The organism is Lysinibacillus sp. GW823-FHT02G10, assembly GCF_058797135.1.
On sequence record NZ_JBXAJI010000003.1, the window covers coordinates 288,357 to 346,027 of the forward strand.

Annotated in this window: 56 protein-coding genes (2 of these 56 cut by a window edge); 4 read left to right on the forward strand and 52 right to left on the reverse strand. The window is 36.6% G+C overall.

Features of this window, described 5'->3' with window-relative positions:
- From addA to AC1RFD_RS13705, 4 genes are all read right to left on the reverse strand, one after another.
- Positions 1–1,453: the start of a helicase-exonuclease AddAB subunit AddA gene (addA, locus tag AC1RFD_RS13690; protein WP_492474979.1), read on the reverse strand. It extends 2,264 nt beyond the left edge of the window; only the first 1,453 of its 3,717 coding nucleotides appear in the window; it begins with the start codon at positions 1,451–1,453; the stop codon falls past the left edge of the window.
- A gap of 1 nt (position 1,454) precedes the next feature.
- A complete protein-coding gene (addB, locus tag AC1RFD_RS13695; protein WP_492474980.1) occupies positions 1,455–4,964 on the reverse strand; it encodes a helicase-exonuclease AddAB subunit AddB in 3,510 nt (1,169 codons plus the stop codon).
- Positions 4,965–5,290: 326 nt separating this feature from the next.
- Positions 5,291–5,929, reverse strand: coding sequence for a TVP38/TMEM64 family protein (locus tag AC1RFD_RS13700; RefSeq protein WP_004227497.1), 639 nt, complete (start codon positions 5,927–5,929; stop codon positions 5,291–5,293).
- Between the two features lie 11 nt (positions 5,930–5,940).
- A complete protein-coding gene (locus AC1RFD_RS13705; RefSeq protein ID WP_048392043.1) occupies positions 5,941–6,492 on the reverse strand; it encodes a helix-turn-helix domain-containing protein in 552 nt (183 codons plus the stop codon).
- A 124-nt stretch (positions 6,493–6,616) separates the two neighbouring features.
- Here AC1RFD_RS13705 and AC1RFD_RS13710 point away from each other — a divergent pair, with 124 nt between their 5' ends.
- On the forward strand, positions 6,617–7,351 hold the full coding sequence (locus AC1RFD_RS13710; RefSeq protein WP_048392044.1) for an AzlC family ABC transporter permease: 735 nt from the start codon (positions 6,617–6,619) through the stop codon (positions 7,349–7,351).
- Positions 7,348–7,674, forward strand: a complete 327-nt coding sequence (locus AC1RFD_RS13715; protein ID WP_048392045.1) for an AzlD domain-containing protein — start codon at positions 7,348–7,350, stop codon at positions 7,672–7,674. The genes AC1RFD_RS13710 and AC1RFD_RS13715 overlap by 4 nt, the downstream gene beginning before the upstream one ends.
- A 34-nt stretch (positions 7,675–7,708) precedes the next feature.
- On the opposite strand, the gene AC1RFD_RS13720 is transcribed toward AC1RFD_RS13715, so the two are convergent.
- From AC1RFD_RS13720 to AC1RFD_RS13775, 12 genes are all read right to left on the reverse strand, one after another.
- Entirely contained in the window at positions 7,709–7,930 is a 222-nt protein-coding gene (locus AC1RFD_RS13720; RefSeq protein ID WP_004227503.1) for a DUF2198 family protein, read from the reverse strand.
- On the reverse strand, positions 7,930–9,111 hold the full coding sequence (locus tag AC1RFD_RS13725; RefSeq protein WP_405027334.1) for a PDZ domain-containing protein: 1,182 nt from the start codon (positions 9,109–9,111) through the stop codon (positions 7,930–7,932). Before AC1RFD_RS13725 ends, AC1RFD_RS13720 begins: the two co-directional genes overlap by 1 nt.
- A 122-nt stretch (positions 9,112–9,233) precedes the next feature.
- Positions 9,234–10,676 carry a S41 family peptidase gene (locus tag AC1RFD_RS13730; RefSeq protein ID WP_048392047.1) on the reverse strand — a complete coding sequence of 481 codons (1,443 nt, stop codon included), beginning with the start codon at positions 10,674–10,676 and terminating at the stop codon, positions 9,234–9,236.
- Positions 10,677–10,896: 220 nt separating this feature from the next.
- Positions 10,897–11,484, reverse strand: coding sequence for a redoxin domain-containing protein (locus AC1RFD_RS13735; protein ID WP_048392048.1), 588 nt, complete (start codon positions 11,482–11,484; stop codon positions 10,897–10,899).
- Positions 11,481–12,113: a hypothetical protein gene (locus tag AC1RFD_RS13740; RefSeq protein WP_054549775.1), complete on the reverse strand. Its 633-nt coding sequence runs from the start codon at positions 12,111–12,113 to the stop codon at positions 11,481–11,483. Before AC1RFD_RS13740 ends, AC1RFD_RS13735 begins: the two co-directional genes overlap by 4 nt.
- Before the next feature lie 651 nt (positions 12,114–12,764).
- Positions 12,765–14,072, reverse strand: a complete 1,308-nt coding sequence (locus tag AC1RFD_RS13745; protein WP_048392050.1) for a murein hydrolase activator EnvC family protein — start codon at positions 14,070–14,072, stop codon at positions 12,765–12,767.
- A 53-nt stretch (positions 14,073–14,125) separates the two neighbouring features.
- Positions 14,126–15,010 (reverse strand): permease-like cell division protein FtsX, encoded by an 885-nt coding sequence (ftsX, locus tag AC1RFD_RS13750; protein ID WP_004227513.1) that lies wholly within the window; start codon positions 15,008–15,010, stop codon positions 14,126–14,128.
- Entirely contained in the window at positions 15,000–15,686 is a 687-nt protein-coding gene (ftsE, locus tag AC1RFD_RS13755; RefSeq protein WP_016991524.1) for a cell division ATP-binding protein FtsE, read from the reverse strand. The genes ftsX and ftsE overlap by 11 nt, the downstream gene beginning before the upstream one ends.
- A gap of 242 nt (positions 15,687–15,928) precedes the next feature.
- Positions 15,929–17,116, reverse strand: a complete 1,188-nt coding sequence (locus AC1RFD_RS13760; protein WP_066036284.1) for a DUF4097 family beta strand repeat-containing protein — start codon at positions 17,114–17,116, stop codon at positions 15,929–15,931.
- 283 nt (positions 17,117–17,399) lie between these two features.
- The gene (uvrA, locus tag AC1RFD_RS13765; RefSeq protein ID WP_492474981.1) at positions 17,400–20,267 is read right to left on the reverse strand and encodes an excinuclease ABC subunit UvrA; all 2,868 of its coding nucleotides are present in this window, start codon (positions 20,265–20,267) and stop codon (positions 17,400–17,402) included.
- Between the two features lie 7 nt (positions 20,268–20,274).
- Entirely contained in the window at positions 20,275–22,254 is a 1,980-nt protein-coding gene (gene uvrB, locus AC1RFD_RS13770) for an excinuclease ABC subunit UvrB (RefSeq protein ID WP_115674275.1), read from the reverse strand.
- A gap of 430 nt (positions 22,255–22,684) precedes the next feature.
- On the reverse strand, positions 22,685–22,933 hold the full coding sequence (locus AC1RFD_RS13775; RefSeq protein WP_048392054.1) for an IDEAL domain-containing protein: 249 nt from the start codon (positions 22,931–22,933) through the stop codon (positions 22,685–22,687).
- 227 nt (positions 22,934–23,160) lie between these two features.
- Between AC1RFD_RS13775 and AC1RFD_RS13780 the strand changes: the two genes are divergently transcribed.
- Positions 23,161–23,670, forward strand: a complete 510-nt coding sequence (locus AC1RFD_RS13780; RefSeq protein ID WP_048392055.1) for a competence protein ComK — start codon at positions 23,161–23,163, stop codon at positions 23,668–23,670.
- A gap of 43 nt (positions 23,671–23,713) precedes the next feature.
- On the opposite strand, the gene prfB is transcribed toward AC1RFD_RS13780, so the two are convergent.
- The 36 genes from prfB to AC1RFD_RS13960 all read right to left on the reverse strand — a co-directional run bounded on the left by prfB (position 23,714) and on the right by AC1RFD_RS13960 (position 57,494).
- Positions 23,714–24,818, reverse strand: a protein-coding gene (prfB, locus tag AC1RFD_RS13785) for a peptide chain release factor 2 (RefSeq protein WP_237497242.1) whose coding sequence is annotated in 2 segments (ribosomal slippage) — positions 23,714–24,742 and positions 24,744–24,818 — 1,104 coding nt in all. Because the reading frame shifts where the segments join, the coding sequence is not laid out codon by codon here.
- A 122-nt stretch (positions 24,819–24,940) separates the two neighbouring features.
- Positions 24,941–25,483, reverse strand: a complete 543-nt coding sequence (locus AC1RFD_RS13790) for a competence protein ComK (protein ID WP_274771647.1) — start codon at positions 25,481–25,483, stop codon at positions 24,941–24,943.
- 328 nt (positions 25,484–25,811) lie between these two features.
- Entirely contained in the window at positions 25,812–28,322 is a 2,511-nt protein-coding gene (gene secA / locus AC1RFD_RS13795; RefSeq protein ID WP_054549768.1) for a preprotein translocase subunit SecA, read from the reverse strand.
- A 144-nt stretch (positions 28,323–28,466) separates the two neighbouring features.
- Positions 28,467–29,018, reverse strand: a complete 552-nt coding sequence (gene hpf / locus AC1RFD_RS13800; RefSeq protein ID WP_004227537.1) for a ribosome hibernation-promoting factor, HPF/YfiA family — start codon at positions 29,016–29,018, stop codon at positions 28,467–28,469.
- Positions 29,019–29,108: 90 nt separating this feature from the next.
- On the reverse strand, positions 29,109–29,492 hold the full coding sequence (locus tag AC1RFD_RS13805) for a PilZ domain-containing protein (RefSeq protein WP_048392058.1): 384 nt from the start codon (positions 29,490–29,492) through the stop codon (positions 29,109–29,111).
- Positions 29,493–29,673: 181 nt separating this feature from the next.
- Positions 29,674–30,084 (reverse strand): flagellar export chaperone FliS, encoded by a 411-nt coding sequence (gene fliS / locus AC1RFD_RS13810; protein WP_048392059.1) that lies wholly within the window; start codon positions 30,082–30,084, stop codon positions 29,674–29,676.
- A 202-nt stretch (positions 30,085–30,286) separates the two neighbouring features.
- Positions 30,287–30,646: a flagellar protein FliT gene (fliT, locus tag AC1RFD_RS13815; protein ID WP_328025715.1), complete on the reverse strand. Its 360-nt coding sequence runs from the start codon at positions 30,644–30,646 to the stop codon at positions 30,287–30,289.
- 18 nt (positions 30,647–30,664) lie between these two features.
- Complete coding sequence (gene fliD, locus AC1RFD_RS13820) at positions 30,665–32,914, reverse strand: flagellar filament capping protein FliD (protein WP_328025714.1); 2,250 nt, start codon at positions 32,912–32,914, stop codon at positions 30,665–30,667.
- Positions 32,915–32,940: 26 nt separating this feature from the next.
- Positions 32,941–33,330, reverse strand: coding sequence for a flagellar protein FlaG (locus tag AC1RFD_RS13825; RefSeq protein WP_004227547.1), 390 nt, complete (start codon positions 33,328–33,330; stop codon positions 32,941–32,943).
- 438 nt (positions 33,331–33,768) lie between these two features.
- Positions 33,769–34,908: a UDP-4-amino-4,6-dideoxy-N-acetyl-beta-L-altrosamine transaminase gene (gene pseC, locus AC1RFD_RS13830; RefSeq protein WP_328025713.1), complete on the reverse strand. Its 1,140-nt coding sequence runs from the start codon at positions 34,906–34,908 to the stop codon at positions 33,769–33,771.
- Complete coding sequence (gene pseI / locus AC1RFD_RS13835) at positions 34,908–35,963, reverse strand: pseudaminic acid synthase (RefSeq protein ID WP_328025712.1); 1,056 nt, start codon at positions 35,961–35,963, stop codon at positions 34,908–34,910. The genes pseC and pseI overlap by 1 nt, the downstream gene beginning before the upstream one ends.
- Before the next feature lie 13 nt (positions 35,964–35,976).
- Positions 35,977–36,669, reverse strand: coding sequence for a PIG-L deacetylase family protein (locus tag AC1RFD_RS13840; RefSeq protein WP_315055739.1), 693 nt, complete (start codon positions 36,667–36,669; stop codon positions 35,977–35,979).
- On the reverse strand, positions 36,666–37,355 hold the full coding sequence (locus AC1RFD_RS13845) for a formyl transferase (protein ID WP_328025711.1): 690 nt from the start codon (positions 37,353–37,355) through the stop codon (positions 36,666–36,668). Before AC1RFD_RS13845 ends, AC1RFD_RS13840 begins: the two co-directional genes overlap by 4 nt.
- Before the next feature lie 15 nt (positions 37,356–37,370).
- Positions 37,371–38,327 carry an ATP-grasp domain-containing protein gene (locus tag AC1RFD_RS13850; protein WP_328025710.1) on the reverse strand — a complete coding sequence of 319 codons (957 nt, stop codon included), beginning with the start codon at positions 38,325–38,327 and terminating at the stop codon, positions 37,371–37,373.
- A 19-nt stretch (positions 38,328–38,346) separates the two neighbouring features.
- The gene (locus tag AC1RFD_RS13855; RefSeq protein ID WP_328025709.1) at positions 38,347–39,045 is read right to left on the reverse strand and encodes a metallophosphoesterase family protein; all 699 of its coding nucleotides are present in this window, start codon (positions 39,043–39,045) and stop codon (positions 38,347–38,349) included.
- Positions 39,042–39,692, reverse strand: coding sequence for an SDR family NAD(P)-dependent oxidoreductase (locus AC1RFD_RS13860; protein WP_328025708.1), 651 nt, complete (start codon positions 39,690–39,692; stop codon positions 39,042–39,044). Before AC1RFD_RS13860 ends, AC1RFD_RS13855 begins: the two co-directional genes overlap by 4 nt.
- Positions 39,671–40,732 carry a UDP-2,4-diacetamido-2,4,6-trideoxy-beta-L-altropyranose hydrolase gene (gene pseG, locus AC1RFD_RS13865; protein ID WP_328025707.1) on the reverse strand — a complete coding sequence of 354 codons (1,062 nt, stop codon included), beginning with the start codon at positions 40,730–40,732 and terminating at the stop codon, positions 39,671–39,673. Before pseG ends, AC1RFD_RS13860 begins: the two co-directional genes overlap by 22 nt.
- A 13-nt stretch (positions 40,733–40,745) precedes the next feature.
- Positions 40,746–41,471 (reverse strand): glycosyltransferase family protein, encoded by a 726-nt coding sequence (locus AC1RFD_RS13870; RefSeq protein WP_328025706.1) that lies wholly within the window; start codon positions 41,469–41,471, stop codon positions 40,746–40,748.
- Between the two features lie 42 nt (positions 41,472–41,513).
- Entirely contained in the window at positions 41,514–42,479 is a 966-nt protein-coding gene (gene pseB, locus AC1RFD_RS13875; protein ID WP_328025705.1) for a UDP-N-acetylglucosamine 4,6-dehydratase (inverting), read from the reverse strand.
- A 52-nt stretch (positions 42,480–42,531) separates the two neighbouring features.
- Positions 42,532–42,876, reverse strand: a complete 345-nt coding sequence (locus tag AC1RFD_RS13880) for a DUF8042 domain-containing protein (protein WP_004227560.1) — start codon at positions 42,874–42,876, stop codon at positions 42,532–42,534.
- A gap of 2 nt (positions 42,877–42,878) precedes the next feature.
- Positions 42,879–44,687: a motility associated factor glycosyltransferase family protein gene (locus AC1RFD_RS13885; RefSeq protein ID WP_328025704.1), complete on the reverse strand. Its 1,809-nt coding sequence runs from the start codon at positions 44,685–44,687 to the stop codon at positions 42,879–42,881.
- 61 nt (positions 44,688–44,748) lie between these two features.
- Positions 44,749–46,062 carry a flagellin N-terminal helical domain-containing protein gene (locus tag AC1RFD_RS13890; RefSeq protein ID WP_492474982.1) on the reverse strand — a complete coding sequence of 438 codons (1,314 nt, stop codon included), beginning with the start codon at positions 46,060–46,062 and terminating at the stop codon, positions 44,749–44,751.
- Between the two features lie 139 nt (positions 46,063–46,201).
- Complete coding sequence (gene csrA / locus AC1RFD_RS13895) at positions 46,202–46,423, reverse strand: carbon storage regulator CsrA (RefSeq protein WP_054549760.1); 222 nt, start codon at positions 46,421–46,423, stop codon at positions 46,202–46,204.
- The gene (gene fliW, locus AC1RFD_RS13900; protein ID WP_054549759.1) at positions 46,423–46,866 is read right to left on the reverse strand and encodes a flagellar assembly protein FliW; all 444 of its coding nucleotides are present in this window, start codon (positions 46,864–46,866) and stop codon (positions 46,423–46,425) included. Before fliW ends, csrA begins: the two co-directional genes overlap by 1 nt.
- A gap of 16 nt (positions 46,867–46,882) precedes the next feature.
- Positions 46,883–47,446, reverse strand: a complete 564-nt coding sequence (locus tag AC1RFD_RS13905; RefSeq protein ID WP_328025702.1) for a DUF6470 family protein — start codon at positions 47,444–47,446, stop codon at positions 46,883–46,885.
- A 141-nt stretch (positions 47,447–47,587) separates the two neighbouring features.
- A complete protein-coding gene (gene flgL / locus AC1RFD_RS13910; protein ID WP_492474983.1) occupies positions 47,588–48,583 on the reverse strand; it encodes a flagellar hook-associated protein FlgL in 996 nt (331 codons plus the stop codon).
- Positions 48,584–48,610: 27 nt separating this feature from the next.
- The gene (gene flgK, locus AC1RFD_RS13915) at positions 48,611–50,278 is read right to left on the reverse strand and encodes a flagellar hook-associated protein FlgK (protein WP_328025700.1); all 1,668 of its coding nucleotides are present in this window, start codon (positions 50,276–50,278) and stop codon (positions 48,611–48,613) included.
- A 16-nt stretch (positions 50,279–50,294) separates the two neighbouring features.
- Positions 50,295–50,795, reverse strand: coding sequence for a flagellar protein FlgN (locus AC1RFD_RS13920; protein ID WP_328025699.1), 501 nt, complete (start codon positions 50,793–50,795; stop codon positions 50,295–50,297).
- A 27-nt stretch (positions 50,796–50,822) separates the two neighbouring features.
- Entirely contained in the window at positions 50,823–51,083 is a 261-nt protein-coding gene (flgM, locus tag AC1RFD_RS13925; protein WP_054549755.1) for a flagellar biosynthesis anti-sigma factor FlgM, read from the reverse strand.
- 121 nt (positions 51,084–51,204) lie between these two features.
- Positions 51,205–51,618 (reverse strand): TIGR03826 family flagellar region protein, encoded by a 414-nt coding sequence (locus AC1RFD_RS13930; RefSeq protein ID WP_054549754.1) that lies wholly within the window; start codon positions 51,616–51,618, stop codon positions 51,205–51,207.
- 78 nt (positions 51,619–51,696) lie between these two features.
- A complete protein-coding gene (locus AC1RFD_RS13935) occupies positions 51,697–52,287 on the reverse strand; it encodes a ComF family protein (RefSeq protein ID WP_279493946.1) in 591 nt (196 codons plus the stop codon).
- Entirely contained in the window at positions 52,284–53,669 is a 1,386-nt protein-coding gene (locus tag AC1RFD_RS13940; protein ID WP_492474984.1) for an ATP-dependent helicase ComFA, read from the reverse strand. Before AC1RFD_RS13940 ends, AC1RFD_RS13935 begins: the two co-directional genes overlap by 4 nt.
- Positions 53,670–53,713: 44 nt before the next feature.
- On the reverse strand, positions 53,714–54,556 hold the full coding sequence (locus tag AC1RFD_RS13945; protein ID WP_492474985.1) for a DegV family protein: 843 nt from the start codon (positions 54,554–54,556) through the stop codon (positions 53,714–53,716).
- A gap of 248 nt (positions 54,557–54,804) precedes the next feature.
- Positions 54,805–55,350: a DUF3225 domain-containing protein gene (locus AC1RFD_RS13950; protein WP_004227588.1), complete on the reverse strand. Its 546-nt coding sequence runs from the start codon at positions 55,348–55,350 to the stop codon at positions 54,805–54,807.
- A gap of 285 nt (positions 55,351–55,635) precedes the next feature.
- Complete coding sequence (locus tag AC1RFD_RS13955) at positions 55,636–56,310, reverse strand: response regulator transcription factor (protein WP_004227590.1); 675 nt, start codon at positions 56,308–56,310, stop codon at positions 55,636–55,638.
- A 35-nt stretch (positions 56,311–56,345) separates the two neighbouring features.
- Positions 56,346–57,494: a sensor histidine kinase gene (locus AC1RFD_RS13960; RefSeq protein ID WP_048392088.1), complete on the reverse strand. Its 1,149-nt coding sequence runs from the start codon at positions 57,492–57,494 to the stop codon at positions 56,346–56,348.
- Positions 57,495–57,659: 165 nt separating this feature from the next.
- Here AC1RFD_RS13960 and AC1RFD_RS13965 point away from each other — a divergent pair, with 165 nt between their 5' ends.
- Positions 57,660–57,671 carry the start of a YigZ family protein gene (locus tag AC1RFD_RS13965; RefSeq protein ID WP_492474986.1) on the forward strand. 624 nt of this gene lie beyond the right edge of the window, so the window shows 12 of its 636 coding nt (coding positions 1–12); its start codon is at positions 57,660–57,662; its stop codon lies beyond the right edge, outside the window.

Consider the following 57,671-nt stretch of genomic DNA (forward strand, 5'->3'; position numbering starts at 1 on the left):
CGTTTAAATCAATTCGCATCCCCGTTACATCAGGTGACTCCAAGTATTCACTATATTTTCTCATAAAAAGCTTTGGCTCAGCTAATCGGAAACGGTATATACTTTGTTTAACATCCCCAACCATAAAAAGGTTGCCATCTTGTTCTTCACCCGTTTTGACAAGTTGTAAGATGGTTTCCTGTAGCATATTGGTATCCTGATATTCATCCACAAGTACTTCTTTAAATCGCTTTTTCATATCTAGTGCAACCGGTGAGGGATGAAGTGCACCATCTATCTCTAACGTTAAAATTTGAAGTGCATAATGCTCTAAATCTGAAAAGTCAATGATTCCCCGTTCTAACTTGGCTAGTCGAAATTGTTCACTAAATGTAGTGGTCAATTCAACTAGCGTAGTAATGGTCGGTGCCATTAACCTTATTTCCTCAAGTAGCCGTGCAGGGGTACGAACAAAATATGTCTCCTTGATTTTATTCATCATTTTTTTGGCTGCTTCTCGTTTTTTCTTCGCAAGCTCCTGTAGCTCTACATTAACTAGTGCATCCTTTGATACCCGCTTTAAGGTAGACCATTTAACCGTTGCAAAATAATCAAATAGCTCCTGCCATGTCCCACTTTGACTAATGCGTATCCCTTCCTGAATCATAGCAAAATCTACCTCTGCCGTTTCTGCATAGGGTGCAGGTCCATCTGGCTGTAATGTAATTGTGCGCATTTCAGAAATTAGCATAAACGCCTCTTCCAGGCTATGACGTACGGTTAATTTGACGTATTGAGATAGCTCTAAATCATCGATTGTCACTTCCTCAGCTAATTCATATGCTTTCGGCAGGCTCCAAAGCCATTTTTGAGGCTCAGCATGGACACGAGACGTATCATAAAGTTTACTAATCAGCGTTTCGATGGCTTGATCATCACGATCTGAGGTAAAGCTATCGACAAGACGATAGATAGCTTGTACGTGAGCCTCATCCTCAGCATCGTAGGCATCTTCTAAAACTTCTGCTAAAACATCATCTCGCAATAATGCTATTTCTGCTTCATTGGCAATACGGACGCCTGGGTCTATATCGAGTAAGTAGGCATATTGCTTCACAATTGCTAAACAGAATGAATGTAGCGTAGAAATTTGTGCTTTATTCACAAGACTTAGCTGTCGTCTTAAATGATTAGATGTTGGATTTTCTGCTATCGCCTTTTCTAATGCCTCAGACATACGATGGCGCATTTCAGCGGCTGAGGCATTTGTAAAGGTCACTACCAATAGTTCATCTACATTGATCGGGTTTTCAGTAGCAATGACTTTTTCAATCATACGATTGATCAGAACCGCTGTTTTCCCCGACCCTGCTGCAGCCGAAACGAGTGTATCTTGACCGCTAGCATAAATGGCCTTCCACTGATCGTCTGTCCATGTGACATCTACTGGCTTAACAGGAATTGTTTGTACCATGCTATTCTATCTCCTTCCGAATTTTATCGACAATATCATTCGGCTTTGCTTGCATTAATTGACGATAGTTTTGTTTACCATCTGATGGATCAAATTGGCAAACCGCAGCAAATTGACAATAATCACATGCCGTTTTAGCTTTTAATTTATAGGGGCTAATGGCCGTATCACCAGATAAGATACCATTCCCTGCCTCCTGATGTTTACGACGAACAAAATGCTGCAACTTTTTCATATCATTGACAGGAACTATACGCGATTGTGACTCAGACGGTGTCCCATCTTTTTTCATATAGACAGGAATGATTTTTGAATGTCCGCTACTTTCTTCCAATTGCTCGTCCATCGATAAAATCGCTTCAGCATTTTCAGATAGCAAACCTTTCATTTTATACTGCTTTAAACGATCCTCTTCTATTTCACTGTCCGTCAAATCTTTATCCAGCTTCAGCATCGGATTATGGACATGGACATACAGTACCCCTGCTGGCTCTGCTTCACCTGAGAGCCAGTAAGAACTATTTTCCATTGCCACATCTAAATACGTTAGGACCTGTAAGGATAATCCGTAATAAACCTCATTTAAATCAAGGTCACGAGCTGAGGATTTATAGTCGACAATCCGCAAATAAGAGCGGTCATCTATCGTTGCACTATCCACTCTATCAATACGTCCACGCATAAACATTTTCTTACCACCAGTCAAATCAATCTCTAATGGTGGTAGCTGTTCATGTTGTCCAGGACCAAACGACGCCTCAATTGCAATTGGTTTGAAGTGTGATACATTTGCATGCTGTGTCAGTGCTGTCATTGTACGCTCAACAATTCGAATTAGCTTACGCTGAATATAGCGATAGCGGGCACTGGATAATAGGATTTGATGGGAAAAGACTGGAACAATTTGTTCTACTGCTTGACGTGCTAATTGTTTAATTTGCTTTGTTGTTAAACGAATCCAAGATAATTGCTGACGATGTGTTTCCTCTGTAATCCACTTTAATGCCTCATGGAATAAGTCACCCATTGCAAACGTTTCTAGACGATACTCAGCTCGCTCTTCTAGACGTAAGCCATACGTAGTGAAATGAGAAAAAGGACATCTGAAGTATTTCTCAATTCGCGACACACTGGATGTTAGCTTCTGACCATATAATTCCTGTGTAATATAGGTTTCAAGTGGCTCAGCCTCATTTTTATGGGTAATTGGATAAAGTACGCGGTCGAAAATGAGTGCCCAATACGGATCTTGTGTATAAAATCTTTGTAAAGCTAGCCATTCTGGCGCTAGTTCACGGCTATGTTCAGCTTGACGTAGCTGTACCATTAGATGTGCCAATGCAGTCCTTGGATGGCGTAAATATGGTAAAACATCCCCATCTAGTAATTCAATTGGATCGACTACCACTCGTTCTATCGAAACACCACTTAATAAGCCAGCCTTTTTGTCATTTCCTATTATTTTCTTAATATAAAGTGAGGATAGAAGTGCCTTGCCTTCCTCATCCGCCGTAGGATAGGTCATATACAATTTGTTAGATGGCGTTGTAATAGCGCGATAGAACAAGAAATTTTCCTGTAATAAACGATTAGTAGAGGTAGGAGCAAGCTCATAGCCAATTTGACTAAACCATTCACGTTCGATATCTGACAACAAGCCCTCATACTCCATCCGAGTTGGATAAACACCATCATTCATTCCTATTACAAAAGCGACTTTGATATTGGATAAACGAGCTAAATCAACAGTAGCCACCATTACTTCATCAAGGGTTGGCGGAATTCTTGAAAATTCTAATGTATCAAAGCCTTCATCAAGAATTTTGGCTGCTTGCTCTACAGACATCTCCTGCTCTCCAAACATATAAACGAATTGGTCAAGAACAGCAATCCATTCATTCCAAGCTTGTTCATGTTCACTTGCAGCTAATGCGTCACCTCGCTCTAGCTCACGATCTTTCATGGCTTGCAGTTTATCATATACCTGTAATGACTCTATAAGTTCAAATAAAGCAGTCGCAATATCTCTGCCATTCTTGGCGCTATCAAGCTTGTCTTGTAAAAGTTTTAGAGGTTGGCGAATTTCATCTCGAATGGCCTCGATTTCTGCCTGCATTGCACGCTCTTCATCTGTTTGTACACGCGAATGGAATTCTAGACCTCGATATTTTTTATAAAACCAACGTGCCTCCTCAAACCATCGTTCACCATAGATGCCTTGTGCCAAGCAATAATTTTCTAATCGATCTGCTCGCTCACGCCAAATTGTTAGCTCAGCTTGTAATGGGAAAAACAAATCGGTTTTGACACTACGAAAAACTGGCTCATATTTCCAATTCGAGGTCATAACCTCCAAGGCTGAACGACTTAGCTCTATTAATGGATGATGTAGCATTGTCTTTTTTGTATTTGTAAAAATAGGAATTTCATATTGTTGGAAAATACTTGTAATAAGTGGATCGTAGAGATCTGCTTGTCTATACAAAAGTACGATATCCTGATAGCGAAAACCGTCTTCTCTTGTCAGTTTTGTTATTTCCCGGGCAATCGCATGTATCTCTGCTCGACGATTTGATGCTTCAAGCACGGTTACATCTCCTGAAGTTTTTATCGTTTGGGGCTCCAAATCAGCAAACTTTGCCTCCACATGCTGTAAATCTTTAGAATGAAATCTTTGAGTCTTATAAAAATGTAATGGTAATTCAACATCAATGCCCTCTTCTTTTGCTATATCATGAAGACGTTGATTCGTTAACGCTGCTTCATGGAATAAAGCTTGTTCATCAAAGGCTTCATCCATATGATTAAAGGGAAGGACGACAGTTACTTGCTTCGTCACCTTTAACAATTCACGAACCAGTTCTAACTCTCGCACAGTGAAGGCGGTGAAACCATCAATATAGATGGTCGCTTGCTTCATCGTTTCTGCATACTTCAGTTGCTCCGTTAGAATCGGATAATAGCCCTCGCTGTCAACATAGGTCGTACCAAGTCGTTCCTCCAATGCCTGCAAAACGACATGTAAATCATTCGCTTTCGCCTGCAATGTATTAGGTGCATCTATTGCCTTTAACGATTCCGTTACCTCTGCCAAGACTGAGCTATTGACGCTATAGCGACTAAATTCTCTTAAAAGGGTTTCAATTTCCTCCGTAAAGCCACGTTTTCCTGCTGCTTGTCGAAATAAGGAAAACTCGCTTTTTTGTTCTTCCAAAAGTTTACGTATAAGCATTCGATAGCCATAGCCATTCACTTCTTTACGAGCAATACCTCCTGTTTCCTGTAAAACCAACCATGCTAAACGTTTAAACGTCATCACCTGTGCTCGAATCAAGCCTTGTAAACCATGCTTATTTGTCAGCTCATATTCCGTAGAATAAGACATTTGGTCAGGCACTATAATGAAAATCGGATGTCCCAATGGATCTGTCTTTAATTGCTCAACAATTTCCTGATGAATAAATGCTGATTTCCCTGTTCCCGAACGTCCTGAAACAATACGCAATGTCATTTACTTTCCCCCTCCTCATTAACTTGCTGTTGCGGGTGTCTCTTTTAATGAAATAAAAATTTGTACTTTTATTTGAGCGATTCTTTCACTGAATTGATTACTTCTCATCTATTTTGGAGCGGCTTCTCCAGACTATTGATCGCTTCTCATCTATGGTGAAGCAGTTTTCCCAGCCTACTAAAAACAACTTAAATCATCTATCTTAAATTCTATCGAAAAAAACTAGTAAATACTATCTATCAACCTTCACCTACCTATAAAAAGGTTAATTTATTACACAAAAAAGCAGCCTCTTCACATAATGAAAGAGGCTACAGTTTATTTACTTAACTGGCATGGTGGTCCTGCTTTTTCGTCAAATTTCGCGCTTGCTTTAAATCTCTTTCTACACGGGCATTCAAACGCTTCTCTATCAACTTCCCAACCCACCATAAAATAACAATGGCCACAGCTGCAATTATCAATCTCACCGGGCTTGTCAAGAGCGATTTTAAATCATAGCCCAATACACTCATACCTAAAATCATGACAAACTTTCCTGCAAGTAAAACGATTAAGTAAAATTTTTTATGGATATGTGACAATCCCGCTACAATATTGACAATCACAGATGGTGTAAAAGGGAAGCAGAGGAGGACAAAAAGAGGGCTAATGCCATTCATATCCACCCATTTAATAAGCTTCTGTACTTTTTTACTACCTGTTAAAAATTGTAGTCTTGGATGTTTGCCAAAATGACGCACAAGTAAAAAAACCGCATAGGAGCCAGCTACAGAGCCTAGCCAAGATAATAGAAATCCTAGCCATAAGCCGAATGCACTGGCATTCGCCACAACGAATACGACTAATGGTAGGAATGGTAAAAACGCCTCTAAAAACGGGAGCAGTAAACCAATGATTGGGCCGAACGTTCGATACTGTGCCGCAACCTGTTCAATATTTTCTACAGTAAACCATTCATTCAACATCGACACCTCTATTTATACTGTAAAATTAAATGAAAAATTGTTAACCCTTCTGAAGTATTGCGATATTCATGGGGTTGATGCCCTGAGAATACTAGTGTATCCCCTTCATCTAGTAATTCATGCATGTCTCCAGCAGAAATAACTGCTTGTCCTTTAATAACCATTACAGTTTCCTCTACCCCTTCTGTATGGGCTTCACTCCTACTAACTGCCCCTGGCTCCATTTCAACCTTATAAAACTCCCAGCCTCGCTCTGGATTATACGGAATAATGGAGTAAACACGATAGCGTCCCTCATCCTCATCGACATGTGGTACATCTTTACTGCTATAACGCATGTAATGGGCAGTTGGCGGCTGTAATAATGAAGAGAATGACATACGCATACCCGCTGCAATTTTCCAAATTGTTGAAACAGTCGGATTGGCCTCTCCTTTTTCGATTTGTGCAAGCTGTGCTTTACTGACACCTGTCGCTTTGGCCACATCATCGAGACTTAAATGACGTTGCTGTCTAATTTTCTTTAATTGAAATGCTAAATTTCGACTCATTTGTTCCATCTTTACTCACCAATTTCTATTGTTTATTTTATCAGACATATGTATACTTTAATAAACATCAAGAACTATCAAACAATTCCATCAATAGTATACATGGAAATTATCAAGAAAGGATGACCTATTTATGACAAGTACAACAGAGCTTCAACATGATGACACAACAAGCTCTTCCAATGACAGTTTTTTACAAGGCGTGAAAGATTGCGTGCCTACATTACTCGGTTATATTAGTATAGGACTTGCATTTGGGGTTGTAGGTTCCGCTTCAGGGTTATCTGTCCTTGAAATCGCGCTATTAACGATACTGATTTACGCAGGTTCTGCACAATTTATTTTTTGTGCACTTCTTTTAACAAGTAGCCCTGCCTCTGCTATCATTGTAACCATTTTCGTAGTGAATCTACGCCATTTATTAATGAGTTTAACATTAGCACCTCACTTTACGCGCTACTCCATGCTTAGAAATGTTGGCTTTGGTACATTATTAACGGATGAAACCTTTGGTGTAGCAGTCACAAAGCAAATGCAAACAGGTAAATTATATGGTAAATGGATGGATGGGTTAAATATAACAGCCTATATCTTCTGGATTCTTTCCTGTGTTACGGGTGCCTTTTTAGGACAGTGGGTAGCAAATCCTGAAAAATGGGGTTTAGATTTTGCCTTGGTTGCCATGTTTGTTGCACTTTTAGTTTTGCAATTGAGCAGTGTTGGTAAAAGTAAAATCATGCATTATATCAAGTTAATTGGCTATATGGCGGTTATTATGTACGGTCTTTCTTATGTAGTCCCTTCACATGTGGCTGTGCTACTGGCAACTGTGATTGTCGCAACAATTGGGGTGGTGACAGATAAATGACAACAACTTCTTATATGGTCTGGCTTATTATCGGCTGCGCACTTGTAACATGGCTACCGCGTGTCATTCCATTTATTTTTGTGCGTAGTGTAACACTACCTGATGTTGTGCTAAAATGGCTTAGTTTTATTCCTGTTTGTATATTAAGTGCTCTTGTCATTGAAAATTTAATAGATACTGAAAGCGGCAAAGTAGTGACACTTGATTGGCCAGTCTTTATTACATTTGTTCCTACTCTTATTATTGCCCTTGTCACAAAAAGCTTATCGATTACAGTAGTTGCAGGAGTAATCATTATGGCAGCAGTGCGATTTTTCATGTAAAAAGGTCAGTCCTATTGCCTGGACTGACCTTTCCTTATTTATTCATTTTACTTGCTAGCCAAAAGCCTACTGTTAATGAAAATGCATCGATAACGAAAATAATAGGTGGGGATGTATAGCCTGCATATACAGAGGCAGCAATAAGTGCAATGGCTAATAATAATGCAACATAGCGGTTATAGGTAATTCTAGTGAATAGTAATACCAATAAAGCTGGTATGAATAATGCTAGCATCATTTTCCCAAAAACGTCCATTATACTTCCCTCGGCTCAGCTAATAATAATCCAATACGGTAATGATCATTGCTATAAATCACATGTTGTGTTAAACGTAATTCATTGTTTCGGTCTAAAACCTCTAGACGACAATGAGCTGCATTTAATTGCAGTGCTTCATATAACTCATTTTCTGTAAAAATTGACACACCATTTACTTTGCGGATACATTCTCCTGCAAGTAAGCCCATCTTCTCAGCAGGTGAATCAGGAAGAACGGCTGCAATAATAGCACCCTTCGTACTTGGCGCAACTGCATAATGATCTGTTTTTTCCTGTTGTGCAAAGTAGATAGCAATTATAATGCGGATAATTACACCAACAGCAAGTGTAATGAAGCCAATCACTGGCTCAAAATATGCAGCCAATCCTCCTATTAAAATAAGCTGTCCTAGTAAAAAGACAGGTCGGCTAATTTTTGGATACATGTAAGCTGGTAATTCCTTTCTTGTCAGTTTAGTAAAGCCAATGACAAGTGGAAATAACACAAGTGCAAAGCTATTATGACCTAACGTAAACTGTGGCCAATATGGGAATATAGCCGAGATCGCATCACCAGGAATAACAAAGAAAATAGGTAATACCCATACATTTTTTGACCGATAGACAATTGCCTGCATACCCCGCTTCGTTTTCTCAATACAAGGTGTTGTAACCTTCATCGCCATACGTCGAATTAATAGACCTTCTGCAATAACACAAAGGCCCGCAAGAATGGTAATTGTCACAATTGCGCCACTCTCTAAATGGACAGCCTCTACTGAAATTTTCCACCAGGAAAATGACCAATTGTAATAGGACATACCCCATATGGCAAGTGTGGCAATCCCCATTGTCAAAATAGGCGACATTGCATTCATGACAAACAAGATAAGTGCTACTATAGAAACTGCCGTTAAAATGATTAAAAATTCCTTTGGGACAGTTAGACCTGCTCCAATACTAATGATAGAAATAATTAGTGCATAGAGCCACCCATCTTTCCATTGTCCGATTAGCTCCGTCCAGCCCCAAATAATACGTCTATTAAAATATTTACGCTCCTGTTTTACTCGACGATAACCTAAAATAATAGCAAATATTATGACTATATATAGTAATGGGTTGAGTAAAAAGCGGCCAATCGCTGTTACAATTTCTATTAATATCTCACTAACCATACGAACACCCGCCATTTCTATCTTGAATACTATGAATTTATTGTATCAAAGGACTACACGCTTGCGTAGTACAAACTCATAGAAAGCTTTGTATTATGGTATTTTTGTTCTGTCTGCGAGTTTTATTGGTCAATCGTATGCAGTAAAAAACTAGTGGCCATTTGGAATTGTTGGTCATTTTGACGATCGGCTTTAAAATCCTTTAACGTTTCGTTTAAACTATTAAAGAAAGTCGTGTCCATATAAAATTCATCTTCTGCTAGTTTTAATTTTTTCTGTTTACGATAAAGATTAACGGCCTCTGCGGTCGTTTCATCCATATAGCCATCTAAACGATCGATTTGATAGCCTAGTTTCTGCAAGGCGTTTTGTGAATAGGAAATCTCTTCACTCATATCACCCACTTTAAACTTACCTGTTAGTGGATGAAGTTGAAAAGCAAATAATTCATTTTGCTCAATCATTAAACTAGCTTCAATGCCCTGCCCATGAATCCATTCACGTTTTGGTGTTAGCCATTTGTTGGTTGATAATTTAAGCTCGCCGCCATTGGAAAGCTCCCAAGATTCTTGTACAGTCCCTTTTCCAAAGCTCTTAACCCCAACAAGTGAAGCGCGTCCCCAGCCTTTTAAAGCACCGCTTAATACTTCACTAGCAGATGCACTACCTTGATTTTGCAAAACAACAATTGGAATTTTATTCATCGTTTCTATATATTTTTCATCAAAGCCTTTTGTTTGCGTTTTCAATGGTTCCATAGCACCTTCCGCATTTTGCATATATGCAAATACTTTGCCATTGTCCAATACTGTGCTCAGTAGCGCTGCGACGCTATGTAAATAACCACCTGGATTATCCCGTACATCGATCACAATTCCTTCCACATCTTTACGAAGTAATTTACTCGTTTCTGCCACCCATTCATTGGCGGTTTTTTCACCGAATAATGAGATCACTACATAGCCAATAGCTGTATCTTCTACCTTCACTACCTCACTAGTTACCGTTTTATTGGAAATTGCTGCACGCTCCATCGTCATCTTAATATGCTTATCTTCACTTGGACGATAGACAACAATGGTTACTTTCGTTCCCTTTTCACCTTGAATTAAATGCATTAATTCACTCATCGTTTTCCCATCAATCCGTACCCCATCAACTTGTACAATTTCATCGAGTGAACGCATGCCTGCTTTCTCTGCTGGTGATGAGCGAACAGGTGACACAACAATAAACTTCCCTTTATTTTCGGTTAGTTCAATACCGATGCCTACTCGTTCCTCAGCTAGCATTTGCCGATGTTGCTCAGCCTCTTCCTTGGAGTAATACGTACTATAAGGATCTTTAATGGCATCAGCCATCCCACGAAGAGCCCCTTCCACTAATTCATCCTTTTTTGTACTGTATACTGATTTTTCTTCAATGATTGTCATAGCCTCACCAATAGTATCAACCTCCGTAACAGGCTCCTTTTTATCGCCAATATTAAACCAATCAAAGTAAATACCACTGCCCACCACCAAACTACTAAGTAGGACTCCGACACCGGCTGTTAATTTACGCAAATCTTCCCTCCTCCGTCTCTTTTACTGTATGACTCTATTTTTTCAAACATACAAAATTACCTTTCAAATTTGTTAAGAGAGAATAATTCACTTTACACATGGATGTTGGCTGTTGATTCGCACGGATATACCTTGGTTCCCGCGAGTATTCACCTTGATTTATGAAAAATAAAAAAATCTGCTTGTTTCCACTATAGAAAACGAGCAGATTTTTTATGAATCAATCTAGTGCATCTACATAATCATTTAACATATCCACGTCCATTGGTCCTCTGATGGCGCGTTGAATGAGGCCCTTGGAATCAATAAAATAAGTGGTTGGAATCGTGATGACTTGATAATTCAAGCCAGCTTCATTGTCAGGGTCCAATAAAATAGGGAACGTTAGCTCAAAGCTATCTCTAAATGTCATCACTGTGTCCACTTTGGCATCAGCGGTCACATCACGTTCGGCTTCTGTTAAATTGACCGCTATAATTTCAACGTTTTTCTCTTTTGCATACTCATCATAGAAGCTTTGCATATGAGGCATTTCCGCCTTACAAGGTGGGCACCATGTCGCCCAGAAATTTAAAACGACTTTTTTTCCACGAAGATCGCTTAACGTGATATCTTCCCCGTCTAAGCTTGTTAAGGTGAAATCAGGCGGTATATCCCCTTTGCTTAAGCCGGTTTCTAGCTCCTCCATATCCTTACCTAGAGCCGATTTATCAATAGCACGTTCTTCGTCAATTTGTTGTTTTACATATGTACCAATCATCGCAACCACTAATAGCACAACGATCAGCAGTCCAATATTTTTTTTCATTTCTTACCTCCCACATTGATTCGTTCATGCTGAATAGTTAAGCCCAAACAAAGTAGTATTACACTGACAGCCACAGCTGTTTGCCCTATACCAAGCGGCTGGAAGATAGCCACTATCAAATAGCTAATTGTATAGAGTATGAGAGCTTGTTTCACCGCTACTAATCTCCATAATATGACGAGCGTGACTACACTTAGCACAGCTAATGTTATAACTTCACTCGATATATTGTTGTCATTAAATAGCACAGCAAGCATTTGATAAATGGATTGCGTTAGAATAATAGCCCAGCTACCAGCTATCATCTCTTGTTCCTCAAGCTGTAGACTCTGTCGCTTTCTCCATATTTGCAAAGATGCTACAATGACACCGAGAAGAACACCCATTGTTCCGCCATTAAAATAAAGCAATGTAATTGGATTGTTTACTACCGTTTTGAAATCTGTTACAAGCAAACTTAACTTCCAAACAATAATAAAGGTGAAAATGGCATCACTATATAGCTCAGACCACTTTTTAGAAAATTGTAAGCGCAAGATAAGCCACACAATAAAAAAAGTAATAAGTAAAGCGACTGCAGTAGCTGGTAAAGTTAATGTTCGGATTGAGTACCACTCTGTATTTATCAATTCAACGAATCCTCCTCCGAAAGCATAGCATAGAACCTTTTTAAAAAAAGACTATTTCACACTGTTTTAAGAAAATCTTCAGAAATAACAACAATAAAAATACCCCACTAAGTATATATTCATCATAACATTATTTAGAATCTTATAATAGCGATGAAACTTTCAATGGAATATTTCGTAAAATGAGAAAAGGGGAGGAGTTATGCTTTCAAAGCGACTTATACTATGGATTGCTGCTATTTGTCTTAGTATTAGTGTTCTGATGCTGTACTCAGAGTATCGAACAAAGAATTTACTACAAGATTTTTTCTTAATAAAGATCTTCTAGAAATAGTAAATAAGATAACGATTTGGAAGTTGACAATGGTACCAATAAAAGCTTTGCCATTCTCAATCGTGAAAATCCACGATTAGATGTTTGCGTTTAGACTTAAGTACTTTGGAATTAAAAAGAACCTTATTAAATAACAAAAAAGCTGATGTTGTCTATCAATTGGATCTTACTTATTTTGACCATACATTAAAAATACTGTTCTGCAAAAAGGGCTTATTGGCTATTAATGGGCAAACCTATAAGTTGGTGAATGGTGAAACATTCGATGAAATATTAAAAGCTATACACTAGAAAACGCTAGTGTATAGCTTTTATGTTTACAATGGAATATATTTCAGTGGATTTACACTGCCGACTGCTTGTCCTTTCCAAGGACCAATATGCACTTCAAAGTGTAAGTGTGGGCCAGTAGAGCGACCTGTACTACCCATGGCTGCAATTTGCTGACCTTGTGTTACTTCTTGTCCTACACTAACATTAAATGCACTTAAATGTGCATAAACGGTTGTGTAAATTTGTCCATCGATAGAGTGCGTTACAATGACAACATTACCATACGAACTAAGTGGTGCTGCGTAAGAAACAACGCCATCTGCTGCTGCCCATATTGGTGTTCCCGTTGCATTTGCAAGGTCGACACCATAATGGAATTCAGGACCTGCTCCAAGATTTCGCCAACCATATGGTGATGTTAAGCGACCATTCGTTGGTTTTATCCAAGTTCCGTTTGATTGAGGCGCATGGACTGTACCACCAGATGATCCGCCACCATTGTTAGCAGCAGCTGCCGCCGCGGCCGCGGCGGCTGCTTTACGTTTTGCCTCTTGCTGACGTGCAATTTCAGCCAAACGATTTTGTTCAGCAATAATTTGATCTTGCAATTCCTGACTTACTTCCAAAGCCTCTGAGTATTCTTTTTCAAGTAATACCTTTTCTGATTTCAGCTTTTCTTGCTCTTTTTCTAATTGGTCTACTAGTTTATTTTTCTCAGTTTTTTGACTGTCTAATGATGCTTTTAATCGTTCAAGCTCAGCTTTTTTACCTTCTAGGTTTTTACGTTTCTCTTCTACACTTTGCTTTTGCTCTTCTAATTTTTGTTTATCATCTTTTTGATCTTGAATAATTTGACGATCCGCTTCCAATAATGCATTAACTGCAGAGAAACGATCAATAAAGTCTACAAAACTATTAGAGCCTAGCAAAACATCTAAATAACTTACAGATCCCCCAGCTTGAATGGCACGTGCACGTTCTTGTAACAATAAATCGCGCTCTTCAATTTTATGCAAAAGCTCTTCAATAGAAGCTTCTAACTTTTTAATTTCCTCATTTGTTGCCCGAATATCTGCTTGTACTTTTTTAATATTACTATTAGTTTTGTCGATTTCAGCGTTCAATGCTTGAATTTGATCTAAGATTTGTTGTTGCTTTTCTTGATTAGCTGTAATTGCATTTGATTTATTGCTGATAGATGAATTTAACTGATTCTTCTTTGTTTCAACTTGTTTCTTTTCTTCTTTTAAATCCGATAAACTTGTTGCATATGCTGATGGAGTTTGGATAAAAAGAATTAGAGCAGATGCTGCTGCAAGTGTTTTTAATATGTTTTTCGCCTTACTTTTCACCGATTGAACTCCCCTTCGACTATTCTTTTCTTTTTCACAAATATCCGTTGTGACTAAATTTTTAAAAACTTACGTACTGACATGAAACTTCCCCAAATACCGATCAGTACACCAATGAGTAACAGAAGACCGCTTACCTGATACACAAGTGGAGAAAAATCTAGTAATTGAACAAGCTCTCCTTGTAAACGTGGTGCAATAATTTTATATATATTGTGGTAAAGGGTCGTGACAACCGCAATCGGAATAATTGAACCTAAAATTCCAAGCCACATACCTTCTAATAAGAATGGGATACGCACGAATGAATTTGTAGCCCCTACAAGTTTCATAATTTCTATTTCATCACGTCGAGCTATAATCGTTATACGAATTGTATTCGAAATTAAGAAAATTGCCGTAAATAATAACCCTAAAATAAGTACGATTCCTACATTACGACTAATATTTAAGAAGTTAAATAGTTTTTCAACTTTTCCTTCTCCATACATTACATCATATGTATACTCATATTTATCAATGGTTTTCGCAACTTTTGCTGTTTGCTGTGGATCAGCAGCTTTTACATAAATAACGTTACGTAAAGGGTTACTTTGTTCAAATAGTTTAAAATCATCACCGAAGTCTTTTACTAGCTTGGTTAACTCATCTTCCTTAGTGGAATACGTCATCTCGGAGACACCAGGCAATTTTTTGACTTTTTCGATGAGTGCTTTTTCAGCAGCTTCATCTGCTGTTTCATCAATTAACACTTTAATTTCGACATCATTTTCTAAATCCGTTGCTACTTTATTTAAATTCATCATAATAAGCGCAAAAACACCTACTAGAATGAGCGTAACGGTAACGGCACTGACAGAGGCAATGGTCATCCAGCTATTTCGACCAAGTGATTTGATACTTTCCCGGAAGTGGCGCTTTACTGTACTAAATTTCATAGCCGTATTCACCTCCGTGTTCATCACGGACAATTAAGCCGCCTTCAATTGCAATAACACGACGTCGAATCGTATTTACAATTTCACGGTTGTGGGTTGCCATTACAATCGTTGTCCCACGTGCATTAATTTCCTCAAATAAATTCATAATTTCCCATGATGTTTCAGGGTCAAGATTCCCTGTAGGTTCATCTGCAATCACCACTTTTGGGACATTGACGATTGAACGAGCAATCGATACTCGTTGCTGCTCTCCTCCTGAGAGTTCATTTGGAAACATTCTTGCTTTATGCTTCAATCCAACTAGTTCTAGCACTTCCATAACCCGACGTCGGATTTCATCTGGCTTTTCCTCTATTACTTCAAGCGCAAACGCTACATTCTCATAGACATTCAAACGAGGTAGCAATTTGAAATCTTGGAAAACTACACCAAGTTGACGGCGCAAAAAAGGGACCTTCTTATTCTTTAAAGTTGCTAAATCAATACCATTTACAATTATTTGTCCTGATGTTGCTTTTTCTTCACGGTACATCAATTTAATAAATGTGGATTTCCCTGCCCCACTTGGGCCAACTACATACACAAATTCGCCTTGCTTTATATTAACGGAAATACCATTTGTCGCAACAACACCGTTTGGGTATTTCTTTGTCACATTTTTCATTTCTATCATGATTAAACCACCTAAAACTCTCATCTATGTAAGAGGTATTTCTTTTACTATTATAGCACTCTATTTCTGTTTTTTTATTACAGTTTCATTTCAATCCGTGGCAGTTCCTTCTATTTCATTCTTTCCTTGCCATTATCCTTAAAAATATGACAAAAATAAAAACAAGATTCGCCTCTATGTGCTAGGTCGAATCCTGTTTGAAAAGAAAAAGCATTCAAGCTTTACCTTGAATGCTTCTACTGTTAAATTTGTTGTTCATCTGTTGTTGTGTAGCGCACTAAAACAGCACCAGTTTTCGATTCACCCTCGATAAATAGGCGATTCGCATTTTCAACTTCTTTGTCGAAACGGACTACTTTGGATAAGAATTGATCTTGTGACTCCATTTTAGAAACATCCTGGATACCCACATCCACTTTACCGAAATTCGTTACGACTTTACCGCTCAATGAAATTGTTCGTGGGACATATAATTCCACTGCTCCAGCAACTGTTTGAGCTTTAATTTTAGAAGAATTTGTCGAGCATGTTGTTACGACTACATGTCCATTGACAGACTTAGCTTCAACTTCATCCAATGCACCATCCAAATAAACACGCCCATTCAATGTTTCAGCCTCTAAATCCTTACCTCGAACATTCGTTAATTCAATGGAACCATTAGAAGAATCCACTTCAGCTTTTCCAAAATTAAATTTCGTACCTTTAATGGCACCGTTTAACGTTTTCACTTTTAATTCTTCAAATTCTGTATCCTGTAATGAAACACTACCATTCATTAGACGAACAGATAATTTTTCAAGTTTATCCTTTGGTACTAGCACCTTCACATTGACTTGAACAAGCTTTAATTGGCTCAAAATACGAAGTGATTGCGCTTCTTCTTTCACAACAAATTGCTCTAAGAAGTGATTACGAGTTTCTTCTTCACTTTCGTTCATCAAAGGTGCCTTTACCTTGCAAATCACCTGAATAGTTTCTCCTTCACTGGATTCCAATGAGAAGTTACCATTCGGTAATTCAACAATAATATTGTCCACATTAGCAGCAGCCACTTCTTCTGTATGGGTAAATTCAATTTTATCTCCAAATGGAGAAGCTACATCAAATTCCTTTACCTTTTTAACAGCCGTATTCATCATATCCATAAAAAGAGAACCGATTTGCGTTAAATCCTTACGAAAATCCTGCATTTCATCTTGGAAGTATTTCATAAAATCATCTTTTTTCTTGTCACCATCTTTTGATTTTTCTTCAAATAATGGCTCTTTTTCATTTGAAAAGGATTGCGTCTCTTTCGACACATCATTCATAACATGTTGAGTAGACTTGCCAGGTTGCTCTAATGCTTCTAATAATGTAATCGCCTCTTGTGCCGAAATTGTTCCTTTTTCTACAAGTTCTAAAATTCGTTGACGTTCATTTTGCATAAATAAATAGCCTCCCTCAGTTCGTTATACTATTTATACGATTCATCATGTGAAAAGTTTCACTGCAAAATTGAATAAATTGGGTCTTTTCATTTCAACATCGACAGGCTTTTACCTCTGAAGATTTTATTGCTCGTTTTTTAGATTAGTTGGATCACTTCTGACCTCTGTTTTAGTGGGTTCTTCACATTTCGAATCATTTTCAATCTGGATTGAGCGACTTTCCCCAATTTAAGATCACCTTTCAATCCAGATTAATCATTTCCGTTCGAATGTAAAACCCTTAAGACTTAGTAGCTTCTGCTAGCAATGCATCCATTCTCATACGATCACGTTCCAGAATTGGTTTTAAGTATTTGCCTGTATAGGAGCCTGCTACTTCTACTACCTCTTCAGGTGTACCAGTTGCAACAATCGTACCACCTTTGTCTCCGCCTTCTGGACCTAAGTCAATGATATAATCAGCTGTTTTAATCACATCCAAGTTATGCTCAATAACTAATACCGAATCACCGTTTTCAACAAGACGCTGTAAAACGACAAGTAAACGAGCAATATCATCGGCATGTAATCCTGTCGTTGGTTCATCTAAAATATAGAAGGATTTCCCTGTTGAGCGTCGATGTAATTCAGAGGCTAGTTTTACACGCTGCGCCTCACCACCCGATAAGGTTGTGGCTGGTTGCCCTAATTTCATATAACCCAACCCCACATCAACAATCGTTTGTAGCTTACGCTGGATCTTTGGAATATTTTCAAAGAACACTACTGCATTTTCAATTGTCATATCGAGAATATCTGCAATACTCTTATCTTTATACTTCACTTCAAGTGTTTCACGGTTATAACGTTTGCCGTGACATACTTCACATGGTACATAAACATCTGGAAGGAAATGCATTTCAATTTTAATAATGCCGTCACCACGACATGCTTCACAACGACCGCCCTTGACATTAAAGCTAAAGCGTCCTTTTTTATAGCCTCGTACCTTTGCTTCATTTGTTGCTGCGAAAACATCGCGAATATCATCAAAAACACCTGTATAAGTTGCTGGGTTTGAACGAGGTGTACGCCCAATTGGCGATTGATCAATATCGATTACTTTTTCAAGCTCATCGATACCTGTCACTTCTTTATGCTCGCCAGGCTTAACCTTTGAACGATTCAGCTTCTGTGCCAAAGATTTATATAAAATTTCATTTATCAGTGTAGATTTCCCTGAACCAGACACACCTGTCACTGCTACAAATAAGCCTAATGGAACATCTACTTTAACATTGCGTAAATTATTTTCCTTGGCACCTTTAATGGAAAGCTTTCGGCCATTTGGTTGGCGTCTTTCAATTGGTAAAGGAATAAACTTTCTACCACTTAAATATTGTCCAGTTAAGGATTTTTCATTATTCATAACTTCCTGTGGTGTACCTGCTGCCACAATTTGACCGCCATGGACGCCTGCTCCAGGTCCTACATCGATGAGATAATCTGCAGCAAGCATCGTATCTTCATCATGCTCTACCACAATCAGCGTATTTCCAATGTCACGCATATTTTGTAATGTGCTAATCAGTCGATCATTATCTCGCTGATGCAAACCAATCGAAGGCTCATCTAAAATATAGAGGACTCCCGTTAATCGTGAACCAATTTGTGTAGCAAGGCGAATACGTTGTGCCTCTCCACCAGATAATGTACCTGCTGCACGACTCAATGTTAAATAGTCTAAACCAACATTCACAAGGAAGCCCAATCGTTCTTCGATTTCTCGTAAAACTAATCGAGCAATTTGCATATCCTTTTCAGTGAGATCAAGCTCTTTAAAGAAAGTGTCTGCTTCCTGAATTGAATATTGTGTGACCTCACCGATATGTTTATCAGCTACTTTCACTGCTAGCGTCTCAGTCTTTAAACGATACCCTTTACATGAAGGGCAAGCCTGCTGTGCCATGTATTTTTCCATCTGCTCACGAACATAATCGGATGTCGTCTCTTTAAAACGACGCTCAACATTGCGCACCACCCCTTCAAATTCAATCATTTGATCTCGCACATTGCCAAACTCATTTTCATAATGGAAGTGTATCTTGTCTTTTCCAGAGCCATATAAAACTTTATCCATCTTTTCCTTTGGCAAATCCTTCACAGGCACGTCCATTGGAATATCGTAATGATCACATACAGCTTTTAGTAATTGTGGGTAGTACTGCGAACTTGTTGGTTCCCATGGTGCGATGGCATGCTCTAACAAAGAACGATCCCAATCAGGCACCACTAAATCTAAATCTACCTCTTGTGTTGAACCTAAGCCATCACAGCTTGGACAAGCACCAAACGGACTATTAAATGAAAACATACGAGGCTCTAACTCACCAATAGAAAAACCACATAATGGGCAGGCATGATGCTCACTAAATAGTAACTCTTCATGTTCCATCACATCGACAAGCACACGTCCATCTGCCAGGCGTAAAGCCGTTTCTAAAGAATCACTCAGACGAGCAGCAATCCCTTCCTTCATAACAACACGATCCACTACTACTTCGATGGAATGCTTTTTATTTTTATCAAGTTCGATAGCATCATCTAAATCACGCAATTCCCCATCAATTCGTACACGAACAAACCCCTGCTTTTTTAAATCTTCTAGCAGTTTAACATGGGTACCCTTACGTCCAGAAACCATTGGTGCAAGGAGCTGCATCTTTGTTCTCTCAGGATAGGTTAATAAACGATCCACCATTTGCTCAATCGTTTGGGAAGTGATTTCTATGCCATGATTTGGACAAATCGGTTTACCAATACGTGCATAAAGTAAACGTAGGTAATCATAGATTTCCGTTACCGTACCGACAGTAGATCGCGGGTTACGACTAGTTGTTTTTTGGTCAATGGAAATAGCAGGCGACAAGCCTTCTATTGCATCGACATCTGGTTTATCCATTTGTCCAAGAAATTGGCGGGCATAGGCGGAGAGGGACTCAACATAACGACGTTGGCCCTCCGCATAAATTGTGTCAAATGCTAGAGAAGACTTTCCAGAGCCTGATAATCCTGTTAAAACGACTAATTGGTCACGTGGAATTGTGACATTGATATTTTTTAAATTATGAGCACGTGCGCCTTGCACGACAATTTCAGTATTTTTCACAAGTCATTCACCCTTCTACCTTCAATTCAAATATTGTATCTCGTAACTCAGCCGCACGTTCAAAATCAAGCGCTTTTGCTGCTTCCTTCATTTCGACTTCTAGGGAAGCTAAGAGCTGTTCTCTTTCCGCCTTTGTCAGCTTTTTGCCTTTTGTTGCCTTTGTTACATACGATTCCTCTTCTTCTGCTACTTGTGTTGCGCGAATCACATCTGGGATTTTCTTAATGATCGTTTGAGGTGTTATGCCATGCTCCTCGTTATAAGCCATTTGTAACGCACGACGACGTTGCGTTTCATCAATCGCCTTTTTCATCGAGTCTGTTATATGATCCGCATACATAATGACATGACCATTCGCGTTACGAGCAGCACGACCAATGGTTTGAATCAATGAACGCTCTGAACGTAAAAATCCTTCTTTATCAGCATCTAAAATTGCCACAAGGGACACCTCAGGGATATCAAGACCTTCACGCAATAGATTAATACCTATTAGCACATCATACGTTCCTTTGCGTAGCTCACGGATAATTTCAATACGTTCTAGTGTCTTAATTTCTGAATGTAAGTATTCTACTTTTAAGCCCATTTCCTTCAGGTAAGCCGTTAAATCCTCAGACATTTTCTTCGTTAGCGTTGTCACTAAAACTCGCTCATCACGCGCAATTCGATCTTGTATTTCATCAATTAAATTATCAATTTGACCTTCAATAGGACGTACATCAATTAATGGATCTAATAATCCAGTTGGACGGATAATTTGCTCTACCATTTCTGGTGTATGCTCCAGTTCATAAGGACCTGGTGTGGCTGATACATAAATCGCTTGATGTACGCGGTTTTCATACTCTTCAAAACGTAATGGACGGTTATCTAGAGCAGATGGCAATCGGAAGCCATGTTCTACGAGCACTCCTTTACGTGCTTGGTCACCATTGTACATTCCTCGAACCTGTGGAAGTGTTACGTGACTTTCATCAACCACAAGTAAAAAGTCTTCGGGGAAATAATCTAGCAAAGTATATGGAGTAGCACCTGCTTCACGCAATGTTAAATGACGTGAATAGTTTTCAATCCCAGAGCAAAAGCCCATTTCACGCATCATCTCTAAATCATAGCGTGTACGCTGTTCTAAACGCTGTGCCTCTAGTAATTTATCTTCTGCACGTAATAATGCAAGTCGTTCCTCTAATTCTTTTTCAATATTTTCAATCGCTTTACGCATTTTCTCTTCTCGTGTAACGAAGTGAGATGCAGGAAAAATAGCAACATGCTCTCGATCCGATAAAATCTCTCCTGTTAGTGCATCTACCTCACGAATGCGATCGATTTCATCCCCAAAAAATTCCACACGAATACAATGCTCATCACGAGAGGCTGGGAAGATTTCCACTACATCTCCACGTACCCGAAATGTTCCGCGAGTAAAACTAACATCATTTCGCTCATACTGAACGTCTACAAGCTTGCGCAGTAGCTGATTACGTTCAATTTCCATACCCGTACGAATGGAAACAACCATTTCTCGATATTCTTCGGGAGAACCTAAACCATAGATACAGGACACAGATGCAATAATAATGACATCCTCACGCTCAAACAATGCAGAAGTAGCAGAGTGACGCAGCTTATCAATTTCATCGTTAATGCTAGAGTCTTTTTCTATATAGGTATCTGTCTGCGGTACATAAGCTTCTGGTTGGTAGTAATCATAGTAGCTGACAAAATATTCAACGGCGTTATTCGGGAAAAACTCTTTAAATTCACTATACAACTGGCCAGCTAGTGTTTTATTGTGTGCCATAATTAGTGTTGGTTTTTTTACTTGCTGGATGACATTCGAAATGGTAAACGTCTTACCTGTTCCAGTAGCACCAAGCAATGTTTGATGACGTTTGCCTGCTTTCACACCCTCCACTAATTCCGCAATGGCCTGTGGCTGATCCCCGTTAGGCTGATATGGCGCTTGTAAATCAAATGTTTGCACTCATGTCCCCGTCCTTTCCTTCCAATTTGTACATATATTTTAGCATAGCAATATTAAAATTTCGAACATTTAACGAACGAATGTTTGTAAAAATTTTTTTCATCTCTAAAATTTTTATTACATAACAATACAGTCAATTTAACTTGTTACTCTTATAATAGCCGTTTTATTAGGTTTTCAAGCTTCATCGATGGATGGGATTTCCTGTTTTGCTTTATGTGCAGCTCACACTCTCTCAGGAGCCGGGCTATGTACTTTTTGAGCGACTCTCACTTTTTTATAAACAGCGTCTCAAACTTTTTAAATGACTTTCCCCATTCTATAAGCAAGATCACTTCTTCTAACCAAAACATACAATCTTCACATCCTCTGCAACTATTTTCAAAAGCAAAAAAATCCCACTCTCCAATAGATATGGAGAGCGGGTTCGTCAACATGATTCATCTTCTGTTTGGTGTAAGGAAGTTAGTTCGGATGCGTATTGATAAAATGCGTTTTCATCTTTTTCATCGAGTGCTCTATCTATCAGAACCATGAGCTGCTCTTGCCGATGCATACGCTGGATACGATTTAAAAATAAATCTAAATAAATCTCGTTTAATAATTTCTCTGCCTCATCAACTTTTTTCGACTGACCAACGGCTTTCAGAAAATCTGTATACGAATAATATTTATCCAACGATCTCACCTCGATCCTTTTCTAAATTATATGAAAATTGAAATTAAAAAGCAATGCTTACGATTCGAAAATATCTTGGATTAGCTATTAATCAATTGATATTTAGAGCAAATTCTCTAGGCATTTCGTGCTTTTCTGAACGATTTTCAACTATTTCATTTAATTTAAGAAAGTCATATTCTGTTTTACACTACCGTTATCACTAGAAAAAAGGAGGCACTCCCTATATGACAACTAACTTTGTAAACGGCTACTTAATTTCATTCAATACTTATTTGCTGCAACCTATTCAGCATGACTCCAAAGTCTTCACGCACGTGATTGATAAGCATAATGAGCTGATTGTTACACGCAAACCGATGCATGTCCTTCGAAAATCCTGTCTCTCATTAGGATCAACTTACGAAGCCGCAAAACAATCGGCTAAACGTTTTTTCGGCAATCAACACAAGCTACCAATCGTCGTGGCCTTTGATTATGGTTATCCCTGTATTTTTCTGCCAACTTATTCACCCAGCTCCATTCACAATATATGGATAGGGCTTCATGCAATTATTAATATTACACCTAGCGAATTGGGGTGTATTGTAACGTTAAAAAATGATAAACAAATCGAACTACCTATTCGTTATGCTTCCATTAGTAAACAATTTCTTAACGCATCTATGCTGTATAAATATTACATGAATGAACGAAAACAGCTGAGCCAAGATGCACCATATCATCCACCCTTTTAACAAAAATTCCCCAAGAGCATCTCACTCTTGGGGAATCTGGGTATTAATTTATTTTTGAACGTAAATAGGCATTAATAAATGGATCTAAATCGCCATCCATCACAGCACCCACATTACCTGTTTCTTCATTTGTACGATGATCCTTCACCATCGAGTATGGGTGGAAGACATACGAACGAATTTGGGAGCCCCAGCCTATTTCTTTTTGCTCACCGCGTATTTCATCTAATTGTGCCTGCTGTTTATCAAGTTCTAGTTGATATAGCTTCCCTTTTAACATCGTCATCGCTTTTTCACGGTTTTTAATCTGGGAGCGCTCAGCTTGACATTGTACGATCGTACCAGTAGGAATATGCGTAATACGAACGGCAGAATCTGTCGTATTAATATGCTGACCACCTGCACCTGTTGCACGATACGTATCAATTTTTAAATCCTCTGTACGAATATCGATTTCTATATTGTCGTCAAACTCTGGCATAACATCACAGGAAACGAAGGACGTATGACGGCGGCCAGACGAATCGAATGGAGAAATGCGTACTAGACGATGCACACCCTTTTCCGCTTGTAAATAACCGAAAGCATTGTGACCTTTAATCGACAATGTTACAGATTTAATCCCAGCTTCATCTCCTGGTAGATAGTCCACTGTTTCCACTTTAAATCCACGCTTCTCAGCCCATCGTGTATACATACGTAATAGCATTGAACCCCAGTCCTGTGACTCCGTACCACCAGCACCAGGATGTAGCTCTAAAATGGCATTGTTTTGATCGTATGGGCCACTTAGCAGTAATTGTAGCTCGAAATCAGCCATCTTTTGTTGGAATTCTGCTAGTTCTTTGCCTAGTTCTTCTTGTAATTCTTCGTCTGGTTCTTCACGCAAAAGTTCCAGTGTCATATCTAAATTTTCATGTGTTTCCACTAAATCTTTATATTCATTGACAATAGCTTTTAAGCCATTTCCTTCATTGATAATCACCTGAGCACCTTGCTGATCATCCCAAAAGCCTGGCTCTAGCATCATTTCATCTAGCTCCTGAATACGTGCCTCTTTGTTCTCTAAGTCAAAGAGACCCCCTAAAGTCCGCCAATTTTTTGGCTGTAGTGTCTAACACATTGCGTACATCTGCTAATTCAATCATCATTAAATCCTCCGAACGTTAGTCATGAAGCTAACACTTTATTCATAAAGCTCCGTATCTTTTTATTATAACGTTTTTAGAAACGAAAACATACTATCTAGCAGATGTTTTGTGGAATTAAGTCAACTATCCTGCGTCTCGTCCTCAAACATATTCTTGGCAAGACGTTGAAATACTTTCACACGGTCATACTGAACAAGTAAATATTTTGTTCGTTTCTCTAGTCTATATTTTAATAAAAAAGCTCTTTGAATCCGAGACTCTAACGCATTGACACTGACATCCACAATAAATTCCTTGCCATTCATAAAAGTAATCTTTGTCCTCTTTTTATCCACAGCGACATAGTCATCTATATGATGAACAGCGAACCAAATACAGTCAGGGTGTAAAGGAGACCTACTAGGAAACCATAAAATATTACAACGTTCGTGCACGACGATAGGATTTTTATTAAGCTTGCCTAGGATCATTTTCGAACCATCGAATGCTCCTCTTAAACTAGAACCAAAATAACGCAGATTAAAGTCCAATAATTTCGTTGGTGGTAACGTAGATATATACTCATTATTTTTCTCATACACCTGCGTACATAAATTTCCAAAGGAATCATACACAGGCATATACATCATTGTTTCACTATTCATAATATCTTTTTTATGCATCTATAGTCCCCCTTTATACATTTTATGTTGCTTCCAGTCAAAATAAAAAGGAATATACAAATATGCGTACATTCCCGCTATTTTCAATGAGTAAGATTGCTTGAAAATTCCGATCCTCCTTAAGACTTAGTATCACCATCAAAAATTCAGGATAATAATAGGATAAACGACTTGTACTATATACCTATTATTACAGCTATTGTATACCCATATTTTTCAATTGTCTATAAATTCTGACTTTTTATACTAAAATTTCTTCATTTTTAAGTAATTTTAAAAAGAAAAAATCATTTCAACACGTAGTTAAAATGATTTTTTCACCTAGATATTATTGAGCTGTACCATGACAGTTTTTAAATTTCTTGCCGCTACCACATGGACATAAATCATTACGGCCAATGTTTTCAGCTTTACGTACTGGTTGCTTTTTCGGCGCAGCGCCACCTTCTTCTTTTGGATTAACAGCCTGCCCCTTTGCCACCTCTTCACGCTCCAGATTATTGCGGATTTCTGCTTTCATCGCATATTTCGCAACATCCTCGCGAATAGAGGCTACCATATCCTCAAACATCGCAAAGCCTTCTTGTTGATATTCACGAAGAGGATCGTTTTGACCATAAGCACGCAGATGGATACCTTGACGTAGTTGATCCATTGCATCAATATGATCAATCCATTTTGTATCGATTGATCGTAATAAAATAACCTTTTCAAACTCACGCATACGCTCTGGTGTCAGTTCTGCCTCTTTTTCATCATAACGAACATGAACAGCATCAGAGATTAGCTGATTAATATCTTCAGCAGACTTGCCTTGGAAATCAGATACTTTAAGTTGACCTTCCTCTAAAAGATTAGCCGCTACAAAGTCTTCAATAGCCTTTAGGTTCCAATCCTTCTGTTCACCTTGAGTATACAGGCTAACAACATTATCGATCGTTTCTTGAATCATAGACTCAACAAGCACACGCATATTTTCTGTTTCTAGTACATCATAACGCTCTTTATAAATAATCTCACGTTGCTGACGTAGTACATCGTCATATTGTAATAATCGTTTACGCGCATCAAAGTTATTACCTTCGACACGTTTCTGCGCTGATTCTACAGCTCTCGACACAACTTTAGATTGCAATGGCTGGGAATCATCCATACCTAAGCGCATCATCATCGACTTCATATTATCAGAGCCAAAACGACGCATTAAATCATCCTCTAAGGATAGGTAGAATTGTGTAACCCCTGGATTCCCTTGACGACCAGAACGTCCACGAAGCTGATTATCAATACGACGTGATTCATGTCGCTCTGTACCGATTACCGCTAAACCGCCAATTTCGAGTACTCCTTCGCCAGGTTTAATATCTGTACCACGTCCAGCCATGTTTGTTGCAATTGTCACTGCACCCTTTGTACCAGCGTTCGCAATGATTTCAGCTTCACGTTCATGATTTTTCGCATTTAATACATTATGAGGAATTTTATGTTTATCCAATAGTTTAGAAATAATCTCAGACGTTTCAATAGCAACTGTACCAACAAGAACAGGTTGACCAGCTCTATGACGCTCTGCGATATCAGCAGCAACTGCTTTATATTTCCCTTCCATCGTTGCAAAAATCAAGTCAGCACGATCATCACGAGCAATTGGTTTATTCGTTGGAATAGCGACAACATTCATATTGTAAATATTACGGAATTCCTCTTCCTCTGTTTTCGCTGTACCTGTCATCCCTGCAAGCTTTTGATACATACGGAAGTAGTTTTGAAAGGTAATTGTCGCCATAGTCATTGATTCATTTTGAATCTCAACGCCTTCTTTAGCTTCAATTGCTTGGTGTAAGCCATCAGAATAACGACGACCCTTCATCAAACGACCAGTAAAGCCATCAACGATTACAATTTCGCCATCCTGCACAACATAATCGACATCGTTATGCATACTTACATGCGCCTTTAATGATTGATTGATCGCATGATTTAAACGAACATGTGTCAAATCAAATAGATTATCGATGCCAAATGCTTTTTCTGCCTTTTCCACACCTGCATCTGTTAACGTAACACCTTTTGTGGATTCTTCATACGTATAGTCTGTCTCTGCATTTAACATACGCACAAACGCATTAGACTGTTTATAAAGCTGTGCTGATTTCCCAGCTTGACCCGAAATAATTAATGGCGTACGAGCTTCATCAATTAAGATCGAGTCCACCTCATCAATGACAGCATAGTGCAATGGACGTTGTACACGTTCCTCTTTGTAAAGCACCATGTTATCACGTAAGTAGTCAAATCCTAGCTCATTGTTTGTACTATACGTAATATCTGCCTCATAAGCAGTACGTTTTTCATCTTTTGAAAGGCTATTTAAATTAAGCCCAACAGATAAGCCTAAGAAATTATAAAGTTGTCCCATTTCAGCAGCATCACGACTCGCTAGGTATTCGTTGACTGTTACAACATGTACACCTTTACCAGTGATCGCATTTAAATAAACAGCCATTGTCGCTGTTAAAGTTTTACCTTCCCCGGTTTTCATCTCCGCAATATTCCCCTCATCAAGAGCGGCTGCCCCCATGATTTGAACGCGGAATGGGTACATCTCTAATACACGTTTTGCCGCTTCTCGACAAACAGCAAACGCTTCGGCACGAATCGACTCTAAATGCTCACCCTCAGCATAGCGCTTTTTAAATTCATCTGTTTTCGCTTGTAGTTGATCATCTGAAAGCTGTTCCATTTGAGAAGCGAATCTCTCAACTTGGTCAGCAATTTTTTCTAATTTTTTTAGCTCACGTTTATTGAAATCAAATAATTTATTTAATAGGTTTGCCATGAATGTTTTTCACTTCCTATATAGATTCAACTTTCATTTTACCATTGTGTAACAGTTTCATGCAAACTGTCACCCCGGCTACATATGATTGTCATACCAAAAAAAGGCCCTCGCCATCGCGAGAGCCTTTGTCATCATGAAGTTTTAAGTAGTTTCAATTAAGCCATATTTTCCATCTTTACGTTTATATACAATATTTGTGCCGTTCGATTCAGCATCTGTAAAGACATAGAAATCATGTCCAAGCATATTCATTTGTAGAACTGCCTCTTCTTGATCCATAGGTTTTAAATCAAATTGCTTTGTACGAACAATTGAGTATTCTTCTTCCTCTGACACAGCATCAGCGGCTGCTTGAGTAGTAGCAAAATAAAGGCCTGCACCTTCACGCTCGCGGAATTTACGGTTTACTTTTGTTTTATGCTTGCGGATCTGACGCTCTAATTTATCAACAATTAGATCAACAGCAGCATACATATCATTATGACGCTCTTCAGCACGAAGAGTTAGATTCTTCATTGGAATAGTAACTTCCACTTTAGTTTGTTTGTCATTGTAAACCTTTAAATTGACATTAGCGTTGGCATTAACATCTTCGTTAAAATAGCGTTCAACTTTATCGATTTTGTTCTCAACATACTCTCGAATAGCTGGAGTTACCTCAATATTTTCACCACGAATGTTAAAGTTTAACATGTAAACTCCTCCTTTATAACTGCTATACTATCTATTTCTACACAAGTGTGTGAAATTCCTCTAAAATCATTCTTTTTTTTACAAAAATTTTTATAAATTATTATTTTGTTTTTTCGCTTCTGCTGCTTCCTTTTTTCGTCGAAGCTTTAGTTCTTCAACAATCAAATCTTCCACGGGTCCTTGATTATTGAAATAGATGCCGTATTGCTTGCCGCTCCCAAATGGACGACTCCAAATCACTTCTCCATAAGCGCGAACTTCTTGTGTATCAAGCACAAAATGGATATCTAATGGAGGAGGGTTTATACCTAAATCCACTTCCGTAAACATCTTTAATCCACGTGGGCTTATATCCAACAAGTCAGCCATAGCCGTTTGTCCATGATTGACCTTCCCATTCTCATAAATAGCAAAAGTTATTTGAATAGGCTCCTTAAATTTAAATCGGAAACCTTCTTGACGCTTAAAGATCATATTCCCACCCCAGTACTCTTTTAAACATGTTTATTGCTTTGATTATGCCATGATGCCCAACTAACAGCCACAGGGAATAAGTAACATATTTTACCGTTGAATAGCCTAATTTATGACTATTTCATGATAATAACGGTTTAACAAAAAAGAGACCATCTCTTTCGATGGTCTCTAATTGTGTCTAAATTTGTCCGCTGTTTCCCTGACCAAATTGCTGTTGTCGATTAATGCGAATTACTTCCTTCCACGTATCGCGAAATTCCGTCACAAATCCTTCCACTTCCTCAATAATGGCTACATCATTTTGAATGTTGGCTTCTACTAAACGATGATTCATATATTCATAAAGAGGTAGCATTTGTTTCGAAATCTCAATATCCATATTGAGTGTAGACATCAGTTCACTAATAATCGCCTGAGCTTTTTGAATGTTTGTATTTTTCTCTTGAATATTTTTATCTTGGATAGCTTGTTTCGCCTTATGCAAGAATTTTAAGCATCCATTATAAAGCATTAATGTCAATTCGCCAGGGGAAGCTGTAGTCACACTATTTTGTTTATACGCGTTTTGTGCTGTTAAATTTGCTGCCAATAAAGGACAACTCCTTTGAAAGGTTACTTATTTACTAGTTTAAACCATTTTCCGAAGAAAAGCTATTTACGTCTCAGCGTAATTTTGTCTGGATTTTGAATTGTATGATCACAATTCACTCTTTTTAAAATCGGATGACATCTGCCAATGCTTTATCTTCATTCAGCTAGCAAATTCCAGCACGATGAATGAAGATAAACGATTAATTTTTTTTGTCATAATACATGCCATCCATTACGCGAACATTCGAGTAAGGATTATAATATTGCTGTTCACTTTTCTTCGTTTTTTGTAGGTTTGCCATGTCTTGTTTAACTGCATCCATTACATCTGCTAAACGCTTTTTAATACCATTATCTAATTCTAGCAATGTACGATGAATGCGATTTTGTTCATCGAAACGAAATCCATCATTCATCATTTCTTCAATAATGGCACCACGCTTGTCTAACATGTTGTTAATAGTGTAGATATATTCATCACGGTCTTCACCTTTTGGAGTTTCACCCAAATGCTTAAATAAATTTGCTGAAGCTTGCAATAGTTGATCTATTTGCTGCATATGTTTCCCCTACCTTATTTAGAAGCCTCCGCCTTGTTGCATGAACATTCCAGATTGCTGATTTGCCTTATTAATAGCCTGCTCCATTGCTGAGAATTGTTTCCAGTAACGTGCCTCAATATTTTTGAGCTTATCTTGCCATGTAGAAATACGCTTATCTGTATCAATTAAGTTTTTACCAATCGTATATTGTTGATCTGTCATTGTTGCACGGCCAGCTTTTTGTTCAATTGAAATTTTAAACTCATCCATTGATCCGCGCAATCTGGCAAGGTAGCCGCGCGTATCAACAACTTTACCATCTACAACATCTTTGTCTTTACCAGCATCATTTTTAAATAGACGAGCCACAGCATCTGGGTCTGCCTCTAATGCTTCACGTAATTTCTTTTCATCAATCTCTAGTGCGCCACCATCATTGTAATTTTTAGTAGTCGTGATACCGACACTGAATAATGTATTAAATTTTGAGTCTTCAAGACCAGGAACAGCTTCATAAACAAGTGAGCGCATTTTAGAAAGTCCGTCACGAAGAAGTGAATCGTTACGAAGTAAGCCACTTTTCGCTTTCTCTTCCCATAGCTTAATTTCGCTTTCCTTCATATCTTTTTTCTGATCTTCTGTTAATGGAGCATAATCACGATATTTCGTTTGTGTCGTTTGCTCTTTTAAATCTTTAATGAATGAATTGTACATATTCACAAAGTCTTTAATTTTATTCATCATGTCATCAACGTTTGTTGTTGACGTTAATGTAACAGATGATGCAGTTGTTGTTGATGTTGGAGCACTCGGTAAATTATTTTTTGATTCCAATGCATCATCATATGCTGTTTTTGCTTGTGTCATATTAGAACCATGTGTAACTGCTGTTACTAAATCAGCTTTCGCACTTGCCAATGAGTTTGTTTTATCATGAACATCTTGTACCGCTGCGATTTCTTCGGTTGTTAAGGCATTCAAAATATTTAAATCTTCTGGTGAAAGTGATGTGTCGTTTCTCAATTCATCAAAGGTTTTTGTAGAAAGAGCATTTTTCGCATCGGCTGACAATGCACTGTAAACATTATCGTAAACAGAGCCAGCTGTTCTTGTTAAGTCAGTTTCTGTTAAAACATTCATTGCTGACTTCTCACTAGTTAGATTACTGAAGGCTTCAGCCTGTTCAGGTGTGAAATTTAGATCAGATAAATCATCATTCTCAATATCTTTCGCAGCAAAGGCTACTCTTTGTTTATCTGTTAATGAGTTAATAAAATCCTGCGCATCTTGAGATAAACCTGTTACCGCTACACTAATATTTATGTTTCTTGCATTTTTCAAATCATTTATCCCATTATTTACTGCAGTTTGATGTGTGCCTATTATACTTGTAAGTTCGTTATTCATCTGTGTAAATTTGTCATTAACATTACCACTTAATGTGATGCCATATTTTTGTTCAAATTCAGCAAATACTTCATTTAATTTGTTTTCTGCATTCTCAAAATTTTTATTTGCAATATTAACAAGTTCATCGTGTGCCGCAGCTTCATTAAAAGTCTTTTTTAATGTAATGTTGTAACCATTAATAGAGAAAGAGTTTGATGCTCGCTCAGTAGCAATTCCATTCACTGTAAAGACAGCATTTTTTCCGGCAGATTCAGTTAAGTTTAGCTTTGTGAGAGCTACATCATTGCCACCTTTACTATCCAACCCTTTTATTTCTATTTTACCAGCGCCTGTATTTGTAGCAGTAAAAGAAAAATGACCATTTTCAAAAACCGCCGATACACCTGAACCACTATCATTTACTTTCTTAACAAAATCTTCTACAGTCATGTTGGACGTAATTTCAATTTCTGTTGCTTCTGTTGCTCCTGGTGCTTTAAAGGAAATAAATTTTGCTCCATCTACCAAAGTACTCATATTTGTAGAGTTACTTGCATACGTATTTCCACTCGTTGTACGGGCAGCCTCTGCTAATTGTGACACTCCTTCAATAGAAAGTGTACCTGTAGCCTTACTAGTAGCAATAGCAGATACTAAATCTGAATTTGAGCTACTTGCTGTTTTTGAACTTAAGTTTTTTATCACTAAGTTATCTGAAATGTACGTATCAAATGTTTTTAATTTTGTATTGACATCCCGATAAGCATCGCGTTGCCATTCATATTTTTGTTTATTTTGTAAAAGCTTATTTAATGGCGCTCTTTCTGCATTCATTAATTTTTCTACTAAAGCATCTATGTCCATCCCTGATGCTAATCCACCTATTCGCATTACCATAAATAGTCCTCCATTTTAAAATATAATTATATTTTTTCGTCTACAATCATCCCAAATAGCTTTTGCATTTCATAAAAAGCGTCTAGTAACTTTTTCGGTGGGATTTCTTTTAATACCTCATCAGTAGCACTATCTACTACAGTTACATAATAACGTTCTAAACCCTCATGATACTTAAACTTTGCAGCACTCTGATTTACTTCCAGCATTTTATTCATTTTATCGACAACTTCTTGTACTTTTGCTTTTGTTTCATCATCATTACTAAGTTGTTGTATTTGTTCAACAATCGGTGTAGCACTTTTCATTGTAGTGTCGCTTCCTTGCGTTACTACTTTCTCCACTGCTGGTGCATTAGAGGAGACTTGCTGTTGAATAGTTGCTGCACCAGTATCTGCATTGCCTGAAATGCGCATAATTTCATCCTCCTTGAATCTAATACAGATATGATTGTTACTAATATCGGATAAAAAGAGGAGAATTTCAGTTTTTTTTTTGAAACTATGTGGATAATTATAGGAGGAACTTTATCCTTTCTAAAAAAAAATTTTCATTATTAGCATTCGAATAATAAACTTTTATGTAGAGACAGTAATTATAAACTCATCTATGTTTCAATGGCTATAAACATAACAAAAAGCATGGTTGTTAAGAACCATGCTTTGGATTACATTTCTTTTATAAATATCATTGACTTTTAGAACGATTCATTTTTAAAAAATTAAATCCTAATACTTTTAACTAACATCACTTCGTCATTTTTATCGCAATTCACAAAAGTCCATCCCCTTTTTTTGACAGTTTATAAAACTAGTAACTAATTATATATAACCTTATACCCAAACTTGCAAAAATCAATTGATTCTCATAAAAGATTTTAGTTTATTTATGACAAATGCTACTTCCTCATTACTCAGTTGAGGGTGAATTGGTAATGTCAAAGCTTTTTCATACCATTTTTCTGCCACAGGACAAAGCCCTTTTTTATAGCCTAATTGTTGATAATAAGGGTGCCAATACACAGGAATATAATGCACATGTACACCGATATTCGCCGCACGCATTTCTTCAAATACTTGCTTTCGATTTATACCTTCTAGTTGAATCATATATAAATGCCAACCCGATTTTGTTTCTTCTAATTGTTGGGGTACTTTTATACCTTCAAATTTCTGTAATGATTCTGTATACATCGCTGCAATATCACGTCTTCTTTGCAAAAAAGTATCAATTTTATTAATTTGCGATATTCCTAAAGCTGCCTGTAAATCCGTCATACGATAATTAAAGCCTAGGTCTGTCATTTCATAATACCAGCTTCCCTGTTCCTTTGCATAAGAGGTTTGTTCAATACCATGACTACGGAATTTTAGTAGCTTATTATAGTAATCTTCATTATCAGTAACGATAATTCCACCCTCAGCAGTTGTAATTGGTTTTACAGGGTGAAAGCTAAACATGGTCATATCAGCTTGTGTACCAATTTTTAGTCCCTTGTATTCAGCTCCAAGTGAATGTGCACCATCTTCAATGACGACTAAATTATGTTCCTTGGCAATCGCCATAACTTCATCCATATCAGCTGGTTGTCCAGTAAAATCAACCGGAATAATGGCCCTTGTTTTCTCTGTAATTTTAGCTCGTATTTGATTTATATCAATATTGTATGTTTCTGCGTCAATATCGGCAAAAACAACTGTCCCACCAACATAGCGTATACAGTTTGCACTAGCAGCAAAAGTAATTGGAGAAGTGATAACTTCATCTCCTTCCCCAATCCCAGCTGCATAACAAGCACCATGTAATGCTGCTGTGCCATTACAAAAGGCTACTGCATATTTTGCTCCTACATAATTAGCAATAACTTGTTCAAACTCCGCAATTTTTGGACCTTGTGTTAGGTTTGACGAGCGCAATGTATCAATGACCGTTTGAATATCTTCTTCATCAATTGCTTGCTGACCGTAAGATATAAAACACTTATATTTTTCCATTACAAAAGCAACTCCCAACTTAATGGTGTCCCTTTTGTAACATCTTTCTTAACACTCTTCCCTAATACTAAATCAAAATATTTTGGCTCCATACCATAACCAGGTCGAACGATACGAACATTTTCAGATGAAATGATATCTCCAGCTCTCATATTTTCAGATATATAAAGTGAACGTCTAAATTTTAAAGAATTTATTTCTCTTTCTGTCGGTCCATATTTAACTTCCCCCAAAGACTGCCAACACTTCCCAGTTTCTTCGACTAAAGCTTTCATTTCAGAAGGCTCCATTGAAAATGCAGAATCTACACCCCCATCCGTTCGACTCAATGTAAAATGCTTTTCAATTACAGTTGCCCCTAAAGCTACACTAGCAACTGCTACACCAATTCCTAAAGTATGATCTGACAAGCCAATTTGCACTCCTTCAAATAACTGTCGCATATGTGGAATGGTTAATATATTCGTATTTTCAGGAGTAGCAGGGTATGTACTTGTACATTTTAATAAAACTAAATTATCATTTCCCTCCGATTTTACAACCTTCACCAATTCCTCAAGCTCTGCTAAAGTAGCCATACCTGTCGATACAATCATGGGTTTACCTGTTTTAGCCACTTTACGAATTAAAGGTATATCGTTATTTTCGAAAGAGGCAATTTTATATAGTGGCACATTTAATTGTTCCAGAAAATCGACTGCCGTTTCATCAAAAGGTGTACTAAAAGCAATCATTCCTAATTCTTTTGCTCTTTCAAAAATAATTTCATGCCATTCCCATGGCGTGTATGCTTGTTGATAAAGCTTATACAAATTTTCTCCTGCCCATAAGCTTTCTCTATCATCTATAAAAAAATCTGGGTTTTCTATATTCAGTGTCATTGTATCTGCTGTATATGTTTGAATTTTTAAAGCATGTGCTCCAGCTTCAGCAGCAGCTTCTACAATTTCAAGCGCACGTTCCAATGATTGGTTATGATTCCCTGACATTTCAGCGATAATAAATGGTCTGTATTTACTACCAATTTGTAATTGTTGTAAAGTCATTTTAGTCATATTTTATCACACCTTACTTCACTATTTTTCTCCCAAGTATAAATGCCTCCGCTGCTTCAAACCCGATATTAGCCCCTCTCCATTTAGCTAGATAATCCAGTGCTTTTATGGAGCGAGCATGGGGCCAATCACGCATTTCATATTCATATGCTTCTAAAGCTTTTAATTTTAGGTGCAATGTTTCCTCAATATTTACATAATAATTTGGTGTAAATGGTGTTGCAGTTCCAGGTGTCATCCATTCAGTACTTGAAGCTGTTTCAAAAAACAGTATTTCCTCAACTAAATGATTTCCCGGAATAGGTCTAGTAGCAGTAATTACAGCTTTATGAATCATTTGGTGATCAATATTCACATCTCCGATATGATGTGTATAAATAATATCAGGCTTAATTTTTTCAATTAAAATCTCTACTTGCTTTACAATATCTAACAAGTCTACAGAGTCCATTCTATTATCGGGAAAACCTAACAATTTTAATTCCGTTACCCCAACAATTTCATTTGCAAGCTCAGCGGCTTTATATAAGATTTTGAAATTATCTTCATGTGCCTCTTTATTACGTTGCAAATCTCTACTTGTAATACCTTCTGCTAAAATTGCAGAATATACTTTATCTCCATCTTTAGAATGTTTGGCCATAACGCCACCACACCCTAAAATTTCATCATCTGGATGAGCAGCTATTACTAATATTTTCTTCATTCCTTTTCTTCCTTTTTTACTGTAATTTTCACATCTGCAGTAATATGATCTTTTTTTATTGACGCCCTTGAAAATTCTAATTTTAAAAAATCTGTTTCTAGAAAAGCTAGAGGATAACCTTCTGCGTCTAACATACGTATGTAATCAAATACCTTTTGTAAAGAGTCAAGTTGCTCTATATTACTTTCATGAGCTTTTCTTCGCTTAAAGTAAGTTACTTCTCCGTTTTGCTCTATTGGTTGAAGTTCGTTTTTTATAATGACTTTAATCATGTCAGAAATAATATCGGAAGCACGTAAGTAAATCTCTTCTGCATTACCGTATAGCGATAAAGGTCGTTTCAAATAGATTGGACCAGCATCAAGCGCTTCAACACATCTTAATGCAGAAATTTTTGTTTCGAAAATTCCACGCGAAATTAGGTTTTGTAACGGTGAACCCCCACGTCCAAAAGGTAAATCTGTCATATGAAATACTACGCATTCATAGTTTTCATAAATGTCTGTTGGAATTTTATAAGACCAATGTGGGAAAAAAATATAGCTAGGATCTAAATTCTGAATATAAACAGGATTTAAGTCTTCAACTTGATTGATAAAATTTATTTCAATGTTTGATAGATCTCTTCTTAAATTCTTTAAAAATTTTGTGTACAAATTATTAGAGGAACAAATAATTATTTTCAAATTAATCTCTACTTTCTAATAAATGATAATATTTTCATCTCTAAAGATTTTCTTTCCAAGATTATCATCCTCATCATACGTATCATATGAAATGGACATATCCATTTGATGTAGAATAGACCAAATTACATCTTTGAATCCAAGTTTATATCTAAAATAGACAGTACTTGAAAAACGCGGATTGATTTCAAAAACCTTTGGTCCCTCTTCTGTTAAACGCAACTGGATATTAATACTTCCATTTAAATTAACGGATTTAGCTAAATTAATTAAGAAATTATTTATTTGTTCATTTTGTACTACCTCTGCATAAGATGTTTTGTCTCCTGCTAACTTCCGTTTGAAAATAATAGTTTTTATTTCGTTATCAAATCTAACTAGTCCACACGTATACTCTCCAAAATTTCCAGATAAATATTCTTGTAATATAAAACATCTTTTTAGTTTCTTTAAAATATTAAACTCTTCATTTGTTACAAAGTATACACCGTTCCCTCCAGCGCCTTTCTTTTCTTTTAAAATTGCTGGAAAAGGAAAACTTTTAATCAATTCTGCGTTATCTAATTCGTCACTGTTTAATGTTTTTGGATAATCAAAATTATTCTCTTTTAAAAATTGAACAGTAAGCCATTTATCAAACCCTATCTCCATCGAATTAAAATCCGCCATAATTAAAGGTATGTTTCTAATTTCTTTAATTTTATTATTACAAAAATATCTTAACTCTATTTCTGATGTAGGAATAATAAAATCTATATCATACTCCTCTATTAGATCCTCAATGAAGGAAATAAAATACTCCTCAGCAACTTTTACACCCTTTATAAAAATATCAGCAAAATTCGAAAATGGAAAATCACTATTTATATCAATTCCAATAATTTTTGTGTTTGGCCATTCTTCTTTCAGTATTCGAGCAATATTTCGTCCAATATCTCCTGCTAAACCTGTAATTAATATTGTTTTTTTCATAAGATTAAAATCCTTTTAGTTAATTATTTCTGTATAAAAATTCAATCAACCATTGTTTCTTTTGCAAATCTGATTGATTAATTATTTCAATGAATTTTTCTCTATTATAAGGTGTCTTCATCAAAATTACTTTATTCGACTTACAATCATAAATAGCCCATGAAGCCGCCCCACCCAAAGTTTTACATTGTCCTACTGAACCTACATTTATAATTGTCTTGCCATCAAGCTTTCGTATAAATTCATAATGCGAATGTCCTAAAAACAAATAATCTTCCTCTTTAAGTATTTTCTGCAATTCTTCATCAGGAGTATCAGGATAAAAATACTTCCAATCCTCATACTTGCTATGAATGAATCGTAGCGTTTTATTATGTAAAAATTCAATTGTTTCATAAGGGCTATTAAATAACTTATCTATTTGATGCTTATTTAAATTATTTATAGTATCAGAATAGGCAGTTCCATACTTCTCTTCTAATTTTTTTCGATACAATTCATCCTTCGATGCCTTTTCAAACATTTCTTCGTGATTTCCTTTTATATAGGTTACATCAAATAAGCTAAGTTGTTCTAATACTTCTGAAACTTTATTATAATAACCAACAGTATCCCCTAAAACATACAACTTTGTGATTCCTAAAATCCAACATTTTTCTAATACAGCTGATAAAGCTTCGCTATTTCCATGAATATCGGATAATATGGCTATTTTCATATTATATTACATTCCCTAATAATTCTTTTAGCAACTTCTTCAGGGGCTTGCAATTTTTGTTTTTCCTTATATAGTACAAATCGTTCTTTTAGTTTAAATTCACTATCTCTAATTTTAGTTTGCATGTTTGTATCTATTACTCCAGGATCAAAATGGACTATATCTATATTTGAATTTTCCATCATTAATGTATCCAATGCTACTTTGACAGCTTTTTTACTAGATCCATATAAAGACCAACCCTCTAAATAGCGCTCTGCTGCTCCTGTTGTAACATTAATCACTTTTAAATTTATATTCTTTATTTGCATTAATGCATTAATAATACATATAGGTGCTAGATAATTTACATTAATATGTTGCTGAATCTTGTCAATCGATAAAAAACTCCCAATATTTCCAATAGGTTCGATTACCCCAGCATTATTAATGAAAATAATTTCATGATACTTCGTCATTTTTTTTAATTTTTCTGTCAACTCATTTAATTGAGTTGCATCAGCTAGATCACAAATAATTGTATTTTCACTTTTGGAGGAGCTACTCCTATTAATAGCCAATACAGATTGATCAGCCTCTAATAATCGTTCTGCAAGAGCCTTACCCAAGCCTCTGTTAGCTCCTGTTACAATAAAGAGTTTATCCATGATTCTTCATGCCCCCACAGTCTTTTATGTTCACTACACTGTTTACTGATTTGAGTCAATTTATCTGTATCGTTAATAAAACTTAATAACAACTTTTGAAGTTTCTTTTCATATTGCTGTGACTTATCTCCAACATAAACTAAAAGCTTCCTGCTCTCTAAATCAATAGCATTTTGTATTTGATTTTCAGCAATCGAAATGACTATCGAAGGTGTTACTAAATAAATTCTTTCTAAACTAGCAACACCAGCAGCACCTATTACTAAATCTGATTCACAAATAAGTTCTGCTATGTTATTAACTTGAATTAACAATTCAAATCTATCAGAATGTCCTTCACAAAATTGCTTAATTATATATATATTAGGATTTTGGAGTCCAACTACAACTTTGATGTACAAATTACATTGTTCAACTATTGGCTTAATACTTTTTAATATACGATAAGTTTCATTAGTTGGATCAGCGCCGCCTAAAAAGATTAATATATTTTTTAAGTTTCCATCAATTGTTGTGCTCTTTTTATTAAATCTTGTTCTAAATTCTTCTCTTAATAAAGCATATTTTGGTCCTAATAATAGCTTAGCATTATTGTTTACCAGCCCTGTGTAACGATTTTCAAAATTCAAATAATAATTTTGGTCTAATAAAATATCACAACTATGCTTACGATTAGCTAAATCATCTATCACCATAATTTTCTCTACATAGGACCTTAAAGTATTCTCCCATTTTTCATCAATTGAATAATGGTCAACAATTAACAATTCTACACAAGTATTTATTAGTACATTAATCGTTGCTTTCGCATCTTCTTCCCATTTTTCCTCTATATACTTCCATAGACCATTCTCTACATATTCCAATGAGTAAACTATAAATCCTTCACTTTCTACTAATTCAATCATATCTCCTATTGCTTTTCTACTAATAAATCGTACATCATGGCCTTGTTTTTTTAATTCCTTGGCTAATGTTAAACAGCGCATTACATGACCTGCACCAATTTCTACAGATCCATCTACTCGAAATACAATCATTTATACTACTTCCCTATAATTTTTTCTGTTCGATATGTGCATTAATAAGATACCATTCCTCATTTTCATCCATTATTTGAAGCAAATTCTCCAAATTTATTTCTTTAGACTGTCTATGTAATTCCATAATTAATCGCTTAACTAATTCAAAATCTTCTTCTGTATCTACTGTCCAACGATATTGGCTATAATCTTGATCACTTTTTATGCTCAATAATTTAAAAGTTTCTGGATTAAAATAAATATATGGTGTAACATGTTCAATCTCTCGTTGTTCTCTAGCATTTTTATATGAAGTTTCTAATGCGTTCATTGTAAAGACTTCCACATCCATTCCTCTTGGATACGTTCTTTCTAAAGTATTAGAAGCATAATCTACTTTGTGCTTAATGAATTTTTCAATTACAGTATCTATAATTTCTATATCGATCACTGGACAATCTGATGTAATACGTATTATAACATCTGCTTCAAATTTCTTAGATGCCAAGTAATAGCGTTCAAGCACATTATTCTCTGGTCCTCTAAAATATTTTTGATTTCTTTTTTTGCATAATTGAATAATTTCTTCATCTGAAGATTCTACAGTTGTAGCTACTATCACTTCTTTAATATATCTACTTTTTTTCAAACTATCTAATTGGTAATCAAGTAATGTTTTACCATTAATAACCTTCAATACCTTTTTAGGTAGCCTAGTAGATCCTACACGTGCTTGTGTAATTGCTACAATATTCATTAAATTACCTCCTACATTTAATCTTTAACTATATTTGATTTATTAAATTTTTGTAATTAAATCTTTTAATTCCTCTATTGAAAGCCATTGAGTATTTTTATCACTAGTATAAGAAAACCCTTCTTCTAGCCTTTCACCATTCCCTTCTTGGTCAAACACCCAATAATTCAATTCTGGATAAATAACATAATAATCACTATATTCCAATGTATGACGTGCATCGTCCTCCATAATCATCGCTTCATGTAATTTTTCACCTGGACGAATCCCTACAATTTCATATTTACAATCTGGTGCAATAGCCTTTGCTAAGTCCATAATATTCATACTCGGAATTTTAGGAACAAAAATTTCCCCACCATGCATTCGATTTAAATTATCTAATACAAATTGTACACCTTGATCTAGGGTAATCCAAAAGCGAGTCATACGTTTATCTGTAATTGGAACTACCCCTGTATCCTTTATTTCCCTAAAAAATGGTACAACACTTCCTCGACTACCAACTACATTTCCATAACGCACAACAGAGAAACGAGTTTTCTTTTCACCCACATAGGCATTCGCAGTAACAAAAAGCTTATCAGAAGCGAGTTTCGTTGCACCATAAAGATTTACAGGTGCGCAAGCCTTATCTGTTGACAGTGCAATCACTTTTTCAACACTACGATCAATTGCTGCTTCGATAATATTTTGCGCACCGTGTATATTTGTTTTTACTGCTTCAAACGGATTATACTCACACGCATCTACATGCTTCATTGCAGCTGCGTGAATCACAATATCTACACCATCAAATGCACGGTATAGGCGATCTTTATCTCGCACATCTCCAATGAAAAATCGAATACGGTCATCTTGAAATTCCTGTTTCATTTCATATTGCTTCAACTCATCACGACTAAATACAATAATTTTCTTTACACCTAATTCTAGAGCTTTTCGTGTAAACTTTTTACCAAATGAGCCTGTCCCACCTGTTACTAAAATAGTTTTATTTTTTATCATACAATACCTCTATCTTTTAATATTTCTTTTTTTAATAGTCAATAAATATAAATTAATGTTTAATTTGCTTAATTAGTTCAACATTCGAAAAAAATTTTGAAATTATATCTTCAAAAATTGTTGCTACCTGCAAATAATTTTTTTGCTCTATTTCTTCATTAATCTTCTCTAAAAAAAATACAACATTCTGGAAATCAAATTTATAATCAATATCATTGTTATTTAGAAGCACTACAGCTTCCTCTAACCATGAAAGACCCACAGAAAAATTATAAATATTTTGCATCGCCAGTTCTATATTATTTTCTCTTAGCATATTAGCAATTAAATGACAACCTTTTGGTAGTTTCAGAAGGTATTCATTAAAACTTTGAGCAACTTCATAAACTTCATTCATCTTTAAATCTCCTCTTCTATTTGATAAAGTGCTTGTTCTACAAGTAACTTTATTTCATATATTGTTCGGCTCATAACGCCTAATAATTTAATCTGCTCATTTTTTTCAGCCTGCACATTTTCACGACTAACAATTTGTTCCCGACTGTTATGTGCCCATAAATAGCGCAGTAATGTTGATTGTAGATTATGCATAATTAGGCTATTACTCATAGCATCTCTTACAATATAGTGCATCACAGAAAGCTGATCATTGTATTTCATAAATGTACTATGTGTTATTTCCATTTTTTCAACACGATTAAAGTAATTGATTAGATTTTCTAGAAAATCATTATAGTACTTTACTTCATGTTCTAGGTTTTTTTTCATGCTTTCTTTATCAATAGAGTACGTTTTGATTTTTCTTAAAACTTCTCTAGCAGGGGCAATATGAGTTGTACAATATTGTTCAATGCTCTCTTTTAAAGATTGGCGTTCTGTTAAATAAATTCGTGCCCCTCCTTCTGTTGCATCAATAACTTTTAAATTAGCTTCCCCAATGCGCTTCTCAAACCAGGTTTTAAATTGTAACCATATACGTGTTGTTAGAACTTTTTCTCCATAATATCCCTCTACATAATCTTGATCACGCTTTTGTTCTTTTGTTGGCTCCTCTGCATCATAAAACGTACCTGAAGCGTGAGTTTCATTTTCATTTGCCCCATAAGATAAATCTTGACCAATTAAAATAATAGGCGAGCAGCCAAAATGATCTGCTATTCCAAAAGCAACATGTGCACAAGATAACCCCATTGAAATTCCTGATGTTTCAGGTTGATTCATAACACGTTGTAGCCATGTTGTTTCGCTTATTTCATTACGAAATGGAATAATTATCTCTCCTTTAAATTCTTCAAAAACTCGTGAATCCAAAACACCTGGTCCAACTAAAGTAATTTCTTTTGGGATATTTTTCTCTTTGTAAAAATAGTCATAAACTTGTGGTAATCGTTCAATGGAACATATAAAGTCAGGTATTACATCTTCTTTTAATAACCGTTGAACTATCGTATCTACTGCAATAATTAAAGCCTTGCCTTCTGCAGCTTTTAAATATTGGATATTCTTATTTAAAGATGGACCTGCTGCAACAACGATTGCAGGCACATCTTTATACGCATTTAATAGCTTTGAGGTATCTTTTGATTGCATAATATAAGGCAAGTTCTTTAAATTATGCTTTAATCCGATCAGGCTATCCTCTATATCATTACCAAAAGTATGTATAGTAGATAAAATGGTTTGACGTATTATTTCAACATATTTTTTAGTTAATGTAAATTCATATTGACGGTAATAAGAAGTAAAGTAGAAATTTATTTTTTTAAATAATTTCACAAAATTAATATCACGTAAAATTGGTTGCAAAAACGAAATAATACTATCAGTTTGACTATCGGCAAATAAGCATATATTTTTATTGGTAAAAACTTTTAATTTCCGATTATGTAAGCTGTAATTAAAAAAACTAAGGTTTGGCTCTATGACAACAATTAGTGTCTCTTGATTCTTGGTCTGATATAGATGATTAATTTCATTAATTGCATATACACCAAATACAAATAAAATTTCTCGATGAGTTACACGACTTTGATACTTTGGATTTAATGTATCTTGAAGAGTACGAATTTCTCCATTACTATAAGTAAAAAAAGCTGTAACACCATCTGTGTCTAGAGCTGTAAATTGCGGCTCTAATTCCCCATTATGTATGGCTACCCAATTTAATTCATTATTTGATAAAGCCTCTATATTTGTATCAATATACATTTGGACTCCTCCTCTTAAAAAAAGCCATAGCGCAATGCGCTATGGCTTAATATATTAGGAATTAACCTAATAATTGTAACACGCCTTGTGGCTGTTGGTTAGCTTGAGCAAGCATTGATTGTGCAGCTTGCATTAAGATATTGTTCTTTGTAAATTCCATCATTTCTTTCGCCATATCTGTATCACGGATACGAGATTCAGCAGCTGTTAAGTTTTCAGAAGCAGCACCTAAGTTGTTAATTGTATGCTCTAAACGGTTTTGAACTGCACCAAGTGCTGAACGTTGGTCTGATACTTGTTTAATTGCATCATCAATTTTAGTAATTGTACCAGAAGCTTGGTCGCGAGTAGACACACTTACACCATTAACTTCAAATGTTTTACCTGCTGCAAATGCATCTTTTAAATTTAAATCATCCTTTGTCACTTGAAGAGTATCATTACCATCTTTAAATTCAAGGTATGTTGAACCCGCTGACAATGATTGTCCTCCGATTGTTGCAGCTGCTGTTAATGTTTTCATTTCTCCAGCAACTTTACCATCTTTAATTACCTGTGAACCTACAATTTCATAGTTACCTGCAGCTAATTTGCTTGAATTACTATTTAGGTTACTTTCAAGAGATGCTTTACCACCCTTAATTGTAATAATGCTATCCTTCATAGAGTCTGCTGCAGTACCTACTTTAGCGAATGTATATGTTGCACCATTGTCTAAAGTAAACGTACCTGCTGCCGTAGATGTTGCAACTTGGTTACCTTTACTATCTAATAAAGCAGTTCCTGTTGAATTAACTGTATATGTGCCATCAGCTAATGCTTTTGTCGTATCACTAGCATCTACATCTCTTTCAACAGTAGTAGTATTTACTAAACCTAAAGCAGCAGCACCCATTTTATTGATGTTCATTTTTAATTCTTGGCCTTCGTTAGCACCGATTTGGAAAGTTCCTGAGAAAGAACCATCAAGTAACTTTTGCGTATTGAATTCAGTTGTATCTGAAATACGGTCAAGTTCTTCTGTTAATTGTGAAATTTCTTGTTGGATTGCATCACGGTCAAGGTTAACGTTCGTGTCACTTGAAGATTGTACTGATAATTCACGCATACGTTGTAGAATTGAGTGAGTTTCGTTTAATGCACCCTCAGCAGTTTGAATTAAAGAAATTGCATCTTGAGAGTTTTTCGTAGCCATGTCAAGACCACGGATTTGTCCGCGCATTTTTTCAGAGATTGCTAAACCAGCAGCATCGTCACCAGCACGGTTGATTTTGAAACCAGAAGATAACTTCTCAAGGTTTTTAGAAGCTTGAGTGTTGTTTGCACCTAAGTTACGGTGTGCATTTAATGCAGAAATGTTGTGTTGAATTCTCATAATAGAATTCCTCCTTGAATTGTTTTTTTGTAACCCACATCCTTGTGGGAGAGCTTGGTTTCTGTAGTATGTACTACTTCTGCCTTACAATCTATATATCGTACGATAGATTGAATGTTTAATAGTTTTCAAAAAAATTTTATTTGTTTTTTTTCAATTTGCTTAACAAGTTTGGAGAAGTTGCAAGTGCTTCTTTATTTTGTTCCTGAATGGCTTCAAAAATTTCTGAGCGATGAACCTTCACTGATTTTGGTGCCACGATGCCGAGCTTTATTTGATCACCCTCGACCGCAAGTATCTTGACTTCAATTTGGTCGCCAACCATGATGGATTCGCCTTTTTTTCTAGATAATACAAGCATTACTTGGCACTTCCTTCCGCAGCACCGATTGGATAGCGTAATGGATAGCTTGCACTATCTTGTAACACAATTTGTTTTCCAAGTTTTTTTACTGTATTTATGACAACTGGAGCTAGTAAATTCATTGTAGATTCTTGGAACGTTTCTTTTAATGTCAAAATTGCGTATGGTACAATATCATCTTCTTTTTCGATTTGCAAATCCTCTTTAACTTCCTCATCAATTTCGAATTCATAGTCCTTTTTAAAGGCAAATGGATAAGCGAGCACAAAGCCAAGTTCTTGTTGTTCAACAGATTGCAAGACTACTAACGGTAAATCTGCATCGAGAGGTAACAAGACGAATTTACGAACATTTGGGAAGCCTGGCAGTCCTGTTTCAAATGTTAAGATGTCTTGTTCATTAATTTCAACTGTTCCTAAAAATTTTGTTTCAATATCCATTAGATTACTCTCTCCTTTAACCAATTACATCAATGTCAACATTTGGTCTTTGTACCATTGTACCAGTTACTTTCCCTGGTGTGTATTCGTAGATTGGTTTGTTCACCTTTGCGTCAATTATTGGCTCTCTCCGTTCAATATTGACATCTGTTGTGCCAGGAGTATAGTCGATTTTTACAGAGCCTATGGATGGTACGAATTTGATATTGAACGGTACACGATGGGGCCCATGATTTTGTTTAGCAATATTTTGCATAATAGCTCGTCCTTGTCCTTTACCAGCTGACATCATTATTTGTCGCCCTTCATTTACTCGTCTCTCAATACCACTTAGAGCAGTCTGTTGACCTTCTTTCGCAGCATTTCTAGTTGCTTCAATTGGTCCAATTAACCCTAAATCTCTCCTCGCTTGTGAGGAATCTATTTTTAAAACACCTCTTGTTGTATGAATCTCCAAGATAGCGGCTGGTTGTTCAATATGCAGAGTAGCCTCTGGTTGTTCAATGTGTTGTTGTGGTTTTCCTATATGAAGGTCTAATTTGGCATCTGTTGTACGAATTTGAATTTGAGGGAGTCTCATTTTACCTCTCCTTTCAATAAAAGCGTCTGAACGAATTGTCCAAACGCTTTCCTTTTTCATTTATAAAGTTTGTTCGCTATACCTATTATCACTTTGCTTTTCCCTATAATCTCTTGGTTTTCAGATTATAACTAGTGCGTATTATCTAATAAAATCTACTAGAGTTTGCTGAATAATTCTTGCGCCTACAGATAATGCGGCCTGATGAATAGACTCTGAAGTAACCATTTCCGTTATCGCTTTTGAATAATCAACATCTTCATTGTTTGATAATTGTTTAGTTACGCTAATTTCCCGAAGTGACAAGCGATTTTCCATTAATTCGACACGATTTTGGCGTGCCCCCATATCGGCCTGTGTCTCAAGGATTTTATTGTGTATATTTGTTATATCATCCGATTTACTATTGGAAGTAAAACCACCTAATGCTTTACTAATTTCTTCGCTGGTCGCTGACCCAGGAACTCTTTCAGGATCCAATAAGTTTGATATTTTCCCCATTAATGAATCGATATTCCCAAATAAATCAGCACCAGGTGCATTCACTTGTAATTGAATCCCATCATAGACCTCAATTTGAACATCAGCATTCGGTGCTGTTAATTTATCAGCTGCTGTAGAAATAATATTTGTTCCATCGTAAAGTTGATAATCCGCATTAATTATTTTTGAACCATCAGCATTTGGGGGAGTCGCATCTACAAATAAAGGTTTATCCGTATTCGTACCACTGAAAATATAACGGTCACCAATTTTTGTATTCGAAACATCCTGAATCTGTTGGCGAATTTGATCAATTTCTGTCTTAATTTTTGCACGCTCATCAGGTGTATTTGTATCATTGGCTGCTTGAATCACAAGTTCACGAACACGCTTCATTTGTTCACCTACTTGGTTCAGTGACTCATCGGTTGTATCTATCCAGTTATTGACCTCATTCATATTTCGTGTATATTGTTCAACTCGTCCCAAATCTCGACGATAGCCCATTCCCTTTACAGCAATAACAGGATCATCAGAGGGTCTAGTAATTTTTGTACCAGAATTAAGTTGGTCTTGTAGTTTAGACATTCTGCCATAGCTTCTGTTTAGGTTAAGCAGCATGTTATTTGATAGCATCGTTTGTGTCACACGCATGTTAGGATAAACCCCTTTCTAGTAATTTTATAGTCCTACACGGCCCATACCATTTATAATTTTATCTAAAGTTTCATCGACAACTGTAATCATACGCGCATTTGCATTGTACGCCTGTTGGAACGTAATCATATTCGTCATTTCTTCATCTAAGGACACCGAGCTAACAGATGCGCGGTTATAAGTTATTGATAATAACAGGTTTTCAGAGGTTTTATTTAATTGATAGGCTTCTTCACCGTCTGTACCCAATTTTCCAATCATTCCTTGATAGAAAGAGTTAAAAGTTGCGCTATCAAGATGCTCTGTTGAAGGTGGGATTACAACAGTATTTGTCCCAACTGTAATTGTAAAACCTCCTGCACCAATTGCTTTTGATTGTAAATTCGCTAGCTCGATTGCCCATTTACCATTACCTACTTCATTAGGCGCAGAAGAAGCAGCTAATTTCGAAGAGTCTTTGGTAAATTCCTCATTTATTTTAATATTGCCAGCATTAATTGTTGTAGAACCATCCATTGTTTCAAAGAAGTTTAATCCATTTTGTACACCTGTCAAATCATAGCCTGCCTTATGTACAGCGTTAAATGTATTAGCAAAGGTAGAAGCTAGTTTATCCAAATTTGCTAATGCTTCTGGATAATAACCTTTTATACCTGAAAAAGCACCCCCTGCGTCATATTCAGCATATCCGTACGAATTAATAAGTGATAGTAGTTTACCTTTTCCAGGCTCAAGTTCGTTATATTTAATCGATTCCAATCCTACAGCATCAGCAGCAGGCTTTGTTGGTGGTTCACCTAGCTTGGAAATTTTTATTTCCTGAAAAACCTTTGTTAAATCATTGCCATCAATACTTGCTACCGTACCTGTTGTATCTGTTCCCGTAGTAGTTAATGCCACATATTCTCTACCATTAACTAATTCTATTGGCGTACCTGATGGATACGGCTTAAACTTTATTGTTAGACTACCCTCAGCCACTTCACTAGCAACCCCACCTGAAGGAACACGTTCAATCGATATTGGTATATAGCTATTTAGTTCATCAATTAACACATCACGTGCATCATACAAATCATTAGGAACATGCCCATTTGGTTCAACCTCTTGTATTTGCTTATTAATCGATGCAATTCTCTTTAATATAGAATTAATACGATCTGTAGATACATTAATTTCATTTCCTAAATTACCTTGTATTGTTTTTATCTGCGTGTCCATATAATTGAATGATTGTGCAAGATGCTTTGCTCGTTCAATGGCTACTTTTCGTGAAGATGCATTTTCTGGATTCGTACTAACATCCTCTAGCCCCTTCCAAAATTGCTCTAATGCTGCATTTAATCCAAATTGGGATGGCTCATCCATAATATCTTCCATTTGTGAAATTGCATTGGAGCGGGATTCCCAATAGCCAAATTTATTCGTTTCTTGACGATATTGACGATCAATAAATTCATCGCGAATACGTTGAATTGAGCCTGCTTCTACTCCTGTTCCTAGGTGCCCAGGATAAATGGGCTGATTTAACCCAGCCGTTGGAAATCCAGGCGTTGCCTGCATGTTCACTCGTTGACGAGAGTAGCCTAATGTGTTGGCGTTGGAAATATTGTGACCTGTTGTATATAAAGCACTTTGCTGCGTGAAGAGACCACGTTTACTAGCTTCTAAGCCCATAAATGTTGAGCGCATGTTTTTTCCTCCCTTGTTATGCTTGTGAATCGAAATATGATTTTTTAGCTATATTGTTTGTGCCACGGACCTCATTGCTGGAATAGTTCATTTGCTCTGTACGTGGTCTTACTGCATCTAATGTTAGGTTGACGATTTGTAAGGATTGGAAAACGAGTTTTTGATTTAAATCATTTTGTTTTCGTAGGTCATTGATAATTTGCATTAAACGTTCGCGAACTGCTGATAGTGTTGCTTTGTCAGCTTGTTGTTCAGCAGCCTCGATGACATCCGCGACAGTTGTTTTGTCAGATGAAGCAAGTCCCTTTGCTTCAAGGTAGTCCGTTACCTGTTTCTGACGCTGTTGCTCGAGCTTATCGATGGCTGCTACGTGCGCCTGCTCATCCTTGAGCAATTGGTCTAGCGCTTCGATATCGCCAGCTTTAATAATTTCTGTTTTTTTAAAGGCTAGTTCGAGTAAGCTTTTATGCATTCTCTCTAGCATTGTTAGTGTAGAACTAATTGCTTCTACAGACATATCGTTATACACCCTTTCTGCTATTCCCTAGAAACGATAATATTTCAGCATATCCTCTGCCACTTTACGCGCATCTACTTTGTATTCTCCAGAAGCAATATCCTTTTTCAACTGTTGAACATGATCTGCTCGCTCCGAACTGTATGTTGAAACACCTCGCATTTCTTGTGCAGCCTTTGAAATTTCAATTTTATCGGCGAAAGATGCCTTGTTTGTATTTGATTTCACATTACGTACTTGGTTTTTATAGGCGTTTACTGCATTAACTCCATAAGATGTAATTTTCATTTCAATACCCCCCATCTCTAAATCCTATCTTACTATTATTTCGGATTGTCTCACATAATGTTAAGTTTTCACATAGAAAAAAGTGTGCTAATTTTGTTTAAAATTAACACACTTGGAGTAATTAACGTTTACGCTCTGAGTGATAGGTTACACGATCACGCTGCTCTACACTTTCGCGGAATTCCTTAGCTGCTTCAAATGTACGTAAGTCTGCCTTTAATTCATCCTGGCATTTTGCACAAAGTTTACCAGTTGTTGTCAGATGACCACAGTTATCACATGGATAGCCAAGGTTAGGGAACATGGCTGGCTGCAGGCGACCCTTCCGAACCCATTTATACAATAGCTCCTCTGCCGCTCCCGTTGCTTCCACAATACGTTCTACAGTTGCCGCACGGTTTTCACGTTTACGTAAGAAACGATAAACGATTTGATAAAGCTCCTCCTCTGATTGTGCACACTTATGACACACTTCTCGGACTCCTGTATAATTAAAAAACTCATTACATTTCGGACAATTACGAACCTCTGCCATTGGCCTTTCCTCCTCTTTCTAGCAATTTTATCTACGAATGCTGTCTCATTAACTATTATACATAATGCATTGGTATTTTCATCCTTCAATTAATGTGAAGTATTGGACATTTTTAGCACCCGCCTGCATTAAAGCAGTTGTAGCATGCTCTAGAGTTGTCCCTGTAGTTTTTATATCGTCAAAAAGAAGATAATTTTTATGTTCGATTTGTGCATCCTTCTTTAAGCGAAAAAGTGGAGCTACCTGTATTCGCTGCTCTCTATTTTTGGAGCTTTGTGTTTCTGTCGTTGTCTTTTCTAATAATTGAATAAAGGGAATATGAGCCGCTTTTAATAGTTCATCAGTATGAGAGAAAGTACGCTCCTGTTGCTTGAGAGGATGCATCGGAATGGGGAGAATAATCGCTTTTTCTTTATTGAAACGATCATAGAGCTCCTGCCGAAATACCTTTGCAAGAGCCACATCTTGAAGAAACTTTAACTGGTGTAAGTAATCCTTCATCGCCTCATTATATTGATAAAGGGATGTAGCAGATTGAGAAGGTACAAAACGAGCGGCACATCTTTCACATATAGTCGGCGAGAATTGCTTGGTTAGAATCATTTTCCAGGAAATAGTTATTTTTAATGGCTGTGTGCATATTAAACAATGAGATTCTATTTTATTCATTCAGAAAATCCCTTCTTATTATAAAATTGAATTTTTGCGCATGCCTCATCCATCTCTGCTGTGATGCCGTGATAAAAGAATAGGACGTCCCCATCAGGAAATTGAACATCTCGTCCAACTCGACCTGCAATCTGAATGAGGGCATTGGAGGTAAAAATCAATGATTCTGCCCCAATAACAGCCACCTGTACATTGCTGATTGTAATGCCTCTTTCTAATATCGTAGTGGTTAATAAGCCCGGAACTTCTTTATTTCGTAGCTTTAACACCTTCACCTTCCGCTCTGGGTCAGCTGCATGCACAGCTAATATGTCTTCATTTAACCCTTGAAAAAGAGGAGTTGCACGTTTCATTAAGTCAATTGTCGGGAAAAACAGTAAAAAGGGTTCCTTTTGGTGTAAGCGCTCCTCCACCCACTTTTTTAACCTTTTAGGGATTTTACCTTGCTTAAAGCATTTATCATAGCCCCATAAAGAACTTACTTGTGGGACTGGTAATGGATGATTATGATAGCGTTTTGGAATAAAAGAGTAGCTTTCTTGCTGGAAAGTATGGAGTAATGATGCTGATGGGGTTGCTGTCACAAATACCAGAGGAGCATTTTCCTTTTTAGCCTTTTCTACTGCTCTTTGTAGAGTTTCATCAAATGTATAAGGAAAAGCATCTGCCTCATCTACAATAATGACATCAAATGCCTTATCAAATCGGTAGAGCTGATGGGTTGTTGCTATAACAAGCTGTGCATAGCCATTTTGGTGAGGTGCTCCACCGTATAAAGCATGAATAACTGTATCCGGAAAAGCCTCTTGAAAGCGTGGATACAGTTCTAACACTACATCTGTCCGTGGTGTAGCAATACAAACACGTAGCCCTCTCTTTAATGCATCATAGACAGTAGGAAAAAGTAGTTCTGTTTTGCCTGCACCGCAAACTGCATGAATTAAATGGGAGCGTTTTGCTTTCACACTTGCCAAGGTTTCATTAGCAGCCTGTTGCTGGAGTTCGGTGTATTGCCCTGCCCATTTTAATGAATGCTTGTTAATTTTTATCGTCTTGGGACCTGTCCAAATCATCAATTTTGTACAGCTACTTACTCTCCCCATTTTAATACAGTGTCGGCAGTACACACATTGTTGCTGACATTTTGAGCAATGGAATTTTGTGAATAAGTGCGGGTCTGTATTGTGACAACGATTGCATTTCATAGCTGGCTTTATTGGAATTCCTTCTATTATACTGACGTATTTTCGCTTTATTGCTTTCTCAATATCTTCAGATGAAAATGGCGAATGTTCTTTTAACCAAATGCGCCCTTCATGAAAATCACGTAATGCTGGGGGCAACAACCAACCCCTATATCTCATTAAAACCTCCCCTTTCATAGAAAAAAGCCTCTACTTTTGCTGTAGAGACTTCTCACAATTCGTTATTTTTTTGTCCATCCTAATCCCATTGACCCTTCACCCAAATGAGTACCAATAACAGGACCAAAATAGCTCAATTTAAAGTTTACGTTTGGGTACGTTGCGGCTAATTGCTCTAGCCATTCTTGGGCTTCAGCAGGGCAATTTCCGTGAATGACAACAGCGTCCATCGCTGCATACTTTTTTGCATCCTCTGCTAGCAATTCTTCCGCACGCTTTAATGCCTTTTTACGTGTTCGGATTTTTTCGAAAGGTACAATTACCTTATCCACAAAATGTAAAACAGGCTTTACTTGTAATAAGCCACCGATTAATGCAGCTGCAGAAGATAAACGCCCACCACGCTGTAAATGTGCTAAGTCGTCTACGATGAAGTAAGCACGAATAGACTGTTGCATGTCCGCTAATGCTGCAAGTATGTCTTTTGCTGAATGGCCCTCTTTCGCCATCTCCGCTGCTCTTAATACGTAAAAGCCTTGAACAGCACAGGATATTTCACTGTCAAAGGCATAAACATTAATACCTTCCACCATTTCACCGGCCAGCACTGCTCCTTGGTATGTTCCACTAATACCACTCGATAAATGGATAGAAATTATCTCATCGTAATCCTTTGCTAGCTCATCAAAAAGAGCAACAAATTCTCCAATTGGAGGTTGTGTTGTTTTAGGAAATTCTTTAGCTCCACGCACCTTATCATAAAATTCAGATGCTGTGATATCTACTTCTTCTGCAAATAATTGACCTGAGATATTAACACTTAAAGGTATCATGTGAATGTTTAAGCGTGCACGTTCCTCAGCTGTAATATATGCAGTACTATCTGTTACGATTGCCGTCCTCATCCATGTCCACTCTCCTATAATTTTTAGTTTACAATCTATTTCTACTTGGTGCAATTGTTGTTGCTGTCGCTTTTGCATAAACTACGGAAAACAAAAAGAAATGAATGTGAAATGAATGACGAACGTCGGATTCCCGTTCTCGCCCTTCTAGAGTTGTGCTAGTAAGCTAGCTTCCATTTCACATTCATTGTCTATGTATAATAGGCATATCTTCACTCAATTGTTATGTTGAATGAAGATAGCTTCTGTTAATTTCCTGTACTTGACTGTGAGTCGTCACCAATATAAAAGACACTTGTTACTTTCCAATCATTGTCCTCTTTCACAAAGACTGTTACCTGACGTCCTGCACTTTCATGTTCGACATTTGTCTCAAGCTGGAGTGAGTGCATTTTCATGTTGGCAAATACTTGCGCCTCTTCCGATTCATACTTTGCAATTGTTACATTTTCTACTTCACGCTTAATATCAAATTGATCAAATACTTCTGATGCATATGTTTTTTCTTCATCGTATTTAAAACCCTTTGGATTTTTCGAGATTGTATTCATATAACGATCAATTTCTTCAGCATTTAATGCAGCAATATACTCATCAAAAGATGCTAAAATCGCCTTTTCATCTTCCGCTGGTACATTATCAGCCTTTTCTACGTTTCCACCCATCATTTCAAAGCCAACTGTACCATCCTCTATTACTTTATCTCGTTCTTCATCACTCATCTTTTCATCTTTATTACCACAGGCAGTTAACACTAATAAGATTAGAACTGCTAGAAAACTTTTCTTTAACATCAAAAAACCTCCCGCGCATATTGTAGCATATAAATGCTTTCGTAGGAATTTTGTTGTGCATTTTCAACATTTAAGTGCTACATCTTCCTTATGACGCATTAGGCTGTAAAATGTTGCATGGATTGCTAGTTATCAAATTCATACTAATGATTAGTAATGTTACAAAATTGTGAATGACCTGTTCTTCATCATGTAAGTCCAATACAAATTATTACCAAAAAACAATAAAAAACTGTTTTAAAAACTACTTCAATAAAAAGTAGCTTTTAAAAACAGTTTTAGCAATTAGCGTACTTCAACCCAGCCATTTTTAATGGCTGTTACAACTGCTTGTGTACGGTCATTAACATTCATTTTTTGTAGAATACTTGATACGTGGTTTTTAACTGTTTTTTCAGAGATAAACAGTGTCTCACCAATTGTACGGTTTGATTGACCATCTGTTAATAATTGTAATACTTCACATTCACGCTTAGTTAGCAAATGGAATGGACGACGAATTTCAGTTTGATGGAAGTTTCCTTTATTTTCATGTTCTGAAAGTCGTTTAAATTCTGCTACTAGGTTTTTCGTTACTTTTGGATGTAAATAAGAACCGCCGTTGGCAACAACTTTAATCGCCTCAACGATTTCATCTGCATCCATCTCTTTTAACATATAGCCAAGAGCACCTGATTTTAATGCATGCGTAACATATGTTTCATCGTCATGTATAGACAGCATAATCACTTTTGCATCTGGAAATTCAGTAATTAACTCTGCTGTTGCTTCTACTCCGTTTTTGCCTGGCATGTTAATATCCATAAGCACTACATCTGGTTCGTTTTCAGCGTATAACGTAACCACATCTGTACCATCGTCACCTTCTGCTACTACATCAAACGTATCTTCAAAATCTAAAATGCGTTTTACTCCTTCGCGGAATAGCTGGTGATCGTCTACAATAATAATCTTTGTCATTTGTCTTTACCCCCTAGATTTCTGCGACAGTTACATCATTCTACTTCTAACGGTATTTTAAATAACACCGTTGTCCCTCGATTGATTTCACTCGTAATGGTGATTGTACCATTTAAAATTTCAATACGTTCTTTCATTCCTAAAATCCCAAAGGAATGATCTTTTACTACTTGTGGGTCAAAGCCTATGCCATCATCTTTTACAACAATGTTGACGGCATCTTTTAACCATTCAAGCTTTACCCAAATGTCTTTACACTTTCCATGCTTCATGGCATTGGTTACACATTCTTGTACTAATCGGAAAATGGATACTTCATAATTTGAAGGTATACGTTTTTCTGTACTTCTCGATTGGAAATGAATTTCAACACCTGGATTATATTCAGTCACTGTCGATAAATACTTCTTTAATGTCGGAATAATTCCCAAATCATCAAGTGCCATTGGTCGTAGATCATAAATAATACGTCGCACCTCAGATAAAGCATTACGTACCGTTTTCTTTAAATCGGCAATTTCAGCCAAAGCCTTTTCAATACCTTTTTCACGATACGTTCTATCTATTAAATCAGTGCGCATAAGGACATTTGCAAGCATTTGAGCAGGTCCATCGTGAATCTCTCTTGATAAACGCTTACGCTCTTCCTCTTGTGCTGCAATAATGCGTATCCCAAAATCCTGTTTCATTTTTGCTTGTTCAAGGGCTAAACCAACATTTCTTAAATCTGAAGTTAAGTAATTCAAAACGACATTTACCTGATTAACAATATGATCAGCACGTTCAATCGTATCGAGTAATCCTCTTAATCTTCTCTCTAGATCATCTCTTTTATCCCGTAGCTGTTTTTCTTGTGTTCTAATAACGGAGAGCTTTACTTGAAAATCATGTGCAGTTTCATATGCTTCTCTAACTTGTTCTTCGGTATAATTATCAAAAGCTTTACTCACTAGCACAAGTCGTTGCTTAGCAAGCTGCGTACTTTTTTCCAATGCATCGCCATCATCAATTACGATTGATATTTGTTTTCGAACAATTTCCAGCTCTTTTTGCATATCTTCAAAGCTTCTGCGGCTTTGTTCACTTATAATAAAGATATCATCCTTTGAGCTCATGATTGTATCTAACATTCGATTAAAAATGTCATCAAGCGACTTTAAATCGAAGGTATCATTTGAAAACATAGTATACTCCCCAGTCTAATGTCTTATGATTACTTACTAATTTAATAGACTAAAATCACATATCCCATAGTCTACACCTATTATAGCATTACCATGCTAAAATTTAATGCTTTTTCTTCATGAAAATTATAGAATAGAACTCTAGCTAAAAGGAGATTGATACGAATGAGAGAAAAC

What these genes read in the sequence shown, in the direction of transcription:
- AC1RFD_RS13780 (WP_048392055.1), top strand. Translation starts at nt 23,161, where the DNA reads ATGACAACTAACTTTGTAAACGGCTACTTAATTTCATTCAATACTTAT.
- AC1RFD_RS13855 (WP_328025709.1), bottom strand. Translation starts at nt 39,045, where the DNA reads ATGAAAATAGCCATATTATCCGATATTCATGGAAATAGCGAAGCTTTA.
- AC1RFD_RS13920 (WP_328025699.1), bottom strand. Translation starts at nt 50,795, where the DNA reads ATGTCTGTAGAAGCAATTAGTTCTACACTAACAATGCTAGAGAGAATG.
- secA (WP_054549768.1), bottom strand. Translation starts at nt 28,322, where the DNA reads ATGGCAAACCTATTAAATAAATTATTTGATTTCAATAAACGTGAGCTA.
- AC1RFD_RS13870 (WP_328025706.1), bottom strand. Translation starts at nt 41,471, where the DNA reads ATGAATATTGTAGCAATTACACAAGCACGTGTAGGATCTACTAGGCTA.
- AC1RFD_RS13940 (WP_492474984.1), bottom strand. Translation starts at nt 53,669, where the DNA reads ATGAAAGGGGAGGTTTTAATGAGATATAGGGGTTGGTTGTTGCCCCCA.
- fliW (WP_054549759.1), bottom strand. Translation starts at nt 46,866, where the DNA reads ATGGATATTGAAACAAAATTTTTAGGAACAGTTGAAATTAATGAACAA.
- AC1RFD_RS13890 (WP_492474982.1), bottom strand. Translation starts at nt 46,062, where the DNA reads ATGAGAATTCAACACAACATTTCTGCATTAAATGCACACCGTAACTTA.
- AC1RFD_RS13720 (WP_004227503.1), bottom strand. Translation starts at nt 7,930, where the DNA reads ATGGACGTTTTTGGGAAAATGATGCTAGCATTATTCATACCAGCTTTA.
- AC1RFD_RS13705 (WP_048392043.1), bottom strand. Translation starts at nt 6,492, where the DNA reads ATGGAACAAATGAGTCGAAATTTAGCATTTCAATTAAAGAAAATTAGA.
- ftsE (WP_016991524.1), bottom strand. Translation starts at nt 15,686, where the DNA reads ATGATAGAAATGAAAAATGTGACAAAGAAATACCCAAACGGTGTTGTT.
- AC1RFD_RS13905 (WP_328025702.1), bottom strand. Translation starts at nt 47,446, where the DNA reads ATGAGACTCCCTCAAATTCAAATTCGTACAACAGATGCCAAATTAGAC.
- AC1RFD_RS13885 (WP_328025704.1), bottom strand. Translation starts at nt 44,687, where the DNA reads ATGTATATTGATACAAATATAGAGGCTTTATCAAATAATGAATTAAAT.
- pseG (WP_328025707.1), bottom strand. Translation starts at nt 40,732, where the DNA reads ATGATTGTATTTCGAGTAGATGGATCTGTAGAAATTGGTGCAGGTCAT.
- AC1RFD_RS13790 (WP_274771647.1), bottom strand. Translation starts at nt 25,483, where the DNA reads ATGCATAAAAAAGATATTATGAATAGTGAAACAATGATGTATATGCCT.
- AC1RFD_RS13960 (WP_048392088.1), bottom strand. Translation starts at nt 57,494, where the DNA reads ATGTTTTCAAATGATACCTTCGATTTAAAGTCGCTTGATGACATTTTT.
- AC1RFD_RS13805 (WP_048392058.1), bottom strand. Translation starts at nt 29,492, where the DNA reads ATGATCTTTAAGCGTCAAGAAGGTTTCCGATTTAAATTTAAGGAGCCT.
- AC1RFD_RS13825 (WP_004227547.1), bottom strand. Translation starts at nt 33,330, where the DNA reads ATGCGCATTTCAGGCAATGCAGATACTGGTGCAGCAACTATTCAACAG.
- AC1RFD_RS13850 (WP_328025710.1), bottom strand. Translation starts at nt 38,327, where the DNA reads ATGAAAAAAACAATATTAATTACAGGTTTAGCAGGAGATATTGGACGA.
- pseC (WP_328025713.1), bottom strand. Translation starts at nt 34,908, where the DNA reads ATGGAAAAATATAAGTGTTTTATATCTTACGGTCAGCAAGCAATTGAT.
- AC1RFD_RS13935 (WP_279493946.1), bottom strand. Translation starts at nt 52,287, where the DNA reads ATGAATAAAATAGAATCTCATTGTTTAATATGCACACAGCCATTAAAA.
- flgK (WP_328025700.1), bottom strand. Translation starts at nt 50,278, where the DNA reads ATGCGCTCAACATTTATGGGCTTAGAAGCTAGTAAACGTGGTCTCTTC.
- AC1RFD_RS13955 (WP_004227590.1), bottom strand. Translation starts at nt 56,310, where the DNA reads ATGACAAAGATTATTATTGTAGACGATCACCAGCTATTCCGCGAAGGA.
- csrA (WP_054549760.1), bottom strand. Translation starts at nt 46,423, where the DNA reads ATGCTTGTATTATCTAGAAAAAAAGGCGAATCCATCATGGTTGGCGAC.
- AC1RFD_RS13860 (WP_328025708.1), bottom strand. Translation starts at nt 39,692, where the DNA reads ATGGATAAACTCTTTATTGTAACAGGAGCTAACAGAGGCTTGGGTAAG.
- AC1RFD_RS13725 (WP_405027334.1), bottom strand. Translation starts at nt 9,111, where the DNA reads ATGGTTAGTGAGATATTAATAGAAATTGTAACAGCGATTGGCCGCTTT.
- AC1RFD_RS13735 (WP_048392048.1), bottom strand. Translation starts at nt 11,484, where the DNA reads ATGAAAAAAAATATTGGACTGCTGATCGTTGTGCTATTAGTGGTTGCG.
- AC1RFD_RS13950 (WP_004227588.1), bottom strand. Translation starts at nt 55,350, where the DNA reads ATGTTAAAGAAAAGTTTTCTAGCAGTTCTAATCTTATTAGTGTTAACT.
- flgM (WP_054549755.1), bottom strand. Translation starts at nt 51,083, where the DNA reads ATGAAAATTACATCTTATGGAGTTAATGCAGTAAACGCCTATAAAAAC.
- AC1RFD_RS13715 (WP_048392045.1), top strand. Translation starts at nt 7,348, where the DNA reads ATGACAACAACTTCTTATATGGTCTGGCTTATTATCGGCTGCGCACTT.
- fliT (WP_328025715.1), bottom strand. Translation starts at nt 30,646, where the DNA reads ATGCAGCAAATAGATCAACTATTGCAAGCTTCAGCAAATTTATTTAAG.
- fliD (WP_328025714.1), bottom strand. Translation starts at nt 32,914, where the DNA reads ATGGTAATGCGAATAGGTGGATTAGCATCAGGGATGGACATAGATGCT.
- AC1RFD_RS13945 (WP_492474985.1), bottom strand. Translation starts at nt 54,556, where the DNA reads ATGAGGACGGCAATCGTAACAGATAGTACTGCATATATTACAGCTGAG.
- AC1RFD_RS13760 (WP_066036284.1), bottom strand. Translation starts at nt 17,116, where the DNA reads ATGCAAAATGAACGTCAACGAATTTTAGAACTTGTAGAAAAAGGAACA.
- AC1RFD_RS13840 (WP_315055739.1), bottom strand. Translation starts at nt 36,669, where the DNA reads ATGAAGAAAATATTAGTAATAGCTGCTCATCCAGATGATGAAATTTTA.
- AC1RFD_RS13880 (WP_004227560.1), bottom strand. Translation starts at nt 42,876, where the DNA reads ATGAATGAAGTTTATGAAGTTGCTCAAAGTTTTAATGAATACCTTCTG.
- addB (WP_492474980.1), bottom strand. Translation starts at nt 4,964, where the DNA reads ATGACATTGCGTATTGTTTCAGGACGTTCGGGAACAGGGAAATCAGCA.
- pseB (WP_328025705.1), bottom strand. Translation starts at nt 42,479, where the DNA reads ATGATAAAAAATAAAACTATTTTAGTAACAGGTGGGACAGGCTCATTT.
- AC1RFD_RS13710 (WP_048392044.1), top strand. Translation starts at nt 6,617, where the DNA reads ATGACAAGTACAACAGAGCTTCAACATGATGACACAACAAGCTCTTCC.
- ftsX (WP_004227513.1), bottom strand. Translation starts at nt 15,010, where the DNA reads ATGAAATTTAGTACAGTAAAGCGCCACTTCCGGGAAAGTATCAAATCA.
- pseI (WP_328025712.1), bottom strand. Translation starts at nt 35,963, where the DNA reads ATGACTAAAATGACTTTACAACAATTACAAATTGGTAGTAAATACAGA.
- AC1RFD_RS13930 (WP_054549754.1), bottom strand. Translation starts at nt 51,618, where the DNA reads ATGGCAGAGGTTCGTAATTGTCCGAAATGTAATGAGTTTTTTAATTAT.
- flgL (WP_492474983.1), bottom strand. Translation starts at nt 48,583, where the DNA reads ATGCGTGTGACACAAACGATGCTATCAAATAACATGCTGCTTAACCTA.
- hpf (WP_004227537.1), bottom strand. Translation starts at nt 29,018, where the DNA reads ATGTTAAACTTTAACATTCGTGGTGAAAATATTGAGGTAACTCCAGCT.